A 54,822-nucleotide genomic window follows, 5' to 3' on the forward strand; every position below is an offset into this window, starting at 1 on the left:
GACACCAACACCCCGCCACCTGAGACCCCTTGACCACCCGGCCGCCGGCGCGCCCTGACAGCCCCCGTCCCTGCCGGACGCCGCCCCATCCAAGACGCCCCCGACTTGGACAGGGCCCCGGCAGGGACGGGACTCCATCACACCGGCGCCGCGGACATCAATCCCGTCAGCCGACCCGTATCGGATTGCGCGCCACCCAGCCAGCGAGCAATAGCCAGCGGGCAATCCTGAGGAATCTTCCTGCACGGGAGCGCTCTTGCCCTTCATCCTGAGGGCTCACCGACGGCACGAGTGGGGGGACACCGTGGCACTGCAGCTACGCATGCCCGGCACCACCCGTGAGGGCGGCACGTACCCGACGCTGCACGAGGACATCGCGAGCGGGGACCTCCTCGTGCCGGGCCACACCGTCACCGACCGTGAGGACGTGGCGCAGCTGCAGCACGTCCTCAACGGCGAGTTGTTCGTGCGGGTCCCGCGCGCGCTGCCGGCCCGCCTCACCCCCAAGGAGTAGACCGCGTGCCGCAGTTCATCGACGACGCCACCTTCGACACCTACTTCACCACCTTCGAGCACACCGCGTGGCGCCTGGAGACCCGTCGCGGCTACGCATCCGACCGCGCCGGCGCGAAGTACCGCCGCTACGTCGAGACACAGCAGATGGCCGACGACCCCGGCCGCCCGTGGTGCGTCAACGTCCGGGCGCAGACCGCACAGGGCAAACGGATCGAGCGCGTACGGATCGTCGACGACCCGCCCACCCGCGAGCAGCGCTACCTGCTGGCCGGAGCCGCCGTCAACAACGAGGCCGGCGAGGACATCCGCAACCTGTGGCGCGCCCAGGCCGACCAGCTCGGGCTGCCGGCCGTGGACTTCTGGCTGTTCGACGCCCGGCGCGCCCTCATCCTGCACTTCACCGACACCGACGACTACCTGGGCGCCGAACTCGTCGAGGACCCGGCACGCATCGTGCAGTTCTGCCAGATCAGGGACGCCGCCTGGCACCACGCGATGCGGCGCGAGGACTTCGTGGCACAGATAGCTTCGGATGGGTGAGCGGCGGCTGCCGGCAGACCCGCCAAGCGGTGCGCGGCTGCGTGAGCTGCGCACCGAAACCGGCCTGAACGGCAACGAGTTCGCCGAGCGGCTCGGCTGGCAGCGCTCGAAGATCGAGCCGGCCAGAGAACGGCAAGCAGAATGCCACCGACGCGGACCCCGAGGCATGGGCCTACGCTGCCGAGCGGCCGGACGAGCCTGCGCAGCTCCGGCGCAGCCTCGAGACGGCGTACCGCAGTGGGCGCCGGCAGCTCGGCGCCGGCACCGCAGCGTGCAGGTGCTGCTGCCGGGTCTACCACGTATGGGGTGGGCCGCTCATGGCTCTGCCCGTCATCCGCCGGATGGAACTCACGGGTGCATGACGATCTTTCCCACATGCTCCCTGCGGGAGAGTTCTTCCTGGGCCTGAGCGGCCTGGTCCAGTGGGAAGGTCGCCGCGATGACGGGCTGGACCTCTGCCCGACGAGCCAGGTCCATGAGGAGGTCGAAGTGTGTGGGCGTGTGCATCGCGGATCCGATGACCTGGGCGTTGTGCAGGTAGAGGCGGCGCACGTCAAAGGTCACGTCGTAGCCACCCAGTGCGCCGGCGATGACCCACCGGCCCCCTTCGCGCAGCAGCGGCAGCCCCTCGCTGACCAGTTCACCGGCCACGACGTCGAGCGCGACGTCGATGCCCTGCGGGGCGGCGGTGCGGAATTGCTCGGCGACGTCTCCTGCGCGGTCGATGACTTCGTGCGCGCCTGCTTCGCGCACCGCATCGATCTTGGGTCCGCTGCTGATGGCGAGCACCCTTGCGCCGCGCGCACGGGCGATCTGCACCAGCGCGAGGCCGACCCCGCCGGACGCCCCCGAGACCAGGGCGGTTTCCCCCTTCTGCAGCCGGCCTCGCTCGATCATGCCCAGCGCCGTGCCGTAGGCGGTCGGCAACGTCGCGAGCTGGTCGTCCGTGAGCGGCGATTCCGTCACGTCGTGTACACGCTCTACCGGCGCCGTCACGTACTCGGCGTATCCCCCGTCGCGTTCACTGCCCATGAGGCCCACCGGGTGGGCGTCCGGCCCCTCGGTGTCGTAGATCGCGGGGTCGACGACCACTCGGCGTGCGACGAGGCTCTCCTCCGCTGCGGTCCCGACGGCCACGACACGGCCGGCCACGTCGGCGCCCTGGATACGCGGGAAGTCGATCGGGCCGCGCCAGCCCGACGTCGCCTTCGGGTCTCCCGGACGGCCGTAGGCGCCCTGCCGAGTCCACAGGTCGGTGTTGTTCAGCGCTACTGCGCTGACCTGGACCAGTACCTCTCCCGCCCGCGGGGCAGGGACGGCGACCTCCGTCAGTTCAAGAGCCTCCGGCCCTCCATGCCCTGTGATTCGCACCGCTCGCATGGACTGGGACGCACTCATCGCTTGAACCTCCTCGCAGGTATACTGATCTGTGAACATCTCTCACCGTACACCGATCAGTGAAGGGGCCCGCAGTGACGGAAGCGCGGCCTATGACGCCAGCCGGCCGCCGCATCGTGGCGGCCGCAGAGGAGTTGTTCTACCACCGCGGAATCACAGCGGTCGGCGTGGATCTGATCGCTGAGCGCTCAGGGGTGACCAAGCGGACCCTGTACAACCAGTTCGGTTCGAAAGACCGCCTCGTGGCGACTTATCTCACGGGCCGCGACCAGCGATGGCGCTCCCTCGTCCGTGCCGCTGTCGACGCCAGCAGCACTCCCGCCGAGGCCGTCACCGCCCCCTTCGAGGCACTGCGGACCTGGAGCGAAACCAACACCCGCGGATGCGCCTTCATCAACGCACTCGCCGAGATCCCGGACCCCTCGCATCCCGCACACCGCATCGCCGCGAACCAGAAGCTCTGGCTGCTGAACCTGTTCAAGGAACTCGCCACCACGGCGGGCTGCTCGCACCCGGCCGCCCTCGCCACCCAACTCCTCGTGCTGCACGAGGGCGCTGTCGCCACGCAACCCCTCCCGCTCGACAGCCTTCCGGGGAGCACCGACCTGGCACGAGCCCTGGTTCAAGCCGGGACATCGCCCCGCCACTAGAGCGTTTTCGGCAAGGTGCTGCCGTTCGGCCACCCTGGGCGGCGCCCGGCGCCTGCGATCGCAGGACGGAGGATCGCACCGCCTGCGGAGCAGGCGGTGGGTTCAGCCGGCCAACTGTTGGAGCCATTCACGCAGCAGCGCCGTCTCGGTGTCTCGCAGAGGTACCCCTGCGCCCGCAGCCGGGGGCCCGGTGGTGAGCGCGGTTTGAAGTGCGGCATCGAGGGCGAGTGCGCGCGCGGCCAGGTCCGACCCGGATGAGGCGGGCGAGTCGGTGGTGAGGGAGGCGATGACGGTGTCCCGCAGCCGTGCCGACGTGGCCAGGTCCCGCTCCGAGGACTCTTCGCCGATCAGCGCCAGCGTGGCACCCGTCGTCGCCGCGTGGATGACGCGGGTCGCCTGCTCCACCGGAACCCGAAGGCGCCCGGCGTCGGCCGCCCGGCCCAGCAGTCTCACCAGCAGGGCGTGCGCCTCGTCCGCGGCCGGGGGCCGCCGCCCGGGCTGCACGGTGCCGTACATGAGCATGTAGAACGCGGGGTGCCGCAGTCCGAAGTCGACGTGCAGGTCCCAGCCGCGGTAGAGGTCGGCCACCGGGTCGTCGGGGGTCAGCGCCAGTGCCTCCCGTTTCTCGGCCAGGTACATCTCGAACCCGTAGGCGGCCAGCTCGGCCAGGAGTCCGTCCTTGTCGTCGAACATCCGGTAGAGCGCGGGGGCCGTGACGCCCGCGGCCGCGGCGACCGCGCGCGTGGAGACGGCCTCGCTGCCACCCTTCTCCAAAAGCTCGGCGGCCACCTGCAGCACCCGGCGCCGCGCGGCGCGTCGTCCCTCGTTCATGGAACAACGATATCTGAATTTCCGTATCGCCGCCTTATCGGTGCTACGGTTCAAAGCGGAACGCCGATCCAGGCCGATGGTGACTGGCGCCGGCCCGCGACACCCGGGCACGCGCCGCACCCGGCCGGGGCCGCCGGTCCGCCACGCGTCGAGCAGTGCGGCCGACAGCCGCGGCGGGCGGCTCATGTCCGCCGGCACCACCACCGAACACGCCGCCATCGCGGCAGGAGAGGAACCACCATGTCCGATACCTCGATCGTCATCGCGTCGCATTCCGGCTACGGCCACACCGCGCAGATCGCCACGGCCGTGGCCGACGGCGCACGCTCGATCGCCGCAACGCACGTCCACCGCGTGGACGTCGCCTCCCTCAGCGACGCCGACTGGGAACTGATGGACGCCGCGGACGCCATCATCTTCGGCACCCCCACCTACATGGGCACCGCGTCGGGGGCGTTCCACGCCTTCGCCGAGGCCAGCAGCAAGCGGTGGATGACCCGCGCCTGGAGCGACAAGCTCGCGGCGGGATTCACCAACTCCGGCTCCATGAGCGGCGACAAGCTGCACACCCTGCAATACCTCTCACTCCTGGCGGCCCAGCACGGAATGCTCTGGGTCAGCCTGAACCTCCTGCCGGGCTGGAACACCACCACCTCCAGCCCCCAGGACGACAACCGCCTCGGCTTCTACCTCGGCGCCGGCGCACAGAGCTTCAACGACACCCCCGCGGTCCACGACGCAGACCTGAACACCGCCCGCCACCTCGGCCGGCGCGTCGCCGAGCACACCCGCATCCACCGCGCCGGGCTGACCGCCGCAACGCACTGACACCACGGCCCGCCCAAAATCACCGTCCAGCCTCTTCCAGAGGAGCGCACAACACCTCTGGCCCACCTGCCTGCTCACCGCCGCCCTCACCGGCACCACTCTGCCCCCTGGCCCACGCCCGGGCCGCCCACCGCACCATCACGGCACCGACCGCTACGGCGACGGAGCCGAACGACGAACCGCACGCCCGCCGACCCACCCGCAGGGGGCGGAGCGGCAGCCCGCCCGGCCGGCGCACGCCCCACGGCGGCCAAGCAGGTTGCGTGGCATCGAGCCGCCCACCCCATGCCGGTGCCGGTCTCCCCCTGCGGGTGAGGACGAAGGCTGGTCTCCTCCCGCGGATCGGCGGGACGGTCGCCCGTGAACGCCCAGAGATGATCCCCCCGCAGCCTGGCCACGGCGGGGAGCCGGCAGCCCGACCGGCGTTGCTCGGCCACAGCGCGCCGCATGACGGTCAAAGCGCCTTCGGTCAGGGAGCGGTGGCAGCAAGGTGGTGCCCGCCCGCGATGCCGCCGGCCGCCTGGTGCGGTGTACAACCGGCCCTGCCCCGCACCCGGTTCACGGTACGTCAACAGGCCGCGCAGTGCGGCCGGATGGCACGCCGGCGGACCCAGACCCAGATCACCACCAGACAGACGACCGTGAGGTGCGGGCACTGCTCCGATCGCGCCACCAGCGACAGGATGATGTCCTCGTACATGCCGGGCCTCTTTCGTCGATGCTCGGTGGCGGGCCCCGGTCATGTGCGGACATGGGGATCCGGGGCCTGCCACGGAAAGTGCCCCAAGCGTCGGCGGCGTTGTGCCCCTGCGTCACCCTCCCCAGAACGGCAACTACCCCGAAGAATCGATCCGTTGCCGAACGTCATCCACCCCAAGCAGACCCAACTGCGGTTGTTTGCCGCATCTTTGACCCCGTCGAGCAATGCTGCGACGACGCAACGTCATCTGCCTGCCAACCGGGTTGGCCACCCAGGCAGGCCAACCCGGTTGGCGTTTCGGCGACAGTGGGTGAACGTTCGGGGACAGTCAGCCGTCGCGCTCCAGGCGGCGCAGCGTCTCCCGGCTCCACCCCGACAACCCCGTCAGCACCGACTGCGGGATCCCCGCGGCCGACGCCTCGGTGACCGCCGCGCGCAGCAGCCGGCGGGCATCGCGCAGCCGACGCTCGGCGTCCGCGCGCAGCGCGGCCGCCCGCCGCACCCGCTGCTCCATCAGCTCCCGCAGCCCGAACACGACCGGCCGCGCAGCCCGTTGCGGGGAACGCACCACCACCCGCACCGCCGCCGCCCCGGCGGCGGTGACCTCCTCAAGACTGCGGCCACGCTGCACGAGATAGGCCTGGAAGGCGTCCACCGCCAAATCGATCGGGGCGCCCCCCGACCCCCATTCGGGGCTGATCTTCTGCACCCGCCATTCCCGCCCCTCCTGCAGCTGCACCTCCATCCGGTAATAGCCCGCACCCGGCCCCGCACCAGCCATTTCCCACCCCCCTTTCCGCAGGCAACCTCGCCGAGCCGCCCTCCGCCCCGGTCTCAGTCCGCCTCACGCATCACTGCGCCGGATACGGGACCAACAAACGCGGGCGGCGGCGGGCGGCCGCGCCATCGGGCCGCGCCGCACGGCCCCGTCACTCAACCGCCGCACCTGGGCCGAAGGACGGGCGGGGCGAGGTGCCAGGGCCCGGCGAAGGGGGCGAGCCCTCACCCATCGACGCCGTCGTGCCCACACTGCCCGCCACCGGTCACCGGGTGGGCGGCCCGGCCCGGGTCGTCGAGCGCTCACGGGATCGGCTCCGAGGCACCTTGCCCCGCGCCACGGCACCGGCGGCGTGCCTCAGTTCACATGCCCGCAGGCGCCGACAGGGGAACAGACACGGACTGTTCACCGTTCATCTATACGTGGCTGCGGAGGGGACAGTGTCCCCGGGCCTCACCTATAGCCCATGGGGACGATCGTCCGGCTGAAGCCCCATGGAGCCTTCCGCCGAGAGGCGACCGCCCTCCGCCAGCCACCACCTCACGGCCCCGGCTGGCCTCCCCCGTCCAGCCGGGGCTTCTCCGTGCACGAACGCGGCGCCCCCGTTTCTCCTGACCAAAGAGACAGGGCCACAAGTCCGTTGCCAGCGCGCATGATGGGAGCTCCAACAGGTCGAAGGCGACCGGAATGATCACCAGGCGGTGCGCGCGGGCCGCGTGGTGTCAACTCCCGTAAGGCGGAGCCGTCGCACGGGAGTTGACACGGCGTCGGCGTTCGACCTACGTTCGTGGTGTGTAGCCGCTTGGCTGCATGTTTTCGGGGGGCGGGCTTCATCGCGCATGCGATGGGAGCCGGGGAATCAACCCCAGGAGACATGTGGCGTCAAGCGGCTTGTCGCATATCCGGGGCCCGTATTCCTCGCGGCCCGCCCTTCCTGGAACGGGAAGGAGCGGCGGTGTCGTCGCAGGCCGAGCCACCACAAGACCATCCTGCCGTGCCGGATGCCGACCTCGAACCCCCGGCGGAGCACGATCACCGCACCCTCGACCTGATCGCGCTCGTGTGCATCCTGGCCGCCTGCACGGCGATCTGCCTGTCCGCCGGCACCGGAGCCCTGCATGCGGTGATCGGCGGGGCCGGCATCCTCTTCGCCGCCTGGCGCACACCACCACGCACCAGGCGACAGCCGCGATCAGTTCCGGCCCGACGCCGGCCACCGCGCCGCCCCGGAACATGACGATCCTGACGCGTTGATGCTCCTATTGCTGGTCAAGCGGTTTGGAGTCAGGTGCGGCAGGTGTGGGCGAGGTCGTCGAGTCGGCGGGTTCCGCGTTCGATGTCGGAGATTCTGGTGGGCCAGACACCGAGGTGTCGTGCGCCGGTGAGGGTGATGTTCTTGGACTGCCGCAGGGGGCGGAGATCCGCGACCTCGGGAACGGTGACCGTGGAGCGTTGTCCCGGGCTACGGCCACATCGGCCGCGACCACCGCGCACAGCGCGGCAGTGGCTGCGCGTGTCGTGGCCTCCGGCCCGCCGTCCCGTCCAGCCCGCCGCTGCTGTTGGGGCGACCGGCGATGACCCGGCGACCGGCCCGGCGCCGGCGGGCACGGCGCCAACGGCCGCCCGACGCAGGCCGGTTGACGGCTCTGGCGGCGACCGCCGTGGCCATCACCTTGGCCACGTGGGCGGCTGCCCGGCTGGCCGCCCACGCATCGGTGCTCATCGCAGATGTGGCGCTCACCGCCGCGGCCGGGACGGGCTGGGCTGGGCCTGCCGGCATCATCGCCAGGCCCGGCGGCGGGCGGTGCAGGACCAGGACCTGCGCTACACCCTGCCCCGACTGGACGCCCTGCACCACGACGAGTCCGAGCCCGCCGTGACGGCTGCCGGGATGCGGTGCGGGTCGGCGGCAGCGGTGACCTCGGGGCCGACGTGAGGGCCACCGCCCCCTTTCGGCGGCGCTGGGTCATCCAGTGCAAACACCGCCGCCACGGCGGCGCCGGAAGCCCGGTCGGCACCCGGGATCTGCACATCCTCAACGGCACCGCCCGCCCCGTCCACGGCGCCGACATCGCCGTCCTGATCACCAACGGCCGCTTCACCGCCCCCGCCCGCGCCTTCGCGGCTCAGCAGCGGCTGCATGTGGTCGACCGGCGTCTCCTCGCCGCCCGGGCCGCCGGCCCCCGCCCCCTGTGGCACCACCTGGGCGCCCCTGCCCCACACACCCGCTGAACACCCGGCCCGCCGCCCCGCCTGCCGGAGTACAGCGCCCCGCCCGGCCGCACCCCGGGGGCGGGGGTGCCTCTTTCGGGCGACGACCCCGGCGGGCGGCGGGTGTGGTGCGGCGGAGAACGGTGCGGCGGGTGATGGCGGCGTGGCACGGGTGCCGTCGTGAGGGTGGGGAGGGCGACGCGGCCGGGTGGGCAACTGGGTTGAAGGCAGGCTCAGTTGGGGGTGTCCGGCGACAGGTGAGCGGGGCGGGCAGGTGAACTCATTTGCCCCACAGGGTGCGGGAGTTGCCCGTGGTCCCGCCCGTTGGCGTCGCCGCAGGGCCGACCCTTGCCTGGAGGCGGACTGTCATGGAGAATTTTGCCATATGGCATTCCATCATGTGATTGAAGGTAACCGTGTCAGCCGCTAGCACGCACAGGGCCGTGTATCTGTTCAGCACCTGGTTCAGTGCCACGCTGTGTGCTGTCGGGCTCCACTTGGTCTGGCTTCACTCTGTTCGGCCACATGGTGGCACGGGTGGTTCAGCCAGGGGGCAGGATGCCTCGGGGCCCGGTAGCCTGACGCGCGGCCGTGCCCCCGGCCCGCGGCTGCGGGCACGGCCGCGCCGGCGTGCGGACTGGAAAGGGATGCTGTGATCTTGTCTGAAAACCCGATGTTCCTGCGGCAGCGGTTGCGGGACCGCCTCAAGAAGGCCCGGGAGGCTGCGGAACTGACCCAGCAGGAGGTCGCCGACACCTTCGGCTGGTCCCCGTCGAAGGTCATCCGGATCGAGAACGGGAAGATCGGGGTCAGCGTCACCGACACGATGGCGCTGGCCTCCCGCTACCGCATCGCCGCCGAGGAGCAGCAGGAACTCGTCGACCTGGCCCGGGCGGCCCGCCAGCCCTCCTGGTACGCGCCTTACAAAGAGGTCATGACGCCGGCGCTGGAGGCGTACATCGCCTACGAGGAGTCGGCCACGATCGTACGCAACTACGAGCGCAACGTCGTGCCCGGGCTGCTGCAGACCGAGGAATACGCCCGCGCCCTGCTGCAGTCCCTTCAGGAGGACGACAGCGTGGACACCAGCGGAACCAGCCAGCGGCACCTGGAACTGCGGGTCGACCTGCGCATGAAACGCCAAAAGGCGCTGGAGACGCCGGACGCGCAGTTCTTCTTCATCCTCGACGAGGCGGTCCTGCGCCGCGTGGTGGGCAGCGAGACGGTCATGCGCCAGCAGCACGAGACCCTGCTACGCCTCAGCGACCTGCCCAACGTGACCATTTTGTATGTGCCGTTCACGGCGGGGCCCTATCCGCTCTTCCGCAGCCCCTACCAGCTCTTCCAGTTCGGCCCCAGTGACGACGACCTCGTCGCCTACCTGGAAAGCCCCAGCGGTGAGGCACTGCTGAGCGAGCGGGCCTCCCTCGGCGACCGCAAGGAACCGGCCGACTACCTGGACGCCTTCTGGGCCGTGGAGAAGAGGCTGGCGAAGCCGATCACCCGCGAGGTGCTGCTCGGCCCGGAAGACTAACGACCGTGCCAGGGAAGGGAGGAATCCGTCTGCAGAGCCTTAACGAAACGGCTCCACGCACCGGCCGCAAATTCCGCCACGGGCGGTGATGACTGTTTCGAGTCGCGAACCCGTACCACGCCACGCCACGCGACCTCGACGCAGGCACCTTGCTCACTGTAGGAGCTCTTCTTCCAGTGATCTGCAGGGCGAATCACTGCACCTCCCCCATTCCCCGTCAACGGCACAGGGAAGTATGAATGACCGCCCCGCCCCCGACAAGGCGGAAATCCAGGCACATTATCCGCCACACAAGAAAGCAGCAGAAAGGCTCAGATAACGCCACGAAAAGTGCCATATGCGCATTCAGGCTTTATGGCCTGAGTGTGGGCAGCAAAAAGGGAGCCCATGGCCTAGCCGGCAAGCATCCGGCCGCGGGCTCCCCCAGGCGAAGCGTCCCGACCTGATCGACAAGGACACCCCACGCATGAAGTCTAGCGATTCCTCCACTCACGTCATCCGCGCCACCGCGCGAAAACATTGGCAGACTTGGGGCCGCACCACCGCACACCACGTCCTGCAGGGCGCCGGCACCGCCGCCGGTGCCACCCTCGTCTCCTTCATAGTCTGGTGGGCCCAACACGGCTAGAGCCAAACTCGGCCCCACCCAGCCAACCCCCCACCCCATCGAGCGCCTGCCCCCGCCAGGCGCTCACCCATCCGGGTCACACCCGGCCACCCCACCCAGCCTCCCCCCACTCCGGCCCCCCGCACAGGGCGCACACCCGGCCCACAAAAGCAGCCCGCACCCAGCCACACCCGAACCCCGGCACGGAGCCGGGAATCCGCACGCCCCCGCCCACCCGCCATGCCCACACGCGCCCCACCCCTGCACCACCACCGCGGTGCAGCACCGCGCACGAGGAAGGTCAAGATCTTCAGGCGCACACACTCTCCACGCCCCAGGGGCCGGCGACGCCCGCGAGGGCCGATGCCCGACGCCCTCCGACACCAGCCCCCCCCGCCCGTCCCGGAGCTCGGCCACGGTCCGGCCTGGCTCGTGCCCCGCGAATCCCTCCCGCCGGGCGCATGCCCCCCCAGGCCGAACATTGGCCCCGCCTTTCCCGGCAGCGCTTCGAAGAAGCTGCGCCCCCCTGCCGGTAGGGGCGGGTTCCGGGGTTCGTTGCGCGCGCCCATCCGCCGTGCTTGGCTCACCCGATGAACCTTCTGCTGACGGCGAGCGGCCTGCGCAACGAGACACTGCGGGGTGCGCTGCGGGACATGCTGGGCAAGCCATTCGGATCGGCGAACGTCGTCTACGTGCCCACGGCATCCCTCGCCGAGCCCGGCGACCACAGCTGGTTCGTCGAGCACATGAACCGGCTGCACGGCCTCGGCTGGCGCCAGTTCGACATCCTGGAACTGAACGGCCTGCCCCGCCAGATGGTCCTCGACCGCCTCCTTGACGCCGACGTCATCTACGTCGAGGGCGGCAACCACTACCACCTCGCCCGCAGCATCACCGGCAACCACCTGGCCGACGGCCTCCTGAACGCGCTCAAGGACCGGGTCTATGTGGGGGTCAGCGCCGGATCAATGATCTTCAGCCGTCATCTCACCGCACACTCCGCCGACGTCATCGGGGACGCCGCGGACCTCCACGCGCTCGGCGCGAGATCCGTGGAGCCGCCGTTCGGCCTCTTCGACTGGTATCTCAAACCCCACCTGTACTCCCCCGACTTCCCCGAACGCGACGACGCCTGGGCCGACCGCATCACCGCACGCGCCGACTTCCCGATCTACTTCATCGACGACGACACCGCCCTCCGCGTCACAGACGGCACGGTCGACGTCATCACCGAAGGCCGATGGCGATTCCACCCCTGAGCCCCGCGCGACGCGGAAGCCCCGGACACAGCAGTGCCGCGCCCCACGACGCACCGGCCCGGCCCGGCACCAACGTCGCCCGCCGCCCGGCGCCTTGACATCGAAGCCCATCGCGCCGCGGCCGCACCGTCCCGCCGGCGGCCGGCCCCACCCGCCGTGCCACGCAATGCCGTGACACGAAAACCCGGTGTCACGTACCGCCTGCCCAGGTGAACGCAAGGCCGACCACCAGACACGCCGGTGATCTTGACCGCCACGAAGATCACAACCGACTGCGACCTCCGCGAAGCACGCCCCCGTGCGCTGCACCCGCACCCTGAACACCGCCGCGGCCACGCTCGCCACGCACACCCGCAGGGTGATCGTGTCGCCGGGCGCGGCCGGGGTGGCGGGTGCCTGGGGTGCGGCGCAGGCGGGAGTGGGGGACCGCGACGCCCCCGCCAGCCCGCCCGTGCAACACGAGAGCCGCACCGGCTACCGCCGGAAGAAGTTCCGGCACCGGATCGACGCCGACCGCGACGGCCGCACCACGCGCCTAGGTGCTGCCCCAGAAGGCGGTCACTTCGTCGACCGTGAACACGGCCCATGAGCGCGGACCCAGCCGCAGCACGGTGTCGAAGCCCAGCCGTGCCGCCTGCGCGATGACCTGGCCGACCGTCGGATCCCCGGCCGCCGCCCAGCGCACCACCTCCGGATCTTCACGCCGCCGGGCAGGGCAGGTGCCGGCCGCCGTCGTAGGGCGTGCGGGGTGAACGGCCAGGTTCTTGGGGCACACCTGCAGCTCACGGAGCCCTGGCACCGCACCCCAGGGCCGGTCCCCGGGGACCGGGGTGAGGTCACAGCAAGCGGTCGACCAGCCCGTCGACGTAGTCCGGGGCGAGCGGGACCATGCCGAACAGGACGCGGATATACATCGGGGCCAGGAGGTGGTCCAACACGTCGAACGCATCGAGTGCCTGCTCGCCACGGTCGCGGGCGCGATCGAGCATGGACTGCAGTTGCCGGGTGCGTTCGGCGCGGAGGTCCGCGCCGGCCTGCATGCCCTGCTGACCGCTGCTCGACAGGACGAAGGCCAGGTGCAGCACCGCTGGTCCGTCGGGGCCGGTGATCTCGCGGGCCACCTGGGCCGCGTACGTGCGCAGGTCGCCGGCCAGGCTCCCGGTGTCGGGCATCGGCGACTGCGCGTTGAGGCGGGTGAGTGCCACGTCGGTGAGCAGGGTTTCCAGGCTGCCCCACCGCCGGTAGATGCTGCTGTCGGCCACGCCCGCGCGGGCGGCGACCTCGCCGACGGTGAAGTTGCCGTATCCGCGCTCGCTGATCAGGGCGGTGACGGCCTGGTGCACCTGCGCGCCGACGCGGGCGCTGCGCCCGCCGGGCCGCCGGACTCGCTGTTCCTCGTTCACGCCCCCACCTTAACGCAGTCGGTACTTGCGTTTGTGGTGCGAGTCCCTTTACTGTCCCCTAACGCAGCTCTCGACTGCTTTACGGGGTTGAGGGGGTATCGCCCTCCACGGCGACCGTGGTCGGGCTCAACGAACGATCGAGGGGGATTTTGTGGCTGCATCGCATGCGACCGCAGGCGGTCGAGCACATCGGGCCGTACTGCTCACGCTGACCTGCCTGGGCCAGTTCATGGTCCTGCTCGACAACACGATCGTGGGAGCGGCGCTGCCCGATATGCAGCACCGGCTGCGCACGCAGCTGACCGGTCTGCAGTGGATCGTCGACGCGTACGTCCTGCTGGTCGCCATGCTGCTGCTGTCCGGCGGCATCTTCGCCGACCGGTTCGGCCGCAAGCGGGTGTACCTGAGCGGCGTTGCGGTGTTCACCGCAGCGTCGGTGCTGTGCAGCCTCGCGCCCTCGCTCGGCTGGCTGGTCGCCGGCCGGGTGCTGCAGGGCATCGGGGCCGCGGCCCTGAGCCCTGCCTCCCTCGCCCTGCTCGCCGCCGCCCACCCGGTGCCGCACGAACGCGTCAAGGCGATCGGGCTGTGGGCCGGATTCAGCGGAATCGGTCTGGCCGCGGGCCCCGTGGCCGGCGGCGTGCTGACCGAAATGTTCGGCTGGCCCGCCATCTTCCTCGTCAATCTGCCCATCGGCGTCCTCCTGCTGCTGACCGGCGTGCGCCACCTCAGCGAGTCCCGCAATCCGAGCGCCCCCGCGATCGACATCCCGGGCACCGTGCTGTCCGTCCTGTCGGTGGGGGCATTGACCTACGCCCTGATCGAGGGGGGCGCCCGCGGCTGGACCTCACCACTCATCCTGGGCAGCTTCACCGCCGCGGTGATCCTCCTCGCCGCCTTCGTCGCCGTCGAGGCGCACCGACCGGCCCCGATGCTGCCGCTGCGGCTGTTCCGGCAGCGGCTGTTCACCGTGTCCAACACCGCCATGGTCGTGGTCGGGTTCGCGCTCATGGGCTCGTCGTTCTTCTTCTCCCAGTTCTTCGTGTACGTCCAGGGCAGCACGATCCTGCGCGCCGGCCTGCAGACCCTGCCGCTAACCCTGGCCATGGTGATCGTCAGCCCGTACGCGGGCCGGCTCGCCGCCCGGCGCGGCTTCCGCCTCGTGGTCACCACCGGCCTGGCCCTGGCCGGCCTGGGACTGCTGGCGCTCGGCACGGTGCACGCCGACACCGGATACCCCAACGTGTGGTGGCGGCTGGCCGTCACCGGCACCGGCTTCGCCCTGACCATGTCCCCCCTGACCGCAGCCGCCATCCAGGCAGTCAGCCCGCAGCAAGGCGGCCTCGCCTCAGGCATCAGCAGCACCACCCGGCAGATCGGCGCGGTGCTCGGCGTGGCGGCACTCGGAGCCGTCGTCCGCACCAACCAATCCGGCGGATCCTCCCTCGAGACCGGCCTGAACAGCGCCTTCACCGCGGCCGGCGCCATCACACTGGCCACCGCCGCCCTCACCGGCCTGTGGCTGACGCGGTCCCAGCCCACAAAAGCCTCCCCGGCCCCGCGACGTTCCACCGATCCAGACGCGGACACCACCTCGAACCAGGCACCCACCAACAGCCGATGATCACATCAACCCGCCACCCCGCCCTCACCGCACGCCACCAGCGAACCCGGACCACGCTGGTCTCCGAGCGGCCCCCGCACAGTGCGGCACGACGCCGATCCACCCCGCCCACATGGCGGAGCCGGGCCCGGCCGTCGTCGAGACTGCGGCGGGCGACGATCAGACAGCCCTCGCCTGCAGCAGCTACGCGCCGCCCGCTACGCCATCACTCCCCGCCGAGCACTCCAGCCACCACCCCGGCGCCCGGCCGCGCTGCCTCCTCGACCCGCACCCGCACCCGCACCCCCGAGGCGTGACCTCGTGCCGCATCCACCGCGCACGGGACCGGCGTTGACCCGGGTTCGCGCCCGCGGAACCTTCAGGTACGCGCCCAGGCCTGGCCGGCAGGGGCAGCACCGTCGCCCGTGCCGCCCGCCCAGAGCAAGGGCCTCGGTGACCGCGGCGCCCGGCCGATCCGTTCCGTGCGCCGCCAGCGCTCGGCTGCCGGCCGGCATGCGCCGGGCCGCCGCCCCCGCGGCCTCACATCCGGGATCTGAGCACGTCGACCTCGCAGCCCGGAGCGAACGGGTCGAAACCATGCCCGGCCAGCCAGCGCACCACCAGCAGACTGCGCAGCGACCACCACCCGCGGATCACATCGACATCGACGTCGCTGCCATAGCCGGCGATCACGTCGCCGAGGTGCTCCTCGTGTCCGAGCGTCAAGATCGCGAGGTCGAACAGGGCATCCCCGTGCCCCGCCTCGGACCAGTCGATGATGCCGGTGACCTCGTCGCCGTCGTCGACGAACACGTGAGCGATCTGCAGATCGCCGTGCGTGAACACCGCAGTCCACGGCCGCAGCGCGGCCTCGGCGACCTGCCGGTTGCGGGCGACCAAATCCGCGGGCAGGACACCCTTCGTCACCAGCCACCCGCACTCGACGTCCAGATCTGCCGCCACCTCCGCAACGCCCCGGCCGGCCCGGCCCCGCAGCGGTGGCAGCGGCGCGTCATGTAACGCCCGGACGGCGGCCCCCGCCGCGGCCCACGCCGCCGGCGACGCGGTCGACGGCTCCCCGAGCCGGCCCAGCGCCCTCCCGCCGACCGCAGCCAGCGCCAGCACGGGGGGCCTGCGCCACAACACCCGCGGAGTCGGCACCGGCGCCAAGGCCATCGCCTCCACCTCGACATCGATACGCGCCTGATCGGCATCCACCTTCAAGAACACGTCACCGACACGCAGCGTCACACGCTCGCCATGGGCGACAACCACCTCGACCTCATCCATGGGCGACCACTATCCCGGGGCCGATCGTCGACGTCGCCGCGTTTATCGCCTGCAACTGCGCGGGGCCCCACCCCCGCCCCCGGTCGCTGCGCCAGCGCTTCAACTGCCCGCACGGCGCAGCGGGTTCACCTCGCGATCTGCGGCAAACAGGCCGCACCGCGACACACGGATCCCTACCCATTGCCCGGGAATCGGCGGCGTTCTTCCCTGCCCGGGCTGAGGAGACGTGAACCCTGGGACCCTGCTGCTCGGCGCCGCGGGCGGCGCAGTGCGCGGGATCGTGCACGCCAACGGCTGCATGACCGTATGGCTCGGCTACAGACGTCAGCACCGGCTCTTGGCCGATCCCCCGCCAGAAGGACCTCCCGCTTCGGCGCCTTCTACGACATCAGCGGCGACTCCATAGCGGCCGCGGTGCACACCCTGCTGGGCGCCGGCGTGGCAGTGCTCCTGGACACCTCCGGCCAAGTCAGCGGCGGCTTCGCGGTATTGGCCATGGCCGCGGTGGGCCCGCCGCGCCGGTCCTTAAGAGTCCCCTTGCCGGTGTTCCGGCATGGCGTCGCAGCGTCCTTGTCGAGTCTGGGGCACCTCGTCGAGGAGCCCGCGAACGCCGAAGCCCGGCTGCGTGAACGCCCGGGCGGGGTGGTGCTGCTGACCCTGCACTCCGCGGAGGACCTGGACCGGCTGACCGCTCCGTGCCGCCTACGGCCCCGCCCGCTCGTCGTTGCGCTGGCGTCCACCGACGACCGCTCCCAGGGCGTGCGGGCGGCCCGGTCGGTGGTGGCGCGCGAGGCGACGAACTCGGCGTTGCAGCGGGCAGTTGCCGCGCCCCTCGACGGCGAGGCAGTGATGCTGGACCTTTCGGCAAGCTATCGGGGACGTTCTTCACGCTCACGCGACGCGATCCCTCGTAGACGACAGCTTTCATGAGTCTTCCGTCGGCGTGTCAGAGCAGCGCGGGACGAGACGGACCCTCGAAATGACCTTCCGAGTCAGCGCCGTTGTGAAGGCAAGGGGGTGTGATTTTCCTGGCCAGGCGACCAGCCGCGCTCAAACCGCGGTCGCGAACCCCGAGCACCTGCGGCGCGACCCGGTGGCCGGGTGGTCTCGCGCACCAGCGCGGTGCGCGAGTACGCCGGCTTTACGGCAACCGCGGGACACGACCTGCCGCGGCAGTCCCGCAGCCCGGCGTGAGCGGTCGCGTGTGGCAAGAATGAGCCCATGCACATTGTGATCGCGGGTGGCCACGGAAAGATCGCGCGCCGGCTGACCCGGCTGCTCTCGGCGCGCGGCGACAACGTCACAGGGCTGATCCGCAACCCAGACCACGCCAACGACCTGCGCGCGGACGGCGCGGAACCGGTGGAGTGCGATCTGGAGCACGCCTCGGTGGACGAGGTGGCCGGCCACCTTGGCGGCGCCGACGCTGCACTGTTCGCCGCGGGCGCCGGACCGGGCAGCGGCGCGGCCCGCAAGCAGACGGTGGACCGGAACGCGGCCGTCCTCCTCGCCGACGCGGCCGAGCGCGCCGGGATGCGCCGCTTCCTGATGATCTCCGCGATGGGCGTGGACAGCCCGCCGCCGCCCGGCACCGACCCGGTGTTTGCCGCCTACCTGAAGGCCAAGGGCGAGGCGGACGCCGACATCGCCTCCCGTCCGGGACTGGACTGGACGATTCTGCGCCCGGGGATGCTGACCGACGACCCCGGTAGCGGCCGCGTCACGCTCGCCAAGCACACCGACCGCGGCCAGGTGCCGCGCGATGACGTGGCTGCGGTGCTCGCCGCCCTGCTCCACGAGCCCAGGACCGCCGGGCGCATCCTCGAGCTGATCAGCGGGTCCACCCCGGTCGAGGAGGCGGTGCGCGCCGTGGTCGGCGGCTGACGCCGCACTCCGCCCTCGCCCGGGTGCGGGTAATGACTCACACCCGGGCGCTTTAAAAGGCGCAGCGCAGGGAGGCCGACACGGTGTTCCGCAAGCCGAGGGACATCGCCGCGCCGAGCGGTACACCCTTCGAGCACCGGTCGATCGGCTACGCCTCATTCTCCCTGTGTGAGGGACCAACGCCGGACAGCGTCGGTGCCGACGGCCTGGCGACGGCCTGGCGACGGCCAATGGTGCGGGCGCTGTCGGGCCGCGGATCGCCTCTCTGGACGACGCGACGCCGGATTGCCGTTCGCACGGTGAGGCCGCAGACGTTCCATCACGGCCTGAGAGGGGAGGATAGACGTGAGCGACGAAGGAGGCCCGTCATGAAATCCGGAGCCCCTGATTACGACGCCTGGTACTCGCGCACACCCTCGCAGGCCGAGGGCGAGCGGGACGAGACGGGCGAGCGTACCGCAACGGAACAGCACCCGGACGTCCCTCGGAGTGAGCCATCCCAGGCGGAGGGCGAGCGGGACGACGATGCCTAGCGCCACTGGACGACCCGTCGCCGGGGGCCGGGTGAGGGTGCGCTCTCTCCGGCGCTGTCACCGGTTCCCGGCCCGCCTGCCGTCCAGCAGTCCGTGCAGGTGCGCGGCGGCGTTCTCGATGTCCGCGTATTTCTGCTGTCCGGCGCGTACCTCGGCGGAGAGCACACCGCAGCGGTGGACACGATCGAAATCGCCGTAGGGGAACTTGTACCGGCCCTTGGTCTCCTCTCCCATCTCGTCGTCGATGCCCAGGTACCACCTGGCGTACTCGGCGAATCCATGCTCCTCGAGGTAGGCATTCTCGTCCGCTGCCGAAGGCCGGTGCTCGCTCCACTCGTCCCGGTCGTCCAGGACGATCCGGCCCTCTTCCGTCAGTTTCTTTGCGTGGTTGAACGCCATCGCGTTCCGTTTCACGGTCATGCCGTTCACCGCCCCATCGACGGTCGTGTTCAGATGTCGGCTGCTGCAGACCGGATGTCCTGCCGCGCCTGCCCCATCAGCTCGTCCAAGTCGCCGACCTCAGGAGCGAGTTCCCGCGCGCGCGGCGCGATCTGCTGCAGCCATGCCGCAGTGGCCAGGGCCAGTTCGACGGCCTCCCGGGTCCGCTCCTCGCCGAGCAGTTTCTCGACCTTGAAGGCAATGCTCGCGAGCGTGTCGTCATCGGTGGCAGGCACCAGGTAGGACTCCAGGCCCGGCGGATACGGTGTCCGCTCCCGGTACTCACGCATCGCGGTCACGACCGCGGGCACCGCGCTGTACCGGTCGAGGAGGCCCATGAAGACGTACAGGCGGGCCACCAGCCGTGGCAGGCCGGGGTGCCGATCCAGCCAGGCCATCAGCTCACGCTGATCACCGACGTGGTCCATGATCTGCGACATCGCCTCCGCGACCCGGTTGGGCCAGGTCCAGTGGAAGGGCAGCAGCCGCGCCACCTGATGGGCGAGCGCCGCCTCGCCCTCCGCGTCCAGCGTGCCGGCGACGAACTCGGCGACCTGCCTGTGGTCCAGTCCGTAGTCGGCCGGCGCCGCCCGGTCCTGTGAGCTCTGCGACGAGTCGTGGCGCAGACGCAACAGCTGTGTGCCGATCTTGCTCAATGTCCGGTTCCGCATTGTTCCTCCCAGCTCGCGATGTGTTCTTCATCGTCCGGAGCGGCCGAACGGCCAGCTCCTGCTCGGATCCATGCGACCGCCCTACCACCCCCGCAGCCCGCCGGACCGCAGCGAACGCAGCAGACCTCCCAGCGTGGTCCGGTCGCGTCGGCGCCGGGCTTCCGGGCGGTCCTCGGTGTGCGAGGCGCGCAGGCGTCTGAGTTCGTTCATGAGTCGTAGGTCGGCGAAGGTCCGGCACAGGGAACGCGGGCCGACGGCGCAGGGCTCTACGGCGTCCAGACCGCTGCGCAGGACCAGCCTGCCGCCGGGTGCCGGACGTCCCCGCGGATTCAGGCGCAGGCTCTCCACGGCCCTGGCCAGGGCCGCGTCCACATCGGCGGTCTGGTGATCCAGTCGCCGCGCGGCCGTGCGGTCGTCGGCGATCCGCAGGAGCAGCAGCCGCCGCCGTGCCGCGAGATCCCCGGTCGCCACTCCGACAGGCCCCAAGTAGACGGGCTACAACCGGGTTGAGCAGGACGCCCACGGTCACGCATACAAGGGTTTCGATGACGCGCCCGAGCGCCTCGGTCCGCTGCCCGACCACGCCGAGGACGAGCATGTCCGTGACCGCGACCTCCTCCCCCCCCCAGGAGGCCAGATGCAGCAGCTGGCCGAGCGGGAGGCAGACCAGGACGAGCAGTCCGAGGCCAGGTCAGTCAAATGGCGTCCGTGAAGCCGACGGCGATCAGCACGCCGGCGATGCGCCGGATGCGGAGAGTCAAGGTCGCATACAGCGTGGGCGCCACCTTGCGCTGGCGCTGCGAGCACGATTGCGGGGCGCATGGCACCAAGCGGTATCCGAGCGCCGAGGACGCGGAGCGTTATGCGCAGGCGTTCGACCACGAGGACTCCGAGGACCTCGGGCGACGGGCACCGTTGGTGTAGCTCTTCCCCTTGCGCCTGTTCCGTGCTGTGCGGGTGGCACGGGCCAGCAGAGCTGGTTCGGCACCCGATGACAGATCCCCTGCACCTTGAGACGTTGTCCTGTGCAACGGAATTCATCGCGTCACCTCGATCTCTGGTCAAACGGTGCACAAGGTGACGGCATTTTCCATTTTATGGCATTTTGCGCGCGGCTCGGTGGACATTCCGCTGTTGGTATCTCCTTTCGTCCGTCCAGTACAAGAGGCGAAGCCGCCATTTGATCCTGCAGGCGGAAGCGCCCGGACGAAATACTCGACACTGTGAACACACGACACAACACGCGTCCGTTGCTTCCGCACGTCGTCGGCACGGTGACGGCGCGGTCCGTGCCCTGACGCACGGACCAACCGCTGACGACCGAAGGACTGCGCGCCCCCTGCGGCACGAGCAGACCCGGGCGGCGAAGCGTGGGGCTCCGGTCCTGTGCCCGACGCCCGAATCCAGGGGAGATCACATGCCCGGCGATATCGAACGTGCCGCCCTGCGCGCCGCGGCTCAGGCCACCCAGCAGATCCTGGCGAACGCCGCCGAGCGGGCCGAGCAGCAGTACCCGCAGGACCCGTACGCCCAGCGCGTCGCCGAGGTCGGGATGCTCACCGGTGCGTTGAGGGTCCTGCTGGACGCGGTGCGCCCCTTTACCGAGGAAGGTGAAGAGGGCGGGCAGTGACCGGCGCTTTCGGCACCGGCCGCGAGGTCCGCGTCGGCATTTCGATCGCCGTTTGGGGCCGTGCATGCGCGATACCTGTGATGGGTTGCAGGATTGGAGGCGTCATAGAAAGCGACGAGTTCGTCCGGCTCGTCAGCTGGCGGGCCCACGTGCCCGAGGAGCGATATCCGCCACAAGCTGGAACGCAGCATCGACGCGCGCGACCCTGCGCCCCGAACGCGGCTGACTGGTGCTCAGCCCCTCGCGCCGTCGTCAGGAGCGCGCGAGCCGGGCCGCGAGATAGGGCGCGGTGGCGCTGCGGCGGACCCTCGCCACCTTGACCGGCGGACCCGCCGCGACCACCCGCCCGCCCGCGTCGCCACCGCCCGGCCCGAGGTCGATGACCCAGTCGGCGGTGGCGATCGTGTCCAGGTCGTGCTCGACGAGGACGACCGTGTTGCCGGCGTCGACGAGCCGGTGCAGCTGTCGCAGCAGCAGCGCGATGTCCGAGGGGTGCAGCCCCGCCGTCGGCTCGTCGAGCAGGTAGAGCGCGTGCCCGCGGCGGGCTCGCTGCAGTTCGGTGGCCAGTTTGATGCGTTGCGCCTCACCCCCGCTGAGTTCCGTCGCGGGCTGGCCCAGCCGCAGGTAGCCCAGTCCCACCTCGCGCAACGTCTCCAGGCTGCGGGAGGCGGCCGGGACGGCGGACAGGAACTTGGCGGCGGCGTCGACGGACAGCCCCAGCACTTCCGCGATGTTCTTGCCGCGGTAGGTGACGTCCAGCGTTTCGGCGTTGTACCGGGCACCCTGGCAGGTCGGGCACGGTGCGTAGGTGCCGGGCAGGAACAGCAGTTCGACCGCGACGAATCCTTCGCCCTGGCAGGTCTCGCACCGCCCTTCGGGCACGTTGAAGGAGAATCGCCCGGCCGAGTAGCCGCGCGCCCTGGCCTCGTCCGTCGCCGCGTACAGCTTGCGCACCGCGTCGAACAGTCCCGTGTACGTGGCCAGGTTGGACCGGGGAGTTCGGCCGATGGGCCGTTGGTCGACCCGGACCAGCCGGTCGAACGACTCGACCCCCGACGCGTCCTGGACGTCGACCTCCAGCTGCGCCTCGTCGGGCTCCTCGGGTACGAGTCCGAGGTGGCCGCGGACGACCTCGGCGAGCACCTGCGTCACCAGCGTCGACTTTCCGGAACCGGACACGCCCGTCACCGCGGTCAGTACGCAGAGCGGTACGTCGACGGACACGTCGCGCAGATTGTGGCGGGAGACGCCGCTCAGGTGCAGCCAGCCGTGCGGTGCGCGCGGGCGGTGATCGAGCGGCTGGGCGCGCCCGAACAGGTACTGGCTCGTAGCCGACTCCCCGACCCGCTCAAGACCGGCGACCGGGCCGCTGTACAGCACGCGTCCGCCGCCCTCACCCGCGCCGGGGCCGATGTCGACCACCCAGTCCGCCCGCCGTACGACGTCCATGTCGTGCTCCACGACGAACAGCGAGTTGCCCGCCGCCTTGAGACGGTCCAGCACGTCCAGCAGCGGTTCCGCGTCAGCCGGGTGCAGGCCCGCGGAGGGTTCGTCGAGGACGTAGACGACGCCGAACAACCCCGAGCGCAGCTGGGTGGCGATCCGCAGGCGCTGCGCCTCGCCGGGCGACAGGGTCGTCGAGCGGCGCCCGAGGCTGAGATATCCGAGGCCCAGGTCGAGCAGTACGTCGACCCGCGCGACCAGATCGCCGCAGATCCGGACCGCGACCTCGGTCGTCTCCCCGGATCGGGCGGTCGACGTGGTGGCGTCGGCCTCGGACCGCCCCGCGACGGGCCGCAGCAGCGCCACGACCTCGGTGAGCGGCATCGCGTTGATCTCGGCGATGGAACGTCCGGCGAAGGTCACGGCGAGCGCCTCGGGCCGCAGTCCGCTGCCGTGACACTGGGGGCAGGGCACACTCCTGACGAACCGGAGCGCCCGTTCGCGCATCCTCTCGCTCTTGGAGTCGGCGAGGACGTGCATGACGTGCTTGCGGGCGCTCCAGAACTTGCCCTGGTAGCCGTAGTCGACGCGGTCCTCCTCCGGTTCGATGTACACGGAGGGCTGCTCGTCCGTGTACAGCAGCCAGTCCCGGTCCTTCTTCCTGAGCCTGCGCCACGGTCGGTCGATGTCGATCCCCAGGCCGCTCACGACACTGCGCAGGTTGGCGCCCTGCCAGGCGCCCGGCCAGGCGGCGATCGCCCCCTCGCGGATGCTCAGCGTGGGGTCCGGGACGAGCAGGTCCTCGGCGACGTCGTGCACGACGCCCAGTCCGTGGCACTCCGGGCAGGCGCCGGCCGCGGTGTTGGGTGAGAACGACTCGGCTTCCAGTCGTGCGGCCCGGGGCGGATAGGTGCCGGCGCGGGAGTACAGCATGCGCAGCAGATTGGACAGCGTGCTGATGGTGCCGACCGTCGAGCGTGAGCTGGGCGACCCGCGCCGCTGCTGCAGGGCCACGGCCGGTGGCAGGCCGGTGATTTCCTGCACGTGTGGTGCGCCGACCTGTTGCAACAGCCTTCGGGCGTACGGCGCTACGGACTCGAAGTAGCGACGCTGGGCCTCCGCGTAGAGCGTGCCGAACGCGAGCGAGGACTTGCCCGAACCGGAGACGCCGGTGAAGGCGACCATCGCGTCCCGCGGAACGTCGACATCGATGTTCCGCAGGTTGTTCTCACTGGCGCCCCGGACATGCACGAAGGGGTCGGTCGCGTCCTTGTTCACCGTTCCTGATTACCTGATCGCGCCGGGAACCGCGCGACAGGCGCCGTCACCGGGCCTCGCTCACACGAGCGTCCCGAGTGTCCCGGATCCATTTTCGATACACGGCCTTACCGGCCCTGACAAAAGCGAGTTCATCATGTGACTGTCGGCTTGATCGCTCGTTGATGAGGGCATGGGGAAGCGCCAGTCGCGGCCGTGGATCGTGTCAGACGAACTGTGGTCGCTGATCAGGCGGTGGCACGCCGTGAGGGCAGCGCCACACGCCGGGAGCGGGAGCAGGACCAGATGGGCGCGACGTTCGCGACGGTGCTGATCGCGTGCGCCAGCCGTCACAATGAGGGCATGGCAGCCGATGCACACTCCCCTGCATTCAGGACAGATCGGGCCGCGGCGGAGGCGGAAGACCTCGCGCTGTATCGGCAGAAATTCCAGCACCGTCTGCCTGCCTCCCTGAATGAGTTGCAGGGCCCGACCCAGGGCCTGGTGCAACTGCCGCTTCACGTGGCGTGGTCCGGGATGACGTCCTATGACCTCGACCAGCCCCGCCAGCGCATGGGCCTATACCGCACCGTCCTGCACGAGGGCCTGCGCGAGGACCTCACCCGCCTCAATCAGGACCTGCTGCTACAGCTGTGGCCGACGCTGCGCAGCCTGGTCGGCCGCAGCGTGTGGGAGGACGCCTTCCCCGCCCTCGCGGCCCGTGGCCGGGCGGCCGCGTGACGGACATGCCGGAGCTGCACGCACGGCTCCTGGCCGATGTCCTCGCTCTCGGCTCTCCCTATCCCCTTGTCCTGACCGGCGGCTACGCCGTCCGCGCCCACCGTCTGGTCAGTCGGCCCAGCCAGGATCTCGATGTCGCCACCGAGAATCCGGCCTCCATGGCCGACATCGCCACCGCACTCACCACAGGCCTGCAGTCGCGCGGCTGACAGGTCCAGGCCCTGGAGACGGCCCCGCTGTCCGCCCGGTTCACCGTGACCGACCCAGCCACGGGCCAGGACTGCGAAGTGGACATCCTCAAGGAGATCTTCTGGCGTCCCATCACCGACAGCCCCTACGGGCCCGTCCTCGCGGAGGAAGACGTGATCGGGACGAAGGTACGCGCCCTGGGTGACCAGGGTGCGCCCCGAGACCTCATCGACGTGTTCGCCGCCTCCCGCCGCTGGAGCACGGCCGATCTCGAAGAATTCGGCCGTCGGCACGCCCGCGGACGCTTAACGAGAAGACCTGCAGGCCAATCTGGCGGGCACCGAGTGGATCGACGACGAGGCATTCGCCGCCTACGGCCTGGACGAGTCCACCATCACCGGGCTCCGCGCCTGGGCCGTGGAATGGGCCGACGACCTGGCCGGCCGACTCCTGGAAGAAGCCTCCGAGCCCGACATCGACTGACGCTCGCGGCGCCAGGAGGCGGGGGTGCGTGCTGTCATCCCTCGGCTCCGGAGTTCGCCACAGGGATGTCCGTTGCAGGGCAGACCGCAAGGTAGTCGACCTCGCCGATCCGGGCACGTTCCAACTGCTTTGCGACGCCGACCAGGTGGCGGTCAGACCCTGCCCACCCGCACGACGCCAGGTCCGCATGCACCAGATCACGGGCTGACAGCTTCAACACAACGTTGATCATCTTCAGTACCTCCGGCGAGCCAGCATCCATGCCGATCGCACAGGGCGCAAAGCCGTTTCCTCTACCCACACTCCTGGCTCACGGGCCACCGCTGATCAAGCAATCAGACGAACGCTGCTACTGAAAGCGAACGAAGCCAGCCGCGAGAGGCCACCGCGAATGGCCAGCAGTTGAGATGATCTTGCTGAGTCTGGTGTGATCACGGCGTCGGAGCCGTCCTGGATAGCCCCGTTCACCGGGATGAGCCCACGACGCCTCGGGAAGTTGGTGACCGCGCTGCGCCGCGAGGGTGCGGACGCGGTGCGTAAGGGGCGGCCGTGGGGGCTGCCGCTGGGGGACCGGGTACTGCTGGTCGCGGCGTACTGGCGGACGAACTTGACGATGCCCCAGTTTGCCCCGCTGTTCGGAGTCTCGAAATCGGCGGCCGACCGGATCATCGACCAACTCGGCCCGCGGGGGCGCCCCCGTCCCGCTGCGACCTGTCGTCCTACGGTGCGATAAGGCATCCTCATGCCCATGCGAACGGGGGCTGCACAGGGCAACGGCGGTAGCGGGCGCGGACGTTACAAAGCATGAGCCCTGATTGCGGGAGCTGTGGCGGCCGTCGGGCTGATCTTCACGAAGTCGGCTCACTGGGGCGGCGGAGCGAGCGCTGAACACCTGCTGGGGATCGCCAGCACAGCTGTGGGCCTCGTCGTCGGTGTGGCGTCGCTGTGCATCTCGTGGCTCGGCTACCGCGCCGACCGGCGCGAACAATCGGACAGCCGCGGTCTGTTGGCCATAACCGACGAACTGGCGCCGTCAATGCGCAACCAGTGGCAGGCTGAGGCGAGAGTGCGGCGCCTCGACGAACCGCACGCACTGCCGGTCCCCTGGCGGCCCGCCCCTGCTGACCCGGCAGAACCCTGGGACATCCTCATCCGCACGTCCACCGGGGCACCCGCAGACCGGACCCCTATGCCGCCGGCCTGGGCTGGCGGTCCCGAGAGCCTGGCCGGCAGCGACGCCGAAATCGGCGATGTCTTCAATGCCCGCGCACCGAGCAGACGACGCACACGCCGGGCTGGTCGGGTATGCCTGCCCTCCGCCGGACCCGTCCCATGGAACCGCGGAGGCACCCGGCACACTCTGCGTGTTGTAGACCCTTCGACACAAGGATGCGCCACACATGATCACGCTCACCAAGGAAAGCGGCCCGGCAGACCTGGACGGAGTGACCCACCTGTCCATCGGCGTTTCCTGGGATCCCACCGCCGGCAGTAGCGGCGGAGTGCTGGGCAAGCTGCGCCGCAAGTCCGGCACCGACCTTGACCTGATCGCCGTCGCTCTGCAGGGCGGGGACCCGGTGCGCCTCGCGGGCCTTGACTCGCTCGACCCGATGGGCAACGGCTCGTTGGTCCACAGCGGCGACAACCAGACCGGGCACGGCGACGGAGACGACGAAACGGTGACCGTCGAGTTCGCCCGGATCCCGCCCAACATCACCTCGATCGTGTTCGTAGCCGCCGCGTACAAGAAGGGCAGCTCCTTCCAGAAGGCACGCAACATCAGCTTCAAGGTCTACGACGCGACCGGAGGCAGCTCCCAGCAGGTGGCCGACATCTGGCCGAGCCTGCTCAGCCAGGACAACGGCTGCGCCGTGGCCAAGGCGGTCCGGACCGGGAGCAGCTGGAAACTCGAAGTGATCAACACGACGGGCAAGATCAAGCAGGGTGACGAGCATGCCCTGATGCGTTTCGCCGTCAGCAAGTAGTACGTCACTCAGGCCCGGAGCGTCACGAGGGTGCGCCCGCTGAGCCCAGGGCGCCCTGGCCGGGGTGACGCCGCTGTCCGCGAGGGCCAGGCGGGCCGGCGGGCCCGGGAAGGGGCGGCGCACCCGCACGGTACGCCGCACCCCCGAGCCGCCGCGCCGCTCAGCCGGGCCGGTCAGTTCAGGCGTGCTGAACCGGCCTGGCCGGTGTGGCGGAACGGCGGGGTCAGAGACCGCAGGGCCTCAGTGGCGTACCTTCACCTTGCTCAGCGCGGCCACACCGATGGCGGCGAGGGCGATCTGGATGAGCCACTCGATCCAGTCGATGCCCTTGGTATCGGCGACATTCAGGCCGGCGGCTACGGCGGTGCCGATGAGCGCGGCGACGATACCGATCAGGATCGTCCACAGGATGCCGATGCGCTGCCGGCCGGGGACCACGAGCCGGCCCAGGACACCTATCACGATGCCGATGATGATCGCACTGAACAAGCCTGCGATATGCATGAGTTCCCTCACCCGATGAGTAGTTGGTGGCTCACGGCTGCCCGCCGCAGACGGCTGTACGCCAACCCTTTGGCCATCGCCTCGAACGGTGTGCGACTCCAGGACTACGAGACCCGCGGCCACTGCAGGTGCCGGACTGCGTGTGGGCAGACGGCGAGACTTCAAATTCAAGGGATACAGGGCGAATCCTGGCCCATTGCTCCCCGACGTTGCCGCTGCCTTCAAGCGAGTGCTGACCACCACCGGCGGAGGAATCGGTACGCCGCTTGAGGCATGCGCGATCCGCGAGAGCGGATGCCCTCGCCTGCGCGATCAGCGATAGGCCTGCAGATCGGCCTGTGGGGCGGCTGCACGTGACGCAACTCTTCACGGGCCGGGGTGACGCAAAAGATCGGGGGCCCCTCCCCTGTCAAGGTGGGCACGCGGTTATTGATCACGTGGCGAGCATGAAGTCCCGCGGCACCCACTCGCGCTGGATGCCACAGGACTCCCTTCGGAAACGGATCAAGGTCGGAAGCGGTGTCTACATCGCGGCGGCCGTCAGCCTCCCACCCGAGCAGCCCGGGTGCGCCAGGAGCAGGGCCTGGCGGCCGGCAGTCAGTCGCCGCACTCGTGTGTGGATCTCCCGGCGGTGACCGGCACTTTGGCGCGCAGCTTCACCACGTTGCAGAGCCGCCCAACTGACGGACTACGCCGCCAGGTTGGCATGACCTCACCGTCGAAACCCATAGAGTCCAGCCGATATCGGTGCAGCAGGGACGCGAGACACGACATCACCGGAGGCCCGCACCCGTAGTGCCCTCGCAGACCGTTGACGGCTCGTCGTTGGCTGCCTACCGTCCAAGCGCAGCGATGCCGAACAAAGTTCGAAATATCGATCGAAAGAAGGTCCAGATGGACGGCATGGAAAGGTCACGGCGGTCGCTGTCCGCGCTCGGGCTGCCGGAGCGGGACCTCGGGGAACTGCCCGACTCGGACAAGCGCTTCCCGGACGGCGGGCAGTACCGGGTGGAGATTCCGTCGGTCGAGGGCCCAGGGCCGTTCCAGGCGGTGATGGACGAGGCCGAGCGGCACGGGATCCGGCTACACCGCATCAGCCAGGGCAGCGGCATGATGCTCCTCGCCGACTCGGAGATCGAGCAGATGGTGGCACTCGGCCGCGAACACGACGTGGAGGTCTGCCTCTTCGTCGGACCACGCGGCGGCTGGGACATCGGCATCCAGGCCGCGTCCGCCGCGGGTGGCGGTGCGGCGGCGGTGCTGCGCGGCGCCGACCAGCTCGCATACGGGGTCGAGGACGTCATCCGGGGCTGCGACCTCGGCGTGCGCAGCGTGCTCGTGGCCGACATCGGCCAGCTGTGGGTCCTCGGTCGCATGCGGCAGGCCGGCGACCTGCCGCCGGACCTGGGGATCAAGGCGTCGATATCGATGCCGACGGCCAATCCCGCGGCGGCACGGGTCCTTGAGGACCTCGGGGTCACCACGATCAACCTGCCGATCGATCTCACCCTCGCCCAGATGGCGGCGATCCGGAGCGCGGTCGACGTACCTCTGGACGTCTATGTGGAGAGCGCCGACGAATTCGGCGGCGTGGTCCGGTACTACGAGATACCGGCCCTCGTGCGCGTGGCGGCTCCTGTCCACCTCAAGTTCACGGTACGGAACGCGCCGTCGCTGTATCCCTCCGGAGCGCACCTTGCCGACGTGGCCGTGGCGACCGCACGCGAGCGCGTACGGCGGGCGGCGATCGGTCTTTCCGTGCTCCGCCGGCACTATCCGGAGGCCAAGGCCAGCCCCTGACCGATGACGGCGTAGGCGCCGAAGTGGGTAGGGCGGGGCAAGCGATCTACGTACAAATCTTGGCGAAACCGTAGCCCGCTCAGGGCCTTGACGACCTATCAGGCCAGTTCTACGTTCAGCCCCACCAAACATGCCGAACGCCGTTCGAAATATCGGGCAGCATGGGCCGAGCGCGCCGGAGTGATCATGAAGAAGATCGATCCGCAGGTGGAAGAGGCCGTCGACACGCTCAGCCTGAACGGGCTGGCCAGGCGACGGCTGCTGAGCGGCGCCGGAATGGTGAGCGCCTCGGCTGCGGCGGCGGCCTTGTTGTCCGCCTGCTCAGCCGGCAACAAGAGCAACGACAACAAGTCGGGCGACGGTGTCGGCGACTTCCCGAAGACACCGAAGTGGAGGTTCGTGTTCGTCAATCACGTCACGACGAACCCGTTCTTCACTCCGACGCAATACGGCGCGGCGGACGCCTGCGCGCTCCTGAACGCCTCGTTCCAGTGGACCGGTTCGAAGGACTCGAGCGTCCCGGAAATGGTCAGTGCCATGAGCTCGGCCGTCTCCGCGAAGGCCGACGGCATCGCGATAGCGGTCGTCGACAAGAACGCCTTCACGTCGCCCGTCGACAAAGCCCTGAACGCCGGAATCCCGACCCTCTCGTACAACGCGGACGGGGCGAAAGGGGATCCGGGGACGAGCCGGCTCTGTTACGTCGGGCAGGACCTCTACCAGTCCGGGGTCGAGCTGGGCCGCCGCATCTCCACGCTGATGCCTTCCGGCGGGGACGCGGTCGGGTTCATCGCCACCCCGGGCGCACTCAACATCCAGCCGCGCATCGACGGGGCCACCGACGCCATCAAGGCATCCGGCAAGTCGATCAACTTCAAGTCGGTCGCCAGCGGCGCGGAGCTTCCTCAGGAGCTGTCGACCATCGACGCGTATGTCAGCGGACACAAAGGCCTCAAGGGCCTGTTCGCGGTCGACGCCGGCTCGACGGAGAGCGTCGGCAAGGTCGTGAAGAAGTACGGCCTCAAGAAGAAGGGCGTGGTCGCGGGCGGCTTCGACCTGAACCCGAACACCCTCACCGCGATCAAAGCGGGTGACCTCGACTTCACCATCGACCAACAACCTTATCTGCAGGGCTTTTTGAGCGTGCTCTACCTGTGGATGTACAAGCTGTCCGGCGGACTGGTGATCCCGAGTGTCACCGACACCGGCCTGCTCTTCGTGACCAAGGACAACGTCGACCCCTATCTGCAGACCACGACCCGCTACGAGGGCTCCAGCACGAAGCAGCAGCTGGTCAAGCGCTCCGGCGCCATCGCACACGCATGAGCGAGCGGACCGTGCAGGACGCGACCGGCGCGAAGACCACCACGGCCGGCACCCCGCCGGCGAGGCGGCACGGCCCGCTGCGCCTGGCCTTCGAGGCGTTCGTCATCCGCCGCGAGGCGACCATCTTCATCGTCGCGGTGGGCCTGCTGCTGTACTTCTGGTCCAACAACTCGGACTTCCTGGCCCGCAACAACCTGGTCAACCTCTCCCAGCAGACGGCACCGTACGCGATCATCGCGGCGGGCATGGTGCTGCTGCTGGTCAGCGGGGAGATCGATCTGTCGGTGGGCGCCGTCTTCGCGCTGTCGCCGTTCCTGATGCACTACATGATCGACTACTACGGCACGTACCCGATCGTCGCGATCATCGGCTCGATACTGGCCGGCGCCGTCATCGGTCTCGTCAACGGCTTCGTGGTGGTCGTGCTCAAGGTGCCGTCGTTCGTCGCCACGCTCGGCATGCTCTTCCTGATCCTGGGCATCATGCTGACCACGTCGCACGCGTACCCGGCGCAGATCCCCGAGGCGGCACACGGGGTGCGTGGCTGGTTCGGGCAGTCGGACTGGTCGGAACTGATCTGGTGCCTGATCATCATCGCGTACTTCCACGTGGTACTCACTCGTTCGCGCTGGGGCCTGTACACCATCGCCACCGGCGGCAACCCGCTCGGCGCGAGCGAGGCCGGCATCAGGACCGGCCGCATCAAGTTCGGCAACTTCATGGCCACCAGCGCCCTCGGGGCCTTCGCCGGCATCCTCGAGGCCTTCCGCGTCGACTCGATCGACCCGACCGCTGCGGGTGCGGATGGCGCCTCCCCGATGTTCACCGCCGTCTCCGCCGCGGTCATCGGCGGTACGGCGCTGGCCGGCGGCTCGGGGACGGTCGTCGGAGCGCTGCTCGGCGCGCTCGTCCTCGCGGAACTGCGCAACGGGTTCAACCTCATCGGCATCAACGCCAACCCGTTCAACATCATCCTCGGTGCGGCGATCATCCTCTCCATGGTGCTCAACGTGTACCTGACCAGACTGCGAAGGGCAGGCCGCCGATGAGCGCGATGACCGGGCCGACGCCGACACCGGCGCTCTCCGTGGAGCACGTGGCCAAGGGCTTCGGCGCGGTCACCGCGCTGCGGGATGTGAACCTGCGCCTGAACAAGGGGGAGGTGCTCGCCCTTGTCGGTGACAACGGTGCTGGAAAGTCAACCCTGTTGAAGATCCTCTGCGGCTTCCACCGGCCCGACGCCGGCCGCATCCTCCTGAGCGGCGAGGAGGTGACGCTCAAGTCGGTCGACCATGCCCGCTCGCTCGGCATCGACGCGGTGTACCAGGACCTGGCGCTGGTGAACGAGCTGACGGTCTATCACAACATGTTCCTGAACCGGGAGATGATCCACCGCATCCGGCTGCTGCACAACCGCGCGATGCGCAAGATCGCCCAGGAGCACCTGGCCGAGATGGGGGTGAACATCCCGTCGGTCGACGTCGAGGTCGCCAAGCTCTCCGGCGGCCAGCGCCAGGCCATCGCCGTGGCCCGCTCGGTCTATTCCGAGGCCAGGATCCTCCTTCTCGACGAGCCCCTGGCCGCGATGGGCGCCAAGGAAGGCGCGCTCATCCTCGACCTGGTCAACGACCTCAAGGCCCGCGGCGAGGTCTCCGTCATCATCATCGCCCACAACTACGCCCAGGTCTTCGAGGTCTGCGACCGGGTCAACCTGCTTCAGCACGGCGAAATCACCTTCGACAAGCGCACGTCGCAAACGTCGGTGGCCGAGCTGACCGACCTGGTGGTCGAGGAGTACCGGAGGTCACGGACCCAATAGGCGCCTTCGGGCACAGCCACCCCGCGGCAAGTGCGCCTCAGGACTGACGGGGAACTGGCGGCCACCGAGCCAGGACCCCGGCATCCTTCGCGGTCAACCGCTGCGGGATCGATGGAGACTTGGGCCCCTACCGAGTTGTGCGGAGTCGGGACAAGCGAAGGAAACCTCAAGGCAACCCTGCCGCAGAGTCGTTGCTTACTCACTGAGCCGCACAGAGGCGATGGCAGAGCCGACCTGCCGCCGCACCCCCCATGAGCGGGGCGATGACGAGCACCAAGCCCAAAACTCCAGCGAAAGCGACTGCAAACACGTTCGATGAGTGGACATCGGGATCGCTGAAGACCGTGAGGTCGAGACTCCAAAGGCACGGCCCCGCAGCGCAACACGTTGCCAGTAGCCCCCAGGCGCGAGCCCGCCCGAGGAGCGCCCCCAACAACAAAGACGGTACAAATCCGCAGATCAGCATGCTCAGGAAGGAGCTAACACCCGTCATGTCCAGGATGCCCACGGTCTCTGGCAGCCACGGACTGACAGCAACCGCCGTCGCCCACAGCAGGCACATGGGCAGGAGCCCCGCGGATCCTCCTGCAGTCGTCGCCCACTGACGCGCCGGCTCGTGGTTCATGTGGTTCATCGTCGCCCCCCTCAGAGCAGTTGAGTCCGATGCTCTCATCAAATTTGAACACGTTCAACTATCGACGCCTACGTCCCTCCGCCCTGCGGCGACACCCTCGACATCCGCCCCTCCATGCTTTGGCACGATCACGTTCGCCGAACATGCGAGGCCCGCAGAACTCAGCCATGGATGCGGGATGAAGACGCTTGGAGCTGAGATGTCCCACCAGCGGTCGTCACGCACTGAATCCGAGTGGGGCGCGTGTCCGGGCGGCACCCGAGCGCGCCGCTGGTCCCGGGAGGGGCTGACAACAGCCGGCCGGCCGCCGACAGCGAGCACGGCCTCGGCGAAGAGCGAGTCCGTGCCCCTGGCGAGACAGGAGATCCCGACCGGTTCCCCGCCGGGGGCGTAGCGCCGCAGCAGTTGGTCCGGGGCGGTGCGCACCGCGGCGGAGGTCTTTGCCGTCAGGTCGATGTGCCCGGTCACCGCGTTGGCCGGCATGGAGCGCCCCGCGCGCATCAGACGTGGTGACGCTCGCCTTCGTCGAGGCCAGAGCGGTTTCTCGAACGGAATGTGCGGCGGTAGGTGTCGGGAGGCACGCCGACTGTGCGGTTGAAGTGCCGGCGCAGCGTCGTGGCGGTGCCCATGCCGGTGGCCGCTGCGATGGTGTCGATGCTTTCGTCGGTGATCTCCAGCAGCTCTTGGGCGCGGCGGATTCGTTGGGTCAGCAGCCATTGCAAGGGGGTGGTGCCGGTCGCGACCTTGAAGTGGCGGCCGAGGTTGCGCGAGCTCATCCGCACCTGGCGGGCCAGGTCCTCAACGGTCAGCGGCTGGTCCAGCCGTTCGAGCACCCAGGGGAACAGTTGGGCGAGGGGGTGGTGGTTCGGGGCGGGGACCGGGGTGGTGACGAACTGGGCCTGTCCGCCGTCCCGTTGTGGTGGCACGACCAGGCGGCGGGCGACCGCGTTGGCGATCGACGAGCCGTGGTCGAGGCGGACGAGGTGCAGGCACAGGTCCATGGCGGCGGCTTTGCCTGCGGAGGTGAGCACGCTGCCGTTGTCCACGTAAAGGACGTCCGGGTCCACCTCGACCTGTGGGTAGCGGGCGGCCAGGGCTTGGGTGTGCGCCCAATGTGTGGTCGCCCGGCGCCCGTCGAGCAGGCCGGCGGCGGCCAGTACGAAGGCCCCCGTGCACAGGGAGACCACGCGTGCCCCTGCCTCGTGGGCGGCGCGCACCGCGTCGACGAGGTCGGCGGGCGGGGCCTCGTCGACGTCGGCCAAGGCCGGAACGATCACGGTGTCGGCCTGCGGGAGCCGGTCGAAGCCGTGGTCGGGTTCGAGCAGGAACCGGCCGGCCCGCACCGGGCCTGGCCCGCAGACGACGACGCCGTACCAAGGGCCCGCCACTCCGGCCGGGGCAGCGTCGAAGACCTCGTACGCCAGGGCCAGCTCGAAGTGGAGCATCCCGTCGGTAACGGCCAGCGCGACAGTGTCCATGTCCGGAATTGTATGGGGCGTGGCGTTCCAGACACTCGTGTGGGGCCAGCCGTCCTGTCAGGGTGATCGCGACGGGTCTGAGCGGATCACTCGAAAAGGAAACATCCATGACGGCGGGTCTCAAGGTCGCGGTGTACGGCGCGTACGGGCACACCGGGCGCTTTGTGGTGGCAGAGCTGCTGGATCGCGGGTTCGTCCCGGTTCTCTCCGGCCGCGACGCCGACAAGTTGAAGGTGCTGGCGGAGTTGGAATCCGGAGTGGACGCCCGCCCGGCGTCGGTCACCGACCCGGTCTCCCTCGACCGCGCACTGGCCGGCGCTGCGGCCGTGATCAACTGCGCCGGCCCCTTCGCCACGACGGCGGCCCCCGTGATCGAGGCGGCACTGCGCGCCGGTATCCCCTATGTGGATGTGGCGGCCGAGATCGAGGCCAACGTCGATACGTTCACCAACTTCACGGACCGTGCCCGCGCCTCGAAGACGGTGATCGTCCCCGCCATGGCCTTCTACGGCGGCCTCGGCGATCTGCTGGCCACCGCTGCCATGGGCGACTGGACGGCGGCCGACGAGGCGCACATCGCGTACGGGCTGAGCGGTTGGCACCCCACCGCAGGCACACGTAGCGCGGGAGCGGTCTCCCGTGAGCGGCGGGACGGCCGAAGCGTTCGCTACCGGAATGGCCGCCTGCAGTACCACCAGGACGACCTGCCGTCCGTGCAGTGGCCCTTCCCCGAACCGCTGGGCTCCCGCGCTGTCATCGGGGATTTCACGATGGCCGACGTCGTCACGCTTCCCAGCCACCTGACCATCCCCGAAGTACGCACCTACATGTCTCTCGAGGCAGCCAGGGACATGGCGGCCTCGGACACACCGGAACCCGCCGCAGTCGACGAGCGCGGGCGGTCCGCGCAGACCTTCCTCGCCGATGTGATCGTGCGCTCCGGCAGCAGCGAACGGCGCGCCGTGGCGAGGGGGCAGGACATCTACGCCGTCACGGCGCCGCTCGTTGTGGAAGCGGTTGACCGCATCCTCACGGGACGGACCAGAACGGTCGGTGTCGCTTCCGCCGGTGCGATCTTCGACGCGCCCGACTTCCTCCGTGCGCTGTCCCCGCACATTGCCGTGGAGCTGTGCCGGTAGCAGGCAGGCCGTTCTTCCGGCAGGCCAGGCCTCGGCTCGGGCGCCCTTCTCGCTTGATCAATTCACTGTGCCTTGCCCGGCAGCTTCCGTAGGGTTTCTGCATGACGGATGAGAGCGAGCGGGCCGTGCAGGCGGCCATCGATGGGGAGATGCGGCTTCTCGATCCCGAGGTTCGCGCTTCACCGGACCGGGTCCTGGAGCTCTTGGACCCGGACTGGACCGAGATCGGGGCTTCTGGGCGCCGGTGGGATATGACGTCAGTGCTCACGGTGACGAGCAGCGGCTCGGTATCCGCGGAGTCTCCGGTCAAGGTCAGTGAGATGTCCGGAGTCGTCCTTGCTCCTGGGGTCGTTCATCTCACGTACTTCGCCGACAACCAAGGCCGTCGGGCATGGCGGAGCTCGTTGTGGCGTCTGACGGAGACGGGCTGGCGGATGTATTTCCATCAGGGCACTTTGACCGCTTGAGCGAGTGAACCCACCGCCCGCAGGGGCGGCGATAGCCCAGCCGACCGAGGCATCGTCTTCACCAAGGCGGGCGCATTGCCAAGTCGCCCGCCCGTGGCGCTTCGCGCGCCACTACCCCAGGTCGGGCCCGCGTGTGCAGTGCAGCTTGCGGGTCCCGTTGCCGGCGCGTTTGGCGGGAGATGACGGACGATCAGTGGCGCCACGGCACGATCGACTTCCCCTTGAACCGCACCGACCCTGATGGGGCGACAGGTCTGTTCCGACTAATGCCGTCACGACGGGCACGCCGTCCTCGTCGGTGAACGCAGCCTCCTCGACCAAGGGCTTGAAGACGTCCGGAACATCGTCGATCACTGCCGGCCTGGGCTTTCCGTCGTGGCCATATGGGCTCATCGGCGATTCGTGGCCGAAGCCGCGGACATAGACCCCGGCCGCCGAGAACACGATGGAATACTCGTCTCCCGACCCGTTGCGCATCGAGGCCATTTCCTCGCCTTCAGCCCAAGTGGCGTTGAAGGGGTAGTACCGGCTTTCCCAGTCCGGGCTCAGGATCGCGTCGAGCATCGCAAGCGAGCGGCACAGGTCCCGCAGCTCGGCGATGGTGGGAAGCCGTCTGGCTACGTCATAGACAGTCACGGGCTCATCCAACCGGATCCCTCTGACACCAGCCCCGCCCCCTGCCAGACGTCACGGTCAGTGGCAGCTCCAGAGCCGGACGGGTCTACACGCGGTAGTTGAATAGGCGCCCGCGGCCACCAGTACCGGGGCCGCAGAGCCCCGTGGGTTCACGGAAACCGATGTCTCGTCCGTGCGAAGCCAAGGATCCACCGGCGTGCTTCAGGTCAGTGGATCCGTGGGTTCGGGGGTAGCACGACGATGCTGAGTGAGCCGAAGAGCCTCGGCCACAACGTCGGCGTCGACCTGTGCCGGTGTCCTGTCGCCGTACTCGAGGATGTCGTACTCGTCGTCCAGGTTGGCGAGTCGTTCGGCCAGGGGCAGTTCGTGGCCGAAGCGCTGGTGGATCCGGAAAACCAGGTCGCGTGGCGTCAACTCGCCGGCCAGCATTCGTGCGGCGAGTGCTCGTGCGGCGGCTTCCTGTCCGGCAAGGCTGCCCACTGGGTAGAAGGTGAGGCCCAGTTCGTCGAGTGCTTGGGGAAGGAGATCGGGGACGTCGTAGTTCGCCTCTGCGCGTGTGCACGCGGCCAGCATCCGCAGGGCGGGACTGTCGAGGCCGGCGACGAGCGCATCACAGGCCGCAGTGACGACATCGGTTGCACAGATCTCGCCCATGCTCCGGAGGACGGCATGGTCCTGTAGGGCGAGTGCTGCTGCTTCGGTCGACATCACACGTCCATGATTCCCTTCATGGTGCGCCGCGGTCGAGCCGGTTTCATCGAAGGTGCGTTCAGCGGCTTGTTCCAGCAGGGCTCGTGCGGAGTCCGCGAAGCACATCGAACCGATGGTCTACTGCCCGGGGCCGGCCCGCCACCGGGGGTGATCCAGACACCCAGCATCGCGGTCGCCAGGACGGTGGTCACTGACGTTTCTCGACAACACCCGGTGCGGGACCGCGAAGCCGAGCCCTGCGCGGCGCTGCGCGGCGCGCTGACATGGATGCCCTCGGCATGCGCTGGTAGCGCGATTGGTAAGACATAGCGTCTACGGCATCGCCCCCTCCGCAAGGAGGAGGCCATGCCTTGATCCTCCTGGGTTCCCAGTGCCAGATCGATCCCGTGGCCGATCTGCGGCAGCAACACCCGGCCATAGCCTCGGGATGCGAACCGGCCATACGTGAACTGTGGGTGAGCTGTTCGCGTACCCGGGACGCCAGCACGATGGTGCGGCAAGCGGCACGACGTGCACTCCAAAGCCGACCGCCCTGAACGGCAGTCCTAGTGACCGACGAGAGGCTCGGCTCGAGCTCCAGCAGCCGAACTCCTGGCCCATCATCGATCAAGGAGTACCAATGCACCTACGCAAGCGAGCAGTTGCCGCCGTGTTCGTGGCCACCGCAGCCTTCACCACCCTCGCCCCCCAGGCCATGGCCGCCCCCATGCCCTGGGAAACCAGCAAGACGCCCACCATCACCCACCACACCACTCCCACGCCAGCCAGCGACCATGGCACTCTCACCGTCCGGTGCGGGTCCCCCTGCTACCAATAGGCGGCCGCTGGGGCCTACGAGCCCGGAGCCCGGGAAATCGGCAATGTCCGCCCTGCGGCGGCCGGCGAGCTGCCCGGTCAGGTACCGCAGAGTGCGACTGGACAGGTCGATCGACGACGGGCAAACAAGGACGCAAAGCTCCTGGCATTACGGGTGATCTTGGTTGAGAACCCGTCTACCAGGAGCTTCGCCGCTTCGCTGAACCGTCCAACTGTGCCGAGGCCCGATAGTTGTCACCGGCGGAGCCGAAAGGGCTGGCAGAAGGGCCGGGCCGAAGCAGCCTGGTTGTCACCTGGAAGGCAGGCTACTTGTCACAGACGCCCGGTGCCTTTCGATCCCTCACCTCGTGGTCCGCCGGCGGCTCGGGCTCGACGGCCGTAGCGAGATAGCGTGACGGCGCTGGTCACGAGGAAGTGCATGCGCCATCTCCCCGGGGCGGCGCGAACCGGAAGCGCGTCACCAGGGCACCTCTCCCTCGTCGTCGAAGAAGCGGCCCGTGGGCCCGTCGGCCGATACGGTGGCCAGCCGGATCGCGGCGGCTGCGCCCTGCTGGGGGGTGCGCACTCCCCGGAAGCCGTTGAGGTCGGTCGCCGTGAAGCCGGGGCAGACGGCGTTGATCAGGATGTGGGTGTCGGCCAGTTCCTTGGCGTACTGCACGGTGACGGCGTTGAGGAACGTCTTCGACGGAGCGTAGGCGATGGCGATGGGGCCCGTCTCGGCTCCAGGCGTGGTCTGGAGTGTGAGGGAGCCGACGCTGCTGGAGACGTTCACAATCCGCGGCGACGGCGAGCGGCGCAGCAGAGGAAGCAGGGCGTTGGTGACGCGGATGACGCCGATCACGTTGGTCTCCACGGCCGCCCGTACCCGGTTCACGTCGACCGTGGTGGGCTCCTGCGGTCCGCCGCCGGTGATCCCCGCATTGTTGACGAGCGCGTCGAGCCGCCCGGCCCGCTCCTCCATCAGCCGAGCCGCCGCTGTCACGCTGGCGTCGTCGGTCACATCCAGCGGCACGCCGAACGCGTCGGCTCCGGCCGCGCGCAGCTTGTCCACAGCGGCCTCGCGCCGCTGCTCGTTCCGCGCGCCGATTCCGACGGACCAGCCGAGGGCGCCGAGCCCGGCGGCGATCTCGTACCCGATGCCCTTGTTGGCCCCGGTCACCAGCGCGACCTTGTGGTGGTTCACGGTGTTCGTCTCACTCATGACATCGATACTTCTCCCCCGCCGGGCAGGGCGTCCAAGACCGACTGGGTGGCCGGCGATACCGCCCGGGTATTGCTCCTGGCCGTCCCGGTTAGGCTGGCGGGGTGGAGACACGTGAGCTGCGGTACTTCGTCGCGGTCGCCGAAGAGCTGCACTTCGGCCGGGCCGCGCAGCGGCTCGGGATCGCCCAACCCCCGCTGTCGCGGGCGATCGGCGCGCTCGAACGGCGCCTGGGCACCCTCCTGCTGGAGCGCGGCAGCCGGGGTGTCGCCCTGACCGGGGCAGGGGCGGTGCTGCTGCGGGAGGCGCGGGCGGCGCTGGACGCCGTCGAGGCCGCCGAACGGCGCACCCGCCGGGCCGCCCTCGCGGCGACCGGCCGCCCCGCCGTGGTCCTGGCCGCGAAGGCGGGCGCCTCCGGTGAACTGCTGGCGAAACTCCTCGACGCCTACGCCGCCGAGCCCGGCGCCGTCGCCGTGGACGTCGTGCTGTGCGGGCCGGGCGAGCAGGCACGGTTGCTGCACGACGGCCGGGCCGACGTAGCCCTGCTGCATCGGCCATTCGACGACACGGCCGGCTTCGACACCGAGGACCTGCACTCCGAGGGGCAGGTCGCGATCCTCCCGGCGGGCCACCCTCTCAGCGCCCGCCCCCACGTGCGGCTCGCCGAGGTCACCGAGCTTCCCGACCTGCCCCTGCCCCGCTGGCCTCGCCCTGACGGCACCTTCCCGGACGGCCCCGGACCGCAGGTACGCGACCACACGCAACTCACCCAGCTCATCGCCCTCGGCCGCGCCTGCGCGGTCGTGCCGGAGTCGGGCCGCACCGGCCTGCGCGAGGACCTCACCGCCGTACCGGTCCCCGACGCCCCCCACGTCACCACGGTCATCGCCTGGCCCCCACACAGCCGCTCCACGGCGGTCGCGGGGCTGGTCCGCGCCGCCACTGCCCTGTGACCGACGGCGGTGAACGCCGGGACACCGTGCTGGATTTCGGGGACGGCGTCCGGTCTGCCATCAGCTCCCGACACATCGTGCGGTACGAGGTGACTGGCCTGCACCGGCGTTGCCGGAACCAGGCCCCTGGCACAGCCAGACTCCGACGCGAAGTGACAACAAGCCTGCCGTGGTGACACCTATCGCGCCTCGGCTCACAACACGCGGGCACATCGGCAGGTTGGAAAGGACGCAATAACGTCGCGGATAGACGATCACGGTCATCATCCCGGGACGCATACACGCGGCTCTCAAGGCCGCTCTGGCACCGGAGAACGAACGCCCAACCAGACCCCTGGTCGAGCATCACAATCCGGCCGGGGACGGGCAATTGGATGAGGGACAAGCTCTGCGACCGTCCTCAGGCGCGAGGGCGGTCAGTGGTGCCGAACGCCGTCGTGCCGCAGCTGGTGGCAGCCAGGAACTCGGCGTCGAGGATCACGCTCAGTCCGTGCATACTGGCGATCACGAGTACGGATCGGTTCGATCGTGACAAATCCCTGTCCGTGTAGCCCGTTGAAGCCGGCACGCGGGATGGCTGTCACGCGACAGGAGGACTACTGAATGGCTCATGACGGCAACGGCCAAGGTGATTACGCGAATTCGGATCCTGCATCACCGGGTGAGCCGCGCCTGCGGCACATGACCGCCTCGACGCCGACGGCTCGAACTCAGAACCTGCGCGTGCTCGAGGGCCGCTTCGTTCTCCAGCGGGTGTCCGACATCCACGCGGTCGCCGCCGATTCCAACCTGCTCGCACTCGTGCTCGGTCCGGACGGGGGCGCGGCGATGCTCCGCGACGACACGGCCGGAGACGGATGGGCAGCGCTGTGGAACGGCGATGACGCGCACGACCCGGAAGCGACGGGGATGCTCAGCGCCATCGTCGCCCCGCTCGCCGCCGGCGAACTCCCGGTCTGGACCGCCGCGAGCTACGACGGCGACCTCGTGCTCGTCCCGGCCGACCAGCTTGACGAAGCCGTAGCCGTACTGCGCCGAGCCGGCCACCAGGTGGCCGTGTAACTGAGCCGCGGCAGAAGAAGCGTTGAAGCCATCACGCAGCGGCCACGTACCAACCAACGGTCTGAGCCTCTATCACGAGGTGCAGGAGAACTCGGCCCCCGCTTAACGGACGCGAGCGACTACGACAACACGTGCTCTGGGATCTCGTTGATCGGTTTGGCAACGGCCCGGAGTCGCCGGGCCAGCAGGCCCGCCATCACCGCCCCGCCATGTCAGGTGGCAGCCGGATCGGCTCTGCGACGGCACTGCGCGACGGTGCGTCGCACGGTGCGGTCGCAGCGGCCTGCGCGAACGAGCGGACCAGCGGATTCGTGTCGCCTTCGTTCCCAGGACCCCGCCGTCCTCGCCAAGCTGCGCAGCCTCGAGGTCGGCCAGACCCCGCCCGGCGGCTGGTCCGCATACCTGCGACCCGCCGGCCGGACCAAGAGCACCGCAGGAAGACCCATCTAAGAAGCCGCCTCTCTTGGTGTCGTGGAGCCGTCAAGGGCGCGTGGAAAAGCTTGTCGATCACCTCGTTCCAGATGAGTTGTGGGAGCTGCTTCGGCGGGTGGTCCCTCCGACGGTCGTGCATCGGCCCCCGGGGGGCGGGCGACTGTGAGGTGTTGGCGGCGAGCGTGTTCTTTGCCGCTTCTGGCTGCACCTGGCGTCGGCTCCCACCGGTTTTCGGCGCGCGCTGGCAGACGGTCTACCGCCGGTTTACACAATGGAGCCGGGAGCGGGTGTGGGCTCGGTTGTACCGCGTCGTCCTGGACGAACTCGGCGCCCGAGGCGAGTTGGACTGGTCGCTGTGCGCCATCGACTCGGTGAGCATCCGTGCCCTCAAAGGGCGCCATTGACGGGACCGAACGCGGCAAGAACGGGTCGAAGATTCATCTGATCTGCGAACGCAACGGCCTGTCGATCTCGGTCGCCATCTCCGGTGCCAACCTGCACGACAGCCAGGCCCTGGATCCCTTGGTGCCGGCCATTCCACACGTTCGCTTCCGTAGCGGACCGCGCCGCCGTCGGCCCGCCGAACGGGACGGCGACAAGGACTACGACCGACTACGCCCACCTGTGGAGTGGCTGCGGGCACGTGGCATCGTCCCGAGAATCGCTCGCCGCGGGGTGGAGAGTCCGTCTCGCCTGGGTCGTCACCGCTGGGTGCTCAAGCGGACGATGTCATGGTTGCCGGGGTGTCGCCGGCCGTCCCGGCGCTACGAGCGCAAGTCCGTGCACTTCATGGGCTTCGTGGGGATCGCGGTGATGTTCATCTGCCTCCGGCGCCTGGGTGTCACCCCCGGCCGGTAGCGTCTGTCAGGTGACCGATGATGTCGTTGTCTGGAACCGGCTCGCCACCTTGCTGCCGGGGACCGAGGCCCAGGAGATCAAGGACTGCTGGGACATCGGCGAGCAGGAAGCGGGACTTGGCCTGCTCGTCTCCGGGCTCCTCGCCCACCAGGTGCCGGTCAGTGAAACGGTCAGAGCAGAGATCTCTGTGCTTGCTGAGGTCTGGGGCGAGAGGGAGTCGCTCACTCCCCGGATCCTTCAATGCCGTGGCGACGACACGCCGGCCCAGCTGAAGCTGATCGAACACGCCGACGACATCGTCAACGAATCGGCGGGCGGGGCCGACCCGGACGCGGCCAACCTCCTGGTGCCGTGGATCGCCTGCACGAGATGCGGCCATGCCCTGATGCGAGTCCACACCCGAGAATGCTGGGGAGATCTCTCCTGCCTCGCCGCGAACTACGTGATCACGTCGCCGGAGCGCGACGCCGTCCTGCGGATGTTCCCCGCTGGCTCCGCCAGGGCAGCCTTCGCGACCCTCCTGGCTGAGTGCGCAGTGCCGACGAGCGATCGCTGATTCGGGAAGGCATACCGCCAAGAAAGACACGCCGTCTAAACGCAATGCCGTCGGCATCGCCTTTAGCCCGCCACGTCGAAAACACTGCGTAAGGACATCCGGGCTCTTGCCGCCGACAGCTGCCCGTACCGGCGGCGCGCGATCGACACACTCGCGGCTGGACGGAAGCCACTACCTTCCAGCAGAACAGACATCCCCGCCGACCTTCACGTGCACACCGCGGGCTTCACCGAGGACCCGCCCTTCTGAGGCCAACCTCGAGACGTGATCATTCTTGAGTGCCCTCGGCCTGGTGGCGAGTGGGGTGATTGCGCACCTTGCGCCAGCGTGAGCGGGTCTGTTCGACGATGCTGTCCCACTGGCGGCGCACCTCGTCCTGGGACGGGCGTTTACCCTGCCGGATCCGAATGAGCTCGTCTCGTACCTCCCGCCCCAGCGCTGCCGAGGCGACGATGACGAGCATGGCGCCGAAGAGGGTCGTGGCCATGCCGAAGACCGCACCTGCAGCGCCGTAGCGCGAGGCGTAGGAAGTGAACAATCGCGGGAGGTACACCGTCGCGACCACCGAATAAGCCGCCGTCAGGACGGCCGCGGAGACCGCGAAGGGGAGCAGGACCGGCCAGGCAAGGCGCTTCGCGGAGAGGATCCAGCCGCTCCAGGTGAGAAAGGCGGTGGACACCGGGACCTCGCACACCGCGGCCGCCAAGCCCAGGTTTCCCCCGCCCAAGGCGACGTAGATCCAGCCGATCACGGCCGAATACAAGGTGAGCATGCAGATCCACCACAAGCCGTTGCGGGTGTTGCGTACGCTGAGCGGCTTGAGTTCCCAGGCCTGCTCGATCAGGCGCTGCATGGCCCGGGAGAAGCTCAGCACCGAGATCGCCAGGAACATCATCCCGAAGACACCGATGCTGGCGCTCGTGGATCCGGCGGAGAACACCGATCTGACGGCGTCGGCGCCCGCACCGGTGAGGCCGTAGCGGTTGATGATCCGGTCCGCGGACTCCTCCCCGAACACGGCGCCGCTCAGCACCGCAAGCGGGATCGACGCGGTCAGTGCACCTGAGGCCAGAGCCATCGAGCGGTCGAAACCCGCGATCTTCTGGAACCGGTTGATGACACGCAGCACAAAGTCAGGACGCAGCCAGAATGTCAGCGTTCTGATGAGGCGCTCACGATTGATTCCCGGCGTCCTGTCCTCCGCTGATTCAGGACCAATTATGGCGAACCGAGCCTAAGCGACGGCCGCCTGCGGAGCGAGGGGCGACACAGGAATGGTGAGAAACCAACCATGGTGTCAGCAGCGCGACACGTTCGGAGGCGGGCTCTGCGGCATCGTCGCAGAGCTGCGCGGCACGGTCACCATGCCGCGCGGGGCCCCGCACCCTGCTGCTGGGGGGCGGCCGAGAGCGTCGCGTGAGCCCCGAGGGCGGGTGCATCGGCTATTCGCGTGCGCATGCGCCGTGCCCTCTTACGTCAACGACAGGGGCGCCACTCGCGGCCTAGCTAGTTGCGCGGTGCCAGGGAGCGTAGGACGCAGAACTCGTTGCCCTCAGGGTCGGCCATGACCTCCCAGTTCCGGTCCGCACCTTGGCCCACGTCCGTCCTGGTGGCGCCCAGGCCGAGCAATCTGGTCACCTCGTCCTCGGTGCCGGCGTCGACCGGGCTGACGTCGAGGTGAAGCCGGTTCTTCACGGTCTTGCCCTCGGGCACCTGGACGAACAGCACAGTGGGCGGCATCTGCCGGGCTCGGACCTCCTCGACGGTCGGCACCCAGGAGCCGATCTCGACCTTGCCCTCGCTGCGGTCGATCACCTTGAAGTCCAGGACCTGGCACCAGAAGGCCGCGAGTCGCTCCGGATCGTGGCAGTCGACGGCCAACTCGGTGAACCTGCTTGTCATGACTCTCCCCGGTAGTGCGGACCGGCTCAGCGTATGGGCCCGCGCCGCCCTCGTCCTGCTCGGGCTCGAACACGGCCGCTCCACCTGAACGAAAATCACGAACTGTCCCGTGCCGTCACAGTGACGCGACTGCCACAGCCGTGAACACGGCGCCTGTACGTGCGCCGCGCCCTGCGTTCCCTGCCCTCGATCGGGGGCCTTGATGGCCGCCATGGCCACCTTTCCACTGGCCGTGGCACCGAACCTGGTCACCAAGGGATTCAGGGACGTCATCGGCGTGCCCGGCAAATTCGTCCCTGGGGGTGGTGTGTCTGTAGTCGCTCGGGTTTGCCCTCTACGGCATCGGGCTGGCGCTCGTGCATGTCGTGCGCACCGCTGACACCCATGACCTTGTGCCGCCGGTCCTTGCCATCGCCCAGTCCTGGGAGCCGGCGCTGCTCGATGTGATCACCGGCGTCTACTCCGGGGTCCCGATGCTCGCCCCAGTGGTGGTCATGATGGGCGCGCCCGTGACGGTAACTGCCCGGTCCTGCTGGGAGACGCACCGGCTGCGCCACCGGCACGGCCTGAGTCTGCGTCAGGCGCTGCGCCCGTAAGGCCCGTAGGGCTTTCGCGCCTCTCATCGGTCCTGACGCGCTCGGTGCCCCAGCGAGCAGGCCAAGGCAGTCGGCGACGGTCCCGTTGAGCCGTCCCGGCCGTCAAATCCGGGCGGGCAGAAGCCGGTTCGTGCTTGGGCTTGTCAGTGACGACGGTGCCGGTCTTCCGCATGACGGTGCCCGGCGGGCCAGTCTGCGCAGCGCCTCCGAGTGGCCGCGCACCCAGGCAGGTCCCGCGCAGGGCTTTGGTGACGGGCACGCCAGCCCAGGCTCAGCCGTCCACGCGGGCGCGCGCCAGCGTGCGCCGGGGGGGGTCCGACCGCGGTGCGCGGTGCCCGGCCGGGCTCGGGGGAGTTTCATGGCGCGCCGGGGAGCCTGCGGTCTTTGCCCGGTTCTGCGCGGATCCACCAGTTCTACGCATAATGGCGGTCGGTGTGACTGGCTCTCCCGGGCAACCACGGAGGCGGCGAGAGCCCGCCGTTCGGCAAGGAGGCGCGTTTCTATGACGACCACCGTCGACGAGATCGCAGACGGTATCTACCGGCTGTCGACCTGGGTGCCCGACATCGCACCCCCGGCCGGATTCACCTTCAACCAGTTTCTTGTCGACGGTGAGGAGCCGCTGCTCTTCCACACCGGCCCGCGCGCCATGTTCCCCCTGGTGTCGGAGGCCGTCGCGCGCGTTGTGCCGCTCGACCGGCTGCGCTGGATCACGTTCGGGCACGTCGAGGCGGACGAATGCGGGTCGATGAACGAGTGGCTGGCCGCCGCGCCGCGCTCCGAGGTCGCCCACGGAGCGGTCGGCTGCCTGGTGTCGATCAACGATCTCGCCGACCGGCCGCCCCGGGCCCTGGCGGACGGGGAAGTGATCGACATCGGCGGCAAGCGGCTCAGGCACATCGACACCCCGCACGTGCCCCACGCCTGGGAGGCCAGGCTGCTGTACGAGGAGAACACCCGGACCCTCCTGTGCGGCGATCTGTTCACCCACGTGGGCAACGGACCCGCGCTCCTCGCACACGACATCGTCGAGCCGGCCATGGACGCCGAGGCGATGTTCCGCGCCACCTCCCTGGCCCCGGACACCGGCACGGTGATGCGCCGCCTCGCCGACCTCGAACCCGCCACACTGGCCCTGATGCACGGCTCCTCGTTCAACGGCGACTGCCCCACCGCGTTGCGCGACCTCGCGACCGCATACGAGACGCAGTACCTGGCCCGGCCCTGACTCTCCGCGTCTCCCGTGGCCAGCCCCCGCGGTCGGCCCGACGGCCGGCCCCGACGGCCGGCCCCTGCGGTGGCCGCCCCTGCGGCCGGCGAGCGCAGCGGTGGGCGTCAGCTCAGTCCGCTGCGGTGCTGCTGCTGCTGCTGCTGCTGCCAAGAGGCAAACGCCTCCTGCGCCGGCGTTGAGCCCTTCGGGCTGAGGCGAGTCCCCTTGCCGGGGGCGCGGCGGCCGCACGCTCCGCCTGCTCGCTGCGGCCATGGGCAACGAGCCGAACCCGAACGCAGGCGTGAAACGCCCCGCTCCCCTGTCCGGCGCGACATCGGTGGGCAGCGGCCGTGCTCGCCTTCGGCCCCGCCGGCGCCGTCCCGATCGGCCACGCTCGCCTCCTCGCACCGCAACGGGACCCGGAGCGGAGCTTGAGATTCGCCGTCCGGCTCCGGCACCGTGCTCGCTCCCCTCGGCGACGCGCCTCCTTCGGTCGGGTACCGGCCAAAAGGGCGTGAGGCCGTTGACAGGCCACCCGATGGATTCATAGCTTTTCAAATCATCGGTGTTGCCGATGATTTAGAAACTTGATCATTGAGATTCGGGGGAAAGATGAAGGAACGAACGACCCAGGCGCCGCAGCAGGTTCCGGACGTCGGGGCAGTCGGCGCCGAGGCGGCGGGGGGCGGACGGGGATGGACGCTGGCCGTCGTGTGCGTGGCCACGTTCATGCTGCTGCTCGACCTGACCGTGGTGAACGTCGCGCTGCCGGACATCCGGCAGGCCTTCGACGCGAGTTTCACCTCGCTGCAATGGGTGCTCGACGCCTACGCGTTGGGGCTCGCCGCGGTGCTCCTGACGGCCGGGTCGCTGGCCGACAGGCTGGGCCGCAAGCGCGTGTTCAACGTCGGCTTCGTCGTCTTCCTGCTGGCCTCGCTCGCCTGCGGTCTGGCCGGCGACGCCGTCACCCTCTCCGTTTCCCGCGGTGTCCAGGGCCTGGGCGGCGCCGTCCTGTTCGCCGTCGGTCCGGCACTGATCGGCCAGGAGTACCGGGGCAAGGATCGCGGCAAGGCGTTCGGCGTCTTCGGGGGTGTGGTCGGTCTGTCCATCGCTTTCGGGCCGCTGATCGGCGGCGCGCTCACCGACGGGCTCGGCTGGCGCTGGATCTTCCTGGTCAACGTCCCCGTCGGGGTGGTCGCCCTGGCCATCAGCCTGCTGCGGATGCGTGAATGGCGCCAGGAGGCGCAGACCGCTCTCGACTGGTGGGGGCTTGTTCTCTTCTCCGGCGCGCTGAGCCTGCTCGTGCTGGGACTGCTGCGCGGCGAGACCGAAGGATGGGGCAGCGCGCCCATCGTCGCCATGTTCGCTGCCGCCGTCGTGCTGCTCGTGGTGTTCACCGTGGTCGAGCGACAGCGTGGCGAACAGGCCATGCTGCAGCTGTCGTTGTTCCGGAACGTCACGTTCAACGGGGTCTCGGCCGTCACGCTGCTGTGCGCGGCCGCCACCATGTCCGCGATCTTCCTCCTGGTCTCCTACGTGCAGAACGTGCTGGCGTTCTCGCCCTGGGAGACCGGCCTGCGTTTCCTTCCGCTGACCCTGACTCTGTTCGTGGCCGCGGCTGTTGCCGGTTCGCTGACGACCCGGGTACCGCAACGGCTGCTCATGGGGGTCTCGCTCACGCTCATCGCGGTCGGGTTGGCCCTCGTCGCGCTCACCGGCCCCGACACGCCCTGGACCGCGCTGCTGCCGAGCATGTTCGGGATCGGCATGGGCATGGGCCTGTTCAATCCCTCCCGCGCCTCGCTGTCCATCGCCGTCGTGGAACCGTCCAAGGCGGGCATGGCCTCGGGCATCAGTGAGACCTTCCAGCAGGTGGGCGTCGCCATCGGCATCGCCGGTTTCGGCGCCGTGTTCCACAGCCGCGTCACGGACCTGTTCGTGGGCTCCGAGGCAGGGCGTCAACTGGGCCCGGCCGCCCACGGGTTCGGGGAGGCGGTCGCGGCGGGCGGCGGAACCGAAGCGCTGCGCCACGCGCCCCGGCAGCTGGTCCCGGCCCTCGACCAGGCGGCACGCACCGCCTTCGTGGACGGTCTGACCGACGTCATGCTGGTCTGCGCCGCCGTCGCGGCCGTCGGCGCCTTCGTGGGATTCGCCTTCGTACGCACCAGGGACCTTCATGACAGTGCGCGCGTGGAGAACCAGGAGAGCGCACACGTGGATAACCGCGACAGTGCGCCCACGAATGCGCAGTCGGGCCCGGGCGGCGTCACCGCGCCCACCCGCGACCACGAGTACCCCGGCAACGCCGCCGGGCCCGTCGCACCCGCCATGGACCTCGGCAAGGAACCGGCCACCAAGCCGCGCTGAGGGGGGCAGTGGCCGGGCAGCCGCGTCGGGGGGCGCGGCTGCCCGGCCTTGGAGGCCGACGGACACGGCAAGTACCCTGGAAAGAACCGACGATCGGCACAGGTGACACTCGGCACGGCCAACGGTTGCACGGCACGGCCACCGCAAGCGACAAGGGGAGCGCCCCGCATGACACAGGCGACGCCCAGCCCGGCAGAACCCGCCGGACTCGACCTGCCCCTCGTCCGCAGAACCGGATACCTGCTGCACAAGGCCGGCGTGCTCCTGATGGAGGACGCGGAACAAGCTCTGGCGGCGCAGGGCATGCGCCTGCGCTACTTCTACGTCCTCGCGGCCCTGGAAAGCGGACTCAGCCTGTCCCAGCAGGACTTGAGCCGTCTGCTCAATCTGGACCCGACCACGATGGTCGCGCTGGTCGACGAGATGGAGGGCGCGGGGCACGTCGAGCGTCGCCGCAACCCCTCGGACCGACGGCGGTACATCCTGAGCCTGACCGACGGCGGCCGCGAGGCTCTCGAGCGCGCCGGGCACGCCGTCGACCGGGTGGAGCGGGAGTTCCTGGCCGCGGTACCCGAGGCCGACCGCGAGCGGCTGCGGACGCTGCTCGGCGAGCTGCTCGCCGATCGCTGGCCGCGTGTGATCGCCTGCGAGTGATCGCCTGCGAGTGATCCGTTTTCCCTCTTTCCCCGTGCGCGGATTTCAACTTTCCACTTTGCTGGAATTTGAAAATCCGCGCGCGGGGATTTTTTTGCGGAATTTATCGATCCACTCCCTGATACACCTTTTCGCGGAATTGTGGAGAGCATCACAAGCGCCCTCGAGCCCCTACTTTGCCCCAACTCGACCGTGTTAGCGTCTTCCTGTCCAGAGCCGACCGCTTCAGGACGGCTCCGGTACAGGGCGTCACGCCCGCAACACGGGGAAAGGTATACGGGGGAATGAGCACGGATTTAATCTACGGATCTTTTGACAGCTGCCTCGGTCCGGGCACCACTCGCTTCTTCGGGAGCGGGTACAAGCGCGTCGTCCAGGACCTCAAAGACATCACCACCGACGGCTCGGACCAGCCGGGGGCGCTCGTCACCGCACGGGGCACCCTGACGTATCCGCGGGACTGGTCCCGCAAGTCCGGCGCCCGCGAGCTGCGGCCTCATCTGAGCAGCATCGACGCACTCGTCCTGGCCGTCACGCTGGCCGAGGTGCATCTGGGCCGGGCCTTCGCACTCACCGCCGCACAGCAGCGCCGCACCTGGCTGCGGCAGGCCGACGTCCGCGCGGGCAGCTCTCCGCACGAGGACCTCGCCGACTTCCCGGTCGAGGGCCGGCTCCTGGCCTGTGAGGGACCGGAGTTGGGCGGTACGGCTCCCACCAGCACGACGTTCGGCTGCCGGGTCGGCGGGCTGCGGGTGCGCTGCACGCTCGTGCACGAACGCGGCGGCCCAGCCGCGGGCCCGGCGGCGTTCGCCGACGCCTCGCAGGCGCTGGGCCCGGCCGGGGCCCGGCACTACGGCGAGGGCTACAAGAACCGTGACCAGTACGCGGAGCTCGTTCACGTCGACCTCGAACGGCAGCGCATCCAGGGCCGGCAACGCGTCGTCGCCACGGGGCCGGGCACCGAGGCGCACGGGGCGGAAGCCGCCTACGGGCCCTCCGTCTCACCCGTCGACGCGCTCGTGGGCGTGGCCCAGCTGGCCCAGGCCCTGCTCTACGCGCAGGACGGACTGGCCCGGGGCAGCAGCGACACGCTCTGGATGCGGCGCTTCGTCATCGACACGCGGACACCGGTACGGCCTCTGGGCCGCGAGTTCGCCACCACCGTCCGCACCGCCGGCGGCCGGCTCCTCACCATGGACGGCCAGACCTGGCGCACCGCGGACCTGGCCGTCGACGACTTCTCGGGCTTCAGCGGCCGCTGTTCACTCGCACACCGACTGCCCACCGCCGCTTGAAGACAAGCACCACGCCCGCCGAGCAGCCCTTTTCGACGCCACGGCCGATCACGCCGCTCCACCATTCCGTCGTCATGGGCACGGCATTCGGGAATCGGCCGAAGCACGGAAACAAGACACCGTCGACCGGTCGATGAGCGCTCGGCATTCACAGAAATTGCAGCAGCACGGGGGATGAAATCACGCATGCGTTTTTCACCGACGTTACGCTTCGGGGACGTGCTCGTCGTACTCGAAGGACCGGCTCGAGTGCTCTGGAAGGAGCCGACACCGCAACCCGGTACGAGGCACTGGACACCCACCGGAATCTGGCCGGACGAAAATCAATTGGCGATGGTGCGCGAGCACATCGAAAGGGAACGACCGCTGCTCGTTCTGCTCGACGAGGCCCACAGCCGCGTGCCGATGCTGCAGCAGGAGCTGCAGGCCGCGCCCTGGCATCTGCTCAACTCCCTTACGGCCACCGGCTCCGGCAAGGTGACGGACGACGAGGTCGTCGAGTTGCAACTGCCCTTCCTGGACTGGCTGCCCGACGCTCACCGGAACCGTGCCGCCCGCTTCCTCAAGGAGAGCGACGCGACCCTGTCCCGTACACCGGTGGCGCTGCTGCCTCCCCTGATGACCGAGAAGACGTACGACGGGGTGCCACCGAGTCCCCGTTTCGCCCGGCGCCTGCTGCCGAACGCGCTGACCGCCGGGCGACTCGCCGCGGCCGTCGAGCACCTCTTCGGCGACGGGCGCAAGCCATGCGCAGCCGCGGGTTGCGAGAGCGGGGCCGGCCGATGAGGGACAGCGAGAACGAACTCCGCCGCGACGTCGACACGAGCGACGCCGAACCGTATCCCGGCCTCCTGGACACGTCCTGCCCGGTGCCCAGCCAAGGAGAGATCGGCTCACTGATCGCCGTGACGGCCGCCGCGAATCTCGCGCTCGCCCACCGGCGGAACGCCCGTCACCGTCTCCCGCGTCGCGGAGACGGCCCCGCCGAGCAGAGGGGTCACTGATGGGACGCTCGGTCCTGGTCACCGGGGGCAACCGCGGCATCGGCCTCGCCGTCGCCCGCGCCCTCGCCGACAACGGCGACCGCGTCGCTGTCACGCACCGCCACACCCAGCCTCCTGCCGGGCTGTTCGCCGTGCGTGCCGAAATGACCGACACGGACAGCATCGACACCGCGTTCCAGAAGGTGGAGGCCGAGCACGGGCCGGTCGAGGTGCTCGTCGTGAATGCGGGAATCACCCGCGACACCCTGTTCCTGCGCATGGGCGAACAGGACTTCACCGACGTCGTCGACGTGAACCTCCACGGTGCTTTCCGCACCGTGCGGCGCGCGGTGCGCGGCATGGTGCGGGCCCGCTGGGGCCGGATCGTCCTGATGTCGTCGATGACGTACGCGTACGGCGCGCCGGGACAGGTCAACTACGGCGCGGCCAAGGCCGGAATGCTCGGCATGGCCCGCTCCCTCGCCTGGGAACTGGGCCCCCGCAACATCACAGTGAACGTCGTCGCGCCCGGCCTGATCGATACGGACATGAGCCGCGAGATCACCGACCGCCGACGCGAACACCTGCTGTCCATCACGCCGTTGGGTCACTCCGGGCAGGTGGAGGACGTCGCCGCCGCAGTGCGGTACCTGACGGGCGACTCGGGCCGCTACGTCACCGGAGCCGTCCTGCCCGTCAGCGGCGGCCTGGGCCTGGGCGGATGACACCGGACCGTCCGACAGCCCGGGGGCGAAGACCCACCGGCCCGCCCGCGCCACCGGCCCCACGGCCACGGCAACCCGACATCACCGGTTCCACCGACTTCGACGACGAGAAGAGAACGCCCCATGAGTGACACAAGCACTCCCGCAGTCCAGACCGCCGCGGCGTCCGCGCCCCCCGCCCCGGAACGCGGCCTCCACCTGGCCATCTCGGGCACGTACTCCAGCGGCAAGAGCACCACGACCGAGGCTTTGTCGATCGCCACCGGCATTCCGCGCACCCACGCCATGACCGCCCGCGAGATCCTGATGGACCTCGTCCCGGGCAAACAGCTCCAGGAACTGAACGCCTCGGAGCTGACGATGCTCGGACTGCGACGGCTGGAGGAACGCATCCACCACGAGGCGGGGACGGGACCGTTCATCTCGGACGGATCCGTGATCCACGAGTGGATCTACGGCGAGGCGCGGATGCGGGTCGGCATCAACCCCGGTGCCGGCCTGCTCGCCAAGGCGGCCAAGAACATCGCCGGGCTGCCGGTGAAGCGGTTCTACCGCCAGTACATGGACGCCTACGGGGCCATCGCCAAGGGCCGCGCCAAGCGGATCTACGACGCCTACGTCCATCTGCCTGTCGAGTTCACCATGAAGGCCGACGGCCACCGGCCGGTGTCCGAGAAGTTCCGGAAACTGTCCGACGACCTTCTGATCGACACGCTCGAAGAGCTGCAGATCCCGTACCACGTGGTGGGCGGCAGCGTCCGCGAACGTGTGGAAAAGATCATCGAGATCTTCGATCTGCCGCTGGTGATGCCGCTCGACGAAGCCATCGACCAGGCCGGCGTCCGGGTGCGCAAGTCCATCGAGGTCGTGGAGGAGGACGCCCGGTTCCATGAAGCGCAACGCACCAAGTCCCTTCGCCGACGCATCGGTTACGCAATGCGCTTCTGATCCACCCCAACGGCCCTCCCTCAACCGCCCTCCCCCACCGGGGCCCGTCGACTCCAGCGCCTCTGAAGGTTGTTGAGTCTGCGCCGCCGGCGCGGGGGCCTGCTCGAACACGCCGCGCGGCCGGCCCGCGCGGGCCGACGACCCACCATGGCGGAGACGCCCCGGTGTGTGCCGCACTCCCCCTCAGGCATGGCGGCGTGCGGCACACACCGCATGCGCGGGCCCCGCAGCACACCTTGAGGACGACGCAGCGGGGCCCGGTTCGCGGGTGCCCCGGCACGCCGTCGCCAGGCCGGGCCGACCGGGTGACACGCCGCCCCGTGAGTCCCGCCCGTCCACGGCAGGCGAGGG

The 54,822-nt window shown here is 69.5% G+C and carries 58 protein-coding genes and 4 pseudogenes (1 of these 62 only partly in view); 41 read left to right on the forward strand and 21 right to left on the reverse strand.

Features of this window, described 5'->3' with window-relative positions:
* The first annotated feature begins 304 nt into the window (after positions 1-304).
* Both ACIBN2_RS28070 and ACIBN2_RS28075 read left to right on the forward strand, forming a co-directional pair.
* A complete protein-coding gene (locus tag ACIBN2_RS28070) occupies positions 305-514 on the forward strand; it encodes a hypothetical protein (RefSeq protein WP_399138335.1) in 210 nt (69 codons plus the stop codon).
* A 5-nt stretch (positions 515-519) separates the two neighbouring features.
* Positions 520-1,056, forward strand: coding sequence for a DUF6879 family protein (locus tag ACIBN2_RS28075; RefSeq protein ID WP_399138337.1), 537 nt, complete (start codon positions 520-522; stop codon positions 1,054-1,056).
* Between the two features lie 348 nt (positions 1,057-1,404).
* Here ACIBN2_RS28075 and ACIBN2_RS28080 read toward each other — a convergent pair whose 3' ends face one another.
* Positions 1,405-2,454, reverse strand: a complete 1,050-nt coding sequence (locus ACIBN2_RS28080) for a zinc-binding dehydrogenase (RefSeq protein ID WP_399138339.1) — start codon at positions 2,452-2,454, stop codon at positions 1,405-1,407.
* Positions 2,455-2,546: 92 nt separating this feature from the next.
* On the opposite strand from ACIBN2_RS28080, the gene ACIBN2_RS28085 reads away from it, so the two are divergent.
* A complete protein-coding gene (locus tag ACIBN2_RS28085) occupies positions 2,547-3,104 on the forward strand; it encodes a TetR/AcrR family transcriptional regulator (protein WP_399138341.1) in 558 nt (185 codons plus the stop codon).
* A gap of 102 nt (positions 3,105-3,206) precedes the next feature.
* On the opposite strand, the gene ACIBN2_RS28090 is transcribed toward ACIBN2_RS28085, so the two are convergent.
* On the reverse strand, positions 3,207-3,935 hold the full coding sequence (locus ACIBN2_RS28090; RefSeq protein WP_399138343.1) for a TetR/AcrR family transcriptional regulator: 729 nt from the start codon (positions 3,933-3,935) through the stop codon (positions 3,207-3,209).
* A gap of 240 nt (positions 3,936-4,175) precedes the next feature.
* Between ACIBN2_RS28090 and ACIBN2_RS28095 the strand changes: the two genes are divergently transcribed.
* Positions 4,176-4,763: a flavodoxin family protein gene (locus ACIBN2_RS28095; RefSeq protein WP_399138344.1), complete on the forward strand. Its 588-nt coding sequence runs from the start codon at positions 4,176-4,178 to the stop codon at positions 4,761-4,763.
* A 568-nt stretch (positions 4,764-5,331) separates the two neighbouring features.
* On the opposite strand, the gene ACIBN2_RS28100 is transcribed toward ACIBN2_RS28095, so the two are convergent.
* Positions 5,332-5,463: a hypothetical protein gene (locus tag ACIBN2_RS28100; protein WP_399138345.1), complete on the reverse strand. Its 132-nt coding sequence runs from the start codon at positions 5,461-5,463 to the stop codon at positions 5,332-5,334.
* A gap of 328 nt (positions 5,464-5,791) precedes the next feature.
* The gene (locus ACIBN2_RS28105; RefSeq protein WP_399138347.1) at positions 5,792-6,244 is read right to left on the reverse strand and encodes a hypothetical protein; all 453 of its coding nucleotides are present in this window, start codon (positions 6,242-6,244) and stop codon (positions 5,792-5,794) included.
* A 991-nt stretch (positions 6,245-7,235) separates the two neighbouring features.
* Here ACIBN2_RS28105 and ACIBN2_RS28110 point away from each other — a divergent pair.
* From ACIBN2_RS28110 to ACIBN2_RS28125, 4 genes are all read left to right on the forward strand, one after another.
* Positions 7,236-7,478 carry a hypothetical protein gene (locus ACIBN2_RS28110; RefSeq protein ID WP_399138348.1) on the forward strand — a complete coding sequence of 81 codons (243 nt, stop codon included), beginning with the start codon at positions 7,236-7,238 and terminating at the stop codon, positions 7,476-7,478.
* A 567-nt stretch (positions 7,479-8,045) separates the two neighbouring features.
* On the forward strand, positions 8,046-8,177 hold the full coding sequence (locus tag ACIBN2_RS28115) for a hypothetical protein (RefSeq protein WP_399138349.1): 132 nt from the start codon (positions 8,046-8,048) through the stop codon (positions 8,175-8,177).
* A complete protein-coding gene (locus tag ACIBN2_RS28120; RefSeq protein WP_399138351.1) occupies positions 8,174-8,473 on the forward strand; it encodes a restriction endonuclease in 300 nt (99 codons plus the stop codon). Before ACIBN2_RS28115 ends, ACIBN2_RS28120 begins: the two co-directional genes overlap by 4 nt.
* Positions 8,474-9,110: 637 nt before the next feature.
* On the forward strand, positions 9,111-9,986 hold the full coding sequence (locus ACIBN2_RS28125; protein WP_399138353.1) for a Scr1 family TA system antitoxin-like transcriptional regulator: 876 nt from the start codon (positions 9,111-9,113) through the stop codon (positions 9,984-9,986).
* Here the strand turns inward: ACIBN2_RS28125 and ACIBN2_RS28130 are convergent.
* Positions 9,983-10,276, reverse strand: coding sequence for a DUF397 domain-containing protein (locus tag ACIBN2_RS28130; RefSeq protein WP_399138354.1), 294 nt, complete (start codon positions 10,274-10,276; stop codon positions 9,983-9,985). The two genes, ACIBN2_RS28125 and ACIBN2_RS28130, sit on opposite strands and share 4 nt — an antisense overlap.
* Positions 10,277-10,452: 176 nt before the next feature.
* Here ACIBN2_RS28130 and ACIBN2_RS28135 point away from each other — a divergent pair, with 176 nt between their 5' ends.
* Both ACIBN2_RS28135 and ACIBN2_RS28140 read left to right on the forward strand, forming a co-directional pair.
* Positions 10,453-10,614: a hypothetical protein gene (locus ACIBN2_RS28135; RefSeq protein WP_399138355.1), complete on the forward strand. Its 162-nt coding sequence runs from the start codon at positions 10,453-10,455 to the stop codon at positions 10,612-10,614.
* Between the two features lie 569 nt (positions 10,615-11,183).
* Positions 11,184-11,852 carry a Type 1 glutamine amidotransferase-like domain-containing protein gene (locus tag ACIBN2_RS28140; RefSeq protein ID WP_399138357.1) on the forward strand — a complete coding sequence of 223 codons (669 nt, stop codon included), beginning with the start codon at positions 11,184-11,186 and terminating at the stop codon, positions 11,850-11,852.
* A gap of 535 nt (positions 11,853-12,387) precedes the next feature.
* Here the strand turns inward: ACIBN2_RS28140 and ACIBN2_RS28145 are convergent.
* Positions 12,388-12,651 (reverse strand): hypothetical protein, encoded by a 264-nt coding sequence (locus ACIBN2_RS28145; protein WP_399138359.1) that lies wholly within the window; start codon positions 12,649-12,651, stop codon positions 12,388-12,390.
* A gap of 37 nt (positions 12,652-12,688) precedes the next feature.
* Positions 12,689-13,255 (reverse strand): TetR/AcrR family transcriptional regulator, encoded by a 567-nt coding sequence (locus ACIBN2_RS28150; protein WP_399138361.1) that lies wholly within the window; start codon positions 13,253-13,255, stop codon positions 12,689-12,691.
* A gap of 151 nt (positions 13,256-13,406) precedes the next feature.
* Here ACIBN2_RS28150 and ACIBN2_RS28155 point away from each other — a divergent pair, with 151 nt between their 5' ends.
* Both ACIBN2_RS28155 and ACIBN2_RS28160 read left to right on the forward strand, forming a co-directional pair.
* Positions 13,407-14,876 (forward strand): MFS transporter, encoded by a 1,470-nt coding sequence (locus ACIBN2_RS28155; RefSeq protein ID WP_399138362.1) that lies wholly within the window; start codon positions 13,407-13,409, stop codon positions 14,874-14,876.
* Between the two features lie 97 nt (positions 14,877-14,973).
* The gene (locus ACIBN2_RS28160; protein WP_399138966.1) at positions 14,974-15,210 is read left to right on the forward strand and encodes a DUF6207 family protein; all 237 of its coding nucleotides are present in this window, start codon (positions 14,974-14,976) and stop codon (positions 15,208-15,210) included.
* 185 nt (positions 15,211-15,395) lie between these two features.
* On the opposite strand, the gene ACIBN2_RS28165 is transcribed toward ACIBN2_RS28160, so the two are convergent.
* Entirely contained in the window at positions 15,396-16,145 is a 750-nt protein-coding gene (locus ACIBN2_RS28165) for an aminoglycoside phosphotransferase family protein (protein ID WP_399138364.1), read from the reverse strand.
* Between the two features lie 414 nt (positions 16,146-16,559).
* On the opposite strand from ACIBN2_RS28165, the gene ACIBN2_RS28170 reads away from it, so the two are divergent.
* From ACIBN2_RS28170 to ACIBN2_RS28180, 3 genes are all read left to right on the forward strand, one after another.
* The gene (locus ACIBN2_RS28170) at positions 16,560-17,075 is read left to right on the forward strand and encodes a hypothetical protein (protein WP_399138365.1); all 516 of its coding nucleotides are present in this window, start codon (positions 16,560-16,562) and stop codon (positions 17,073-17,075) included.
* 291 nt (positions 17,076-17,366) lie between these two features.
* Positions 17,367-18,029 (forward strand): SDR family oxidoreductase, encoded by a 663-nt coding sequence (locus ACIBN2_RS28175; protein ID WP_399138366.1) that lies wholly within the window; start codon positions 17,367-17,369, stop codon positions 18,027-18,029.
* 368 nt (positions 18,030-18,397) lie between these two features.
* Entirely contained in the window at positions 18,398-18,562 is a 165-nt protein-coding gene (locus ACIBN2_RS28180; protein WP_399138368.1) for a hypothetical protein, read from the forward strand.
* Positions 18,563-18,619: 57 nt separating this feature from the next.
* Here the strand turns inward: ACIBN2_RS28180 and ACIBN2_RS28185 are convergent, their stop codons facing one another.
* The 3 genes from ACIBN2_RS28185 to ACIBN2_RS28195 all read right to left on the reverse strand — a co-directional run bounded on the left by ACIBN2_RS28185 (position 18,620) and on the right by ACIBN2_RS28195 (position 20,157).
* Positions 18,620-18,982, reverse strand: a complete 363-nt coding sequence (locus ACIBN2_RS28185; RefSeq protein WP_399138369.1) for a hypothetical protein — start codon at positions 18,980-18,982, stop codon at positions 18,620-18,622.
* Positions 18,983-19,011: 29 nt separating this feature from the next.
* Entirely contained in the window at positions 19,012-19,671 is a 660-nt protein-coding gene (locus ACIBN2_RS28190; RefSeq protein ID WP_399138371.1) for a hypothetical protein, read from the reverse strand.
* An 81-nt stretch (positions 19,672-19,752) separates the two neighbouring features.
* Positions 19,753-20,157 carry a hypothetical protein gene (locus ACIBN2_RS28195; protein ID WP_399138373.1) on the reverse strand — a complete coding sequence of 135 codons (405 nt, stop codon included), beginning with the start codon at positions 20,155-20,157 and terminating at the stop codon, positions 19,753-19,755.
* A gap of 213 nt (positions 20,158-20,370) precedes the next feature.
* On the opposite strand from ACIBN2_RS28195, the gene ACIBN2_RS28200 reads away from it, so the two are divergent.
* Positions 20,371-20,595 (forward strand): hypothetical protein, encoded by a 225-nt coding sequence (locus tag ACIBN2_RS28200; protein ID WP_399138375.1) that lies wholly within the window; start codon positions 20,371-20,373, stop codon positions 20,593-20,595.
* Positions 20,596-21,088: 493 nt separating this feature from the next.
* Positions 21,089-21,301 (forward strand): hypothetical protein, encoded by a 213-nt coding sequence (locus ACIBN2_RS28205; protein ID WP_399138377.1) that lies wholly within the window; start codon positions 21,089-21,091, stop codon positions 21,299-21,301.
* A 252-nt stretch (positions 21,302-21,553) separates the two neighbouring features.
* Here ACIBN2_RS28205 and uvrA read toward each other — a convergent pair whose 3' ends face one another.
* Complete coding sequence (gene uvrA, locus ACIBN2_RS28210) at positions 21,554-24,022, reverse strand: excinuclease ABC subunit UvrA (protein WP_399138379.1); 2,469 nt, start codon at positions 24,020-24,022, stop codon at positions 21,554-21,556.
* Positions 24,023-24,364: 342 nt separating this feature from the next.
* Between uvrA and ACIBN2_RS28215 the strand changes: the two genes are divergently transcribed.
* Together ACIBN2_RS28215 and ACIBN2_RS28220 are read left to right on the forward strand one after the other, a co-directional pair.
* A complete protein-coding gene (locus ACIBN2_RS28215) occupies positions 24,365-24,742 on the forward strand; it encodes a hypothetical protein (RefSeq protein ID WP_399138968.1) in 378 nt (125 codons plus the stop codon).
* 5 nt (positions 24,743-24,747) lie between these two features.
* Positions 24,748-25,414, forward strand: a pseudogene (locus ACIBN2_RS28220) (nucleotidyl transferase AbiEii/AbiGii toxin family protein).
* A 40-nt stretch (positions 25,415-25,454) separates the two neighbouring features.
* Here the strand turns inward: ACIBN2_RS28220 and ACIBN2_RS28225 are convergent.
* Positions 25,455-25,646 (reverse strand): annotated as a pseudogene (locus ACIBN2_RS28225) (GNAT family N-acetyltransferase); the annotation flags it as partial.
* Positions 25,647-25,886: 240 nt separating this feature from the next.
* On the opposite strand from ACIBN2_RS28225, the pseudogene ACIBN2_RS28230 reads away from it, so the two are divergent.
* Positions 25,887-26,099: pseudogene (locus ACIBN2_RS28230) on the forward strand (transposase family protein); the annotation flags it as partial.
* A 715-nt stretch (positions 26,100-26,814) separates the two neighbouring features.
* Positions 26,815-27,399: a TerD family protein gene (locus ACIBN2_RS28235; protein WP_399138381.1), complete on the forward strand. Its 585-nt coding sequence runs from the start codon at positions 26,815-26,817 to the stop codon at positions 27,397-27,399.
* 240 nt (positions 27,400-27,639) lie between these two features.
* On the opposite strand, the gene ACIBN2_RS28240 is transcribed toward ACIBN2_RS28235, so the two are convergent.
* Entirely contained in the window at positions 27,640-27,903 is a 264-nt protein-coding gene (locus tag ACIBN2_RS28240) for a GlsB/YeaQ/YmgE family stress response membrane protein (RefSeq protein ID WP_399138383.1), read from the reverse strand.
* An 894-nt stretch (positions 27,904-28,797) separates the two neighbouring features.
* Between ACIBN2_RS28240 and ACIBN2_RS28245 the strand changes: the two genes are divergently transcribed.
* The 4 genes from ACIBN2_RS28245 to ACIBN2_RS28260 all read left to right on the forward strand — a co-directional run bounded on the left by ACIBN2_RS28245 (position 28,798) and on the right by ACIBN2_RS28260 (position 32,848).
* Positions 28,798-29,703, forward strand: a complete 906-nt coding sequence (locus tag ACIBN2_RS28245) for a U32 family peptidase (protein WP_399138385.1) — start codon at positions 28,798-28,800, stop codon at positions 29,701-29,703.
* 186 nt (positions 29,704-29,889) lie between these two features.
* Positions 29,890-31,029, forward strand: a complete 1,140-nt coding sequence (locus ACIBN2_RS28250; protein WP_399138387.1) for a sugar ABC transporter substrate-binding protein — start codon at positions 29,890-29,892, stop codon at positions 31,027-31,029.
* A complete protein-coding gene (locus ACIBN2_RS28255; RefSeq protein ID WP_399138389.1) occupies positions 31,026-32,078 on the forward strand; it encodes an ABC transporter permease in 1,053 nt (350 codons plus the stop codon). The genes ACIBN2_RS28250 and ACIBN2_RS28255 overlap by 4 nt, the downstream gene beginning before the upstream one ends.
* On the forward strand, positions 32,075-32,848 hold the full coding sequence (locus ACIBN2_RS28260) for an ATP-binding cassette domain-containing protein (protein WP_399138391.1): 774 nt from the start codon (positions 32,075-32,077) through the stop codon (positions 32,846-32,848). Before ACIBN2_RS28255 ends, ACIBN2_RS28260 begins: the two co-directional genes overlap by 4 nt.
* Positions 32,849-33,982: 1,134 nt before the next feature.
* Here the strand turns inward: ACIBN2_RS28260 and ACIBN2_RS28265 are convergent.
* A complete protein-coding gene (locus ACIBN2_RS28265) occupies positions 33,983-34,960 on the reverse strand; it encodes a helix-turn-helix domain-containing protein (RefSeq protein WP_399138394.1) in 978 nt (325 codons plus the stop codon).
* A gap of 107 nt (positions 34,961-35,067) precedes the next feature.
* Between ACIBN2_RS28265 and ACIBN2_RS28270 the strand changes: the two genes are divergently transcribed.
* The gene (locus tag ACIBN2_RS28270; protein ID WP_399138395.1) at positions 35,068-36,099 is read left to right on the forward strand and encodes a saccharopine dehydrogenase family protein; all 1,032 of its coding nucleotides are present in this window, start codon (positions 35,068-35,070) and stop codon (positions 36,097-36,099) included.
* A 101-nt stretch (positions 36,100-36,200) separates the two neighbouring features.
* Positions 36,201-36,566, forward strand: coding sequence for a DUF4440 domain-containing protein (locus tag ACIBN2_RS28275; RefSeq protein WP_399138397.1), 366 nt, complete (start codon positions 36,201-36,203; stop codon positions 36,564-36,566).
* A gap of 111 nt (positions 36,567-36,677) precedes the next feature.
* Here ACIBN2_RS28275 and ACIBN2_RS28280 read toward each other — a convergent pair whose 3' ends face one another.
* Positions 36,678-37,202: a hypothetical protein gene (locus ACIBN2_RS28280; protein WP_399138399.1), complete on the reverse strand. Its 525-nt coding sequence runs from the start codon at positions 37,200-37,202 to the stop codon at positions 36,678-36,680.
* Positions 37,203-37,403: 201 nt separating this feature from the next.
* A complete protein-coding gene (locus ACIBN2_RS28285) occupies positions 37,404-38,018 on the reverse strand; it encodes a hypothetical protein (RefSeq protein ID WP_399138401.1) in 615 nt (204 codons plus the stop codon).
* Positions 38,019-38,532: 514 nt separating this feature from the next.
* On the opposite strand from ACIBN2_RS28285, the gene ACIBN2_RS28290 reads away from it, so the two are divergent.
* A complete protein-coding gene (locus tag ACIBN2_RS28290; RefSeq protein WP_399138403.1) occupies positions 38,533-38,730 on the forward strand; it encodes a hypothetical protein in 198 nt (65 codons plus the stop codon).
* A 456-nt stretch (positions 38,731-39,186) separates the two neighbouring features.
* Here the strand turns inward: ACIBN2_RS28290 and ACIBN2_RS28295 are convergent, their stop codons facing one another.
* On the reverse strand, positions 39,187-39,930 hold the full coding sequence (locus ACIBN2_RS28295; RefSeq protein ID WP_399138405.1) for an SDR family oxidoreductase: 744 nt from the start codon (positions 39,928-39,930) through the stop codon (positions 39,187-39,189).
* Positions 39,931-40,034: 104 nt separating this feature from the next.
* Here ACIBN2_RS28295 and ACIBN2_RS28300 point away from each other — a divergent pair, with 104 nt between their 5' ends.
* The 4 genes and pseudogenes from ACIBN2_RS28300 to ACIBN2_RS28315 all read left to right on the forward strand — a co-directional run bounded on the left by ACIBN2_RS28300 (position 40,035) and on the right by ACIBN2_RS28315 (position 43,791).
* Positions 40,035-40,883 carry a LysR family transcriptional regulator gene (locus tag ACIBN2_RS28300; RefSeq protein ID WP_399138406.1) on the forward strand — a complete coding sequence of 283 codons (849 nt, stop codon included), beginning with the start codon at positions 40,035-40,037 and terminating at the stop codon, positions 40,881-40,883.
* 681 nt (positions 40,884-41,564) lie between these two features.
* Complete coding sequence (locus ACIBN2_RS28305) at positions 41,565-41,945, forward strand: ACT domain-containing protein (RefSeq protein ID WP_399138408.1); 381 nt, start codon at positions 41,565-41,567, stop codon at positions 41,943-41,945.
* Between the two features lie 466 nt (positions 41,946-42,411).
* A pseudogene (locus ACIBN2_RS28310) lies at positions 42,412-43,235 on the forward strand (IS5 family transposase).
* Between the two features lie 10 nt (positions 43,236-43,245).
* Positions 43,246-43,791, forward strand: a complete 546-nt coding sequence (locus ACIBN2_RS28315) for a hypothetical protein (RefSeq protein WP_399138409.1) — start codon at positions 43,246-43,248, stop codon at positions 43,789-43,791.
* 268 nt (positions 43,792-44,059) lie between these two features.
* Here the strand turns inward: ACIBN2_RS28315 and ACIBN2_RS28320 are convergent, their stop codons facing one another.
* Both ACIBN2_RS28320 and ACIBN2_RS28325 read right to left on the reverse strand, forming a co-directional pair.
* Entirely contained in the window at positions 44,060-44,920 is an 861-nt protein-coding gene (locus tag ACIBN2_RS28320) for a hypothetical protein (RefSeq protein WP_399138411.1), read from the reverse strand.
* 377 nt (positions 44,921-45,297) lie between these two features.
* Entirely contained in the window at positions 45,298-45,693 is a 396-nt protein-coding gene (locus ACIBN2_RS28325) for a VOC family protein (RefSeq protein WP_399138413.1), read from the reverse strand.
* Between the two features lie 365 nt (positions 45,694-46,058).
* Between ACIBN2_RS28325 and ACIBN2_RS28330 the strand changes: the two genes are divergently transcribed.
* The 9 genes from ACIBN2_RS28330 to ACIBN2_RS28370 all read left to right on the forward strand — a co-directional run bounded on the left by ACIBN2_RS28330 (position 46,059) and on the right by ACIBN2_RS28370 (position 54,471).
* Complete coding sequence (locus ACIBN2_RS28330; RefSeq protein WP_399138415.1) at positions 46,059-46,289, forward strand: hypothetical protein; 231 nt, start codon at positions 46,059-46,061, stop codon at positions 46,287-46,289.
* A gap of 502 nt (positions 46,290-46,791) precedes the next feature.
* Positions 46,792-47,517 (forward strand): MBL fold metallo-hydrolase, encoded by a 726-nt coding sequence (locus ACIBN2_RS28335; protein WP_399138417.1) that lies wholly within the window; start codon positions 46,792-46,794, stop codon positions 47,515-47,517.
* Positions 47,518-48,111: 594 nt separating this feature from the next.
* Positions 48,112-49,866: an MFS transporter gene (locus ACIBN2_RS28340; protein WP_399138419.1), complete on the forward strand. Its 1,755-nt coding sequence runs from the start codon at positions 48,112-48,114 to the stop codon at positions 49,864-49,866.
* Positions 49,867-50,034: 168 nt separating this feature from the next.
* Positions 50,035-50,520 carry a MarR family winged helix-turn-helix transcriptional regulator gene (locus ACIBN2_RS28345; RefSeq protein WP_399138421.1) on the forward strand — a complete coding sequence of 162 codons (486 nt, stop codon included), beginning with the start codon at positions 50,035-50,037 and terminating at the stop codon, positions 50,518-50,520.
* A gap of 284 nt (positions 50,521-50,804) precedes the next feature.
* Positions 50,805-51,815 (forward strand): AvrD family protein, encoded by a 1,011-nt coding sequence (locus ACIBN2_RS28350; protein WP_399138423.1) that lies wholly within the window; start codon positions 50,805-50,807, stop codon positions 51,813-51,815.
* 333 nt (positions 51,816-52,148) lie between these two features.
* The gene (locus ACIBN2_RS28355; protein ID WP_399138425.1) at positions 52,149-52,601 is read left to right on the forward strand and encodes a hypothetical protein; all 453 of its coding nucleotides are present in this window, start codon (positions 52,149-52,151) and stop codon (positions 52,599-52,601) included.
* Positions 52,598-52,819 (forward strand): hypothetical protein, encoded by a 222-nt coding sequence (locus ACIBN2_RS28360; RefSeq protein WP_399138427.1) that lies wholly within the window; start codon positions 52,598-52,600, stop codon positions 52,817-52,819. The genes ACIBN2_RS28355 and ACIBN2_RS28360 overlap by 4 nt, the downstream gene beginning before the upstream one ends.
* Positions 52,819-53,523, forward strand: a complete 705-nt coding sequence (fabG, locus tag ACIBN2_RS28365; protein WP_399138429.1) for a 3-oxoacyl-ACP reductase FabG — start codon at positions 52,819-52,821, stop codon at positions 53,521-53,523. Before ACIBN2_RS28360 ends, fabG begins: the two co-directional genes overlap by 1 nt.
* A gap of 123 nt (positions 53,524-53,646) precedes the next feature.
* On the forward strand, positions 53,647-54,471 hold the full coding sequence (locus ACIBN2_RS28370; RefSeq protein ID WP_399138431.1) for an ATP-binding protein: 825 nt from the start codon (positions 53,647-53,649) through the stop codon (positions 54,469-54,471).
* Between the two features lie 183 nt (positions 54,472-54,654).
* Here the strand turns inward: ACIBN2_RS28370 and ACIBN2_RS28375 are convergent, their stop codons facing one another.
* Positions 54,655-54,822, reverse strand: partial view of an ANTAR domain-containing protein gene (locus ACIBN2_RS28375; protein ID WP_399138433.1) — the 3' end only. The gene runs 456 nt beyond the window's last position; only the last 168 of its 624 coding nucleotides appear in the window; its start codon lies off the right edge, out of view; it ends in the stop codon at positions 54,655-54,657.

The organism is Streptomyces sp. NPDC050534 (assembly GCF_044457745.1).
Classification (GTDB): domain Bacteria; phylum Actinomycetota; class Actinomycetes; order Streptomycetales; family Streptomycetaceae; genus Streptomyces.

Bases quoted from the DNA above. Each gene is read 5' to 3' on its own strand.
- ACIBN2_RS28100 (WP_399138345.1), bottom strand. From the start codon at position 5,463: ATGTACGAGGACATCATCCTGTCGCTGGTGGCGCGATCGGAGCAGTGC.
- ACIBN2_RS28260 (WP_399138391.1), top strand. From the start codon at position 32,075: ATGAGCGCGATGACCGGGCCGACGCCGACACCGGCGCTCTCCGTGGAG.
- ACIBN2_RS28335 (WP_399138417.1), top strand. From the start codon at position 46,792: ATGACGACCACCGTCGACGAGATCGCAGACGGTATCTACCGGCTGTCG.
- ACIBN2_RS28295 (WP_399138405.1), bottom strand. From the start codon at position 39,930: ATGAGTGAGACGAACACCGTGAACCACCACAAGGTCGCGCTGGTGACC.
- ACIBN2_RS28355 (WP_399138425.1), top strand. From the start codon at position 52,149: ATGGTGCGCGAGCACATCGAAAGGGAACGACCGCTGCTCGTTCTGCTC.
- ACIBN2_RS28245 (WP_399138385.1), top strand. From the start codon at position 28,798: ATGGACGGCATGGAAAGGTCACGGCGGTCGCTGTCCGCGCTCGGGCTG.
- ACIBN2_RS28370 (WP_399138431.1), top strand. From the start codon at position 53,647: ATGAGTGACACAAGCACTCCCGCAGTCCAGACCGCCGCGGCGTCCGCG.
- ACIBN2_RS28185 (WP_399138369.1), bottom strand. From the start codon at position 18,982: ATGACCGTGAAACGGAACGCGATGGCGTTCAACCACGCAAAGAAACTG.
- ACIBN2_RS28215 (WP_399138968.1), top strand. From the start codon at position 24,365: ATGGCAGCCGATGCACACTCCCCTGCATTCAGGACAGATCGGGCCGCG.
- ACIBN2_RS28080 (WP_399138339.1), bottom strand. From the start codon at position 2,454: ATGAGTGCGTCCCAGTCCATGCGAGCGGTGCGAATCACAGGGCATGGA.
- ACIBN2_RS28275 (WP_399138397.1), top strand. From the start codon at position 36,201: ATGACGGATGAGAGCGAGCGGGCCGTGCAGGCGGCCATCGATGGGGAG.
- ACIBN2_RS28255 (WP_399138389.1), top strand. From the start codon at position 31,026: ATGAGCGAGCGGACCGTGCAGGACGCGACCGGCGCGAAGACCACCACG.
- fabG (WP_399138429.1), top strand. From the start codon at position 52,819: ATGGGACGCTCGGTCCTGGTCACCGGGGGCAACCGCGGCATCGGCCTC.
- ACIBN2_RS28250 (WP_399138387.1), top strand. From the start codon at position 29,890: ATGAAGAAGATCGATCCGCAGGTGGAAGAGGCCGTCGACACGCTCAGC.
- ACIBN2_RS28135 (WP_399138355.1), top strand. From the start codon at position 10,453: ATGAAGTCTAGCGATTCCTCCACTCACGTCATCCGCGCCACCGCGCGA.
- ACIBN2_RS28240 (WP_399138383.1), bottom strand. From the start codon at position 27,903: ATGCATATCGCAGGCTTGTTCAGTGCGATCATCATCGGCATCGTGATA.
- ACIBN2_RS28325 (WP_399138413.1), bottom strand. From the start codon at position 45,693: ATGACAAGCAGGTTCACCGAGTTGGCCGTCGACTGCCACGATCCGGAG.
- ACIBN2_RS28085 (WP_399138341.1), top strand. From the start codon at position 2,547: ATGACGCCAGCCGGCCGCCGCATCGTGGCGGCCGCAGAGGAGTTGTTC.
- ACIBN2_RS28095 (WP_399138344.1), top strand. From the start codon at position 4,176: ATGTCCGATACCTCGATCGTCATCGCGTCGCATTCCGGCTACGGCCAC.
- ACIBN2_RS28265 (WP_399138394.1), bottom strand. From the start codon at position 34,960: ATGGACACTGTCGCGCTGGCCGTTACCGACGGGATGCTCCACTTCGAG.
- ACIBN2_RS28340 (WP_399138419.1), top strand. From the start codon at position 48,112: ATGAAGGAACGAACGACCCAGGCGCCGCAGCAGGTTCCGGACGTCGGG.
- ACIBN2_RS28105 (WP_399138347.1), bottom strand. From the start codon at position 6,244: ATGGCTGGTGCGGGGCCGGGTGCGGGCTATTACCGGATGGAGGTGCAG.
- ACIBN2_RS28165 (WP_399138364.1), bottom strand. From the start codon at position 16,145: ATGGATGAGGTCGAGGTGGTTGTCGCCCATGGCGAGCGTGTGACGCTG.
- ACIBN2_RS28285 (WP_399138401.1), bottom strand. From the start codon at position 38,018: ATGTGCTTCGCGGACTCCGCACGAGCCCTGCTGGAACAAGCCGCTGAA.
- ACIBN2_RS28290 (WP_399138403.1), top strand. From the start codon at position 38,533: ATGCACCTACGCAAGCGAGCAGTTGCCGCCGTGTTCGTGGCCACCGCA.
- ACIBN2_RS28180 (WP_399138368.1), top strand. From the start codon at position 18,398: ATGAAATCCGGAGCCCCTGATTACGACGCCTGGTACTCGCGCACACCC.
- ACIBN2_RS28090 (WP_399138343.1), bottom strand. From the start codon at position 3,935: ATGAACGAGGGACGACGCGCCGCGCGGCGCCGGGTGCTGCAGGTGGCC.
- ACIBN2_RS28235 (WP_399138381.1), top strand. From the start codon at position 26,815: ATGATCACGCTCACCAAGGAAAGCGGCCCGGCAGACCTGGACGGAGTG.
- ACIBN2_RS28190 (WP_399138371.1), bottom strand. From the start codon at position 19,671: ATGCGGAACCGGACATTGAGCAAGATCGGCACACAGCTGTTGCGTCTG.
- ACIBN2_RS28350 (WP_399138423.1), top strand. From the start codon at position 50,805: ATGAGCACGGATTTAATCTACGGATCTTTTGACAGCTGCCTCGGTCCG.
- ACIBN2_RS28270 (WP_399138395.1), top strand. From the start codon at position 35,068: ATGACGGCGGGTCTCAAGGTCGCGGTGTACGGCGCGTACGGGCACACC.
- ACIBN2_RS28205 (WP_399138377.1), top strand. From the start codon at position 21,089: ATGCCCGGCGATATCGAACGTGCCGCCCTGCGCGCCGCGGCTCAGGCC.
- ACIBN2_RS28175 (WP_399138366.1), top strand. From the start codon at position 17,367: ATGCACATTGTGATCGCGGGTGGCCACGGAAAGATCGCGCGCCGGCTG.
- ACIBN2_RS28305 (WP_399138408.1), top strand. From the start codon at position 41,565: ATGACCGCCTCGACGCCGACGGCTCGAACTCAGAACCTGCGCGTGCTC.
- ACIBN2_RS28360 (WP_399138427.1), top strand. From the start codon at position 52,598: ATGAGGGACAGCGAGAACGAACTCCGCCGCGACGTCGACACGAGCGAC.
- ACIBN2_RS28200 (WP_399138375.1), top strand. From the start codon at position 20,371: ATGGCGTCCGTGAAGCCGACGGCGATCAGCACGCCGGCGATGCGCCGG.
- ACIBN2_RS28140 (WP_399138357.1), top strand. From the start codon at position 11,184: ATGAACCTTCTGCTGACGGCGAGCGGCCTGCGCAACGAGACACTGCGG.
- ACIBN2_RS28345 (WP_399138421.1), top strand. From the start codon at position 50,035: ATGACACAGGCGACGCCCAGCCCGGCAGAACCCGCCGGACTCGACCTG.